54 protein-coding genes, 1 tRNA gene and 2 pseudogenes are annotated in these 54,770 nt (G+C 34.2%); 20 read left to right on the forward strand and 37 right to left on the reverse strand.

From position 1 onward, the window contains the following. Nucleotides 1-273: 273 nt before the first annotated feature. From LQU93_RS06885 to LQU93_RS06960, 16 genes and pseudogenes are all read right to left on the reverse strand, one after another. Nucleotides 274-348 (reverse strand) — tRNA-Asn (locus tag LQU93_RS06885). Nucleotides 349-426: 78 nt separating this feature from the next. Continuing rightward, complete coding sequence (locus tag LQU93_RS06890) at nt 427-1,248, reverse strand: pyridoxamine kinase (RefSeq protein ID WP_229933151.1); 822 nt, start codon at nt 1,246-1,248, stop codon at nt 427-429. A gap of 41 nt (nt 1,249-1,289) precedes the next feature. Continuing rightward, a complete protein-coding gene (gene mnmC, locus LQU93_RS06895) occupies nt 1,290-3,131 on the reverse strand; it encodes a bifunctional tRNA (5-methylaminomethyl-2-thiouridine)(34)-methyltransferase MnmC2/FAD-dependent 5-carboxymethylaminomethyl-2-thiouridine(34) oxidoreductase MnmC1 (protein WP_229933152.1) in 1,842 nt (613 codons plus the stop codon). Further along, nucleotides 3,128-4,036, reverse strand: a pseudogene (locus tag LQU93_RS06900) (N-acetylmuramoyl-L-alanine amidase family protein); the annotation flags it as partial. The gene mnmC and the pseudogene LQU93_RS06900, both read right to left, overlap by 4 nt. Before the next feature lie 293 nt (nt 4,037-4,329). Then, complete coding sequence (locus tag LQU93_RS06905) at nt 4,330-5,421, reverse strand: nitronate monooxygenase (protein ID WP_229933154.1); 1,092 nt, start codon at nt 5,419-5,421, stop codon at nt 4,330-4,332. Next, the gene (tyrS, locus tag LQU93_RS06910) at nt 5,421-6,626 is read right to left on the reverse strand and encodes a tyrosine--tRNA ligase (protein ID WP_418884071.1); all 1,206 of its coding nucleotides are present in this window, start codon (nt 6,624-6,626) and stop codon (nt 5,421-5,423) included. Before tyrS ends, LQU93_RS06905 begins: the two co-directional genes overlap by 1 nt. Before the next feature lie 9 nt (nt 6,627-6,635). Beyond that, complete coding sequence (locus LQU93_RS06915) at nt 6,636-8,813, reverse strand: RelA/SpoT family protein (RefSeq protein ID WP_229933155.1); 2,178 nt, start codon at nt 8,811-8,813, stop codon at nt 6,636-6,638. Next, entirely contained in the window at nt 8,800-9,015 is a 216-nt protein-coding gene (locus tag LQU93_RS06920; RefSeq protein WP_229933156.1) for a DNA-directed RNA polymerase subunit omega, read from the reverse strand. Before LQU93_RS06920 ends, LQU93_RS06915 begins: the two co-directional genes overlap by 14 nt. A 10-nt stretch (nt 9,016-9,025) precedes the next feature. Further along, the gene (gene pyrH / locus LQU93_RS06925; RefSeq protein ID WP_229933157.1) at nt 9,026-9,742 is read right to left on the reverse strand and encodes a UMP kinase; all 717 of its coding nucleotides are present in this window, start codon (nt 9,740-9,742) and stop codon (nt 9,026-9,028) included. 72 nt (nt 9,743-9,814) lie between these two features. After that, nucleotides 9,815-11,053: a murein hydrolase activator EnvC family protein gene (locus LQU93_RS06930; RefSeq protein WP_229933158.1), complete on the reverse strand. Its 1,239-nt coding sequence runs from the start codon at nt 11,051-11,053 to the stop codon at nt 9,815-9,817. A 5-nt stretch (nt 11,054-11,058) separates the two neighbouring features. Then, nucleotides 11,059-11,856: a cell division FtsX domain-containing protein gene (locus tag LQU93_RS06935; RefSeq protein ID WP_229933159.1), complete on the reverse strand. Its 798-nt coding sequence runs from the start codon at nt 11,854-11,856 to the stop codon at nt 11,059-11,061. Then, complete coding sequence (locus tag LQU93_RS06940; RefSeq protein WP_229933160.1) at nt 11,843-12,514, reverse strand: cell division ATP-binding protein FtsE; 672 nt, start codon at nt 12,512-12,514, stop codon at nt 11,843-11,845. The genes LQU93_RS06935 and LQU93_RS06940 overlap by 14 nt, the downstream gene beginning before the upstream one ends. Continuing rightward, a complete protein-coding gene (gene trmB, locus LQU93_RS06945) occupies nt 12,502-13,683 on the reverse strand; it encodes a tRNA (guanosine(46)-N7)-methyltransferase TrmB (RefSeq protein WP_229933161.1) in 1,182 nt (393 codons plus the stop codon). Before trmB ends, LQU93_RS06940 begins: the two co-directional genes overlap by 13 nt. Then, nucleotides 13,683-14,267 carry a fibronectin type III domain-containing protein gene (locus LQU93_RS06950; protein WP_229933162.1) on the reverse strand — a complete coding sequence of 195 codons (585 nt, stop codon included), beginning with the start codon at nt 14,265-14,267 and terminating at the stop codon, nt 13,683-13,685. The genes trmB and LQU93_RS06950 overlap by 1 nt, the downstream gene beginning before the upstream one ends. Continuing rightward, nucleotides 14,215-14,886: a fibronectin type III domain-containing protein gene (locus tag LQU93_RS06955; protein WP_229933163.1), complete on the reverse strand. Its 672-nt coding sequence runs from the start codon at nt 14,884-14,886 to the stop codon at nt 14,215-14,217. The genes LQU93_RS06950 and LQU93_RS06955 overlap by 53 nt, the downstream gene beginning before the upstream one ends. Further along, the gene (locus LQU93_RS06960; protein ID WP_229933164.1) at nt 14,816-15,790 is read right to left on the reverse strand and encodes an RluA family pseudouridine synthase; all 975 of its coding nucleotides are present in this window, start codon (nt 15,788-15,790) and stop codon (nt 14,816-14,818) included. Before LQU93_RS06960 ends, LQU93_RS06955 begins: the two co-directional genes overlap by 71 nt. A gap of 50 nt (nt 15,791-15,840) precedes the next feature. Between LQU93_RS06960 and LQU93_RS06965 the strand changes: the two genes are divergently transcribed. Continuing rightward, the gene (locus tag LQU93_RS06965) at nt 15,841-16,947 is read left to right on the forward strand and encodes an FtsW/RodA/SpoVE family cell cycle protein (protein WP_229933165.1); all 1,107 of its coding nucleotides are present in this window, start codon (nt 15,841-15,843) and stop codon (nt 16,945-16,947) included. 34 nt (nt 16,948-16,981) lie between these two features. Here the strand turns inward: LQU93_RS06965 and LQU93_RS06970 are convergent, their stop codons facing one another. Beyond that, nucleotides 16,982-17,191, reverse strand: a complete 210-nt coding sequence (locus tag LQU93_RS06970; RefSeq protein ID WP_229933166.1) for an alkylphosphonate utilization protein — start codon at nt 17,189-17,191, stop codon at nt 16,982-16,984. 99 nt (nt 17,192-17,290) lie between these two features. On the opposite strand from LQU93_RS06970, the gene LQU93_RS06975 reads away from it, so the two are divergent. Further along, entirely contained in the window at nt 17,291-18,193 is a 903-nt protein-coding gene (locus tag LQU93_RS06975; protein ID WP_229933167.1) for a radical SAM protein, read from the forward strand. Here the strand turns inward: LQU93_RS06975 and ybaK are convergent. Together ybaK and putP are read right to left on the reverse strand one after the other, a co-directional pair. Then, nucleotides 18,180-18,659, reverse strand: a complete 480-nt coding sequence (gene ybaK / locus LQU93_RS06980) for a Cys-tRNA(Pro) deacylase (RefSeq protein ID WP_229933168.1) — start codon at nt 18,657-18,659, stop codon at nt 18,180-18,182. The genes LQU93_RS06975 and ybaK overlap by 14 nt on opposite strands. Then, the gene (gene putP, locus LQU93_RS06985; RefSeq protein WP_229933169.1) at nt 18,656-20,146 is read right to left on the reverse strand and encodes a sodium/proline symporter PutP; all 1,491 of its coding nucleotides are present in this window, start codon (nt 20,144-20,146) and stop codon (nt 18,656-18,658) included. Before putP ends, ybaK begins: the two co-directional genes overlap by 4 nt. 126 nt (nt 20,147-20,272) lie before the next feature. Between putP and LQU93_RS06990 the strand changes: the two genes are divergently transcribed. The 6 genes from LQU93_RS06990 to LQU93_RS07015 all read left to right on the forward strand — a co-directional run bounded on the left by LQU93_RS06990 (nt 20,273) and on the right by LQU93_RS07015 (nt 24,463). Beyond that, entirely contained in the window at nt 20,273-20,983 is a 711-nt protein-coding gene (locus LQU93_RS06990; RefSeq protein WP_418884072.1) for an amino acid ABC transporter permease, read from the forward strand. Next, nucleotides 20,976-21,704, forward strand: a complete 729-nt coding sequence (locus LQU93_RS06995) for an amino acid ABC transporter ATP-binding protein (RefSeq protein ID WP_229933170.1) — start codon at nt 20,976-20,978, stop codon at nt 21,702-21,704. The genes LQU93_RS06990 and LQU93_RS06995 overlap by 8 nt, the downstream gene beginning before the upstream one ends. A 19-nt stretch (nt 21,705-21,723) precedes the next feature. Continuing rightward, nucleotides 21,724-22,485: a transporter substrate-binding domain-containing protein gene (locus LQU93_RS07000; RefSeq protein WP_229933171.1), complete on the forward strand. Its 762-nt coding sequence runs from the start codon at nt 21,724-21,726 to the stop codon at nt 22,483-22,485. Nucleotides 22,486-22,564: 79 nt separating this feature from the next. Then, entirely contained in the window at nt 22,565-23,296 is a 732-nt protein-coding gene (gene thiD, locus LQU93_RS07005; RefSeq protein WP_229933172.1) for a bifunctional hydroxymethylpyrimidine kinase/phosphomethylpyrimidine kinase, read from the forward strand. 1 nt (nt 23,297) lies between these two features. Further along, nucleotides 23,298-23,906 carry a thiamine phosphate synthase gene (gene thiE, locus LQU93_RS07010; protein WP_229933173.1) on the forward strand — a complete coding sequence of 203 codons (609 nt, stop codon included), beginning with the start codon at nt 23,298-23,300 and terminating at the stop codon, nt 23,904-23,906. Between the two features lie 14 nt (nt 23,907-23,920). Then, entirely contained in the window at nt 23,921-24,463 is a 543-nt protein-coding gene (locus tag LQU93_RS07015) for a DJ-1 family glyoxalase III (protein WP_229933174.1), read from the forward strand. A 6-nt stretch (nt 24,464-24,469) separates the two neighbouring features. On the opposite strand, the gene LQU93_RS07020 is transcribed toward LQU93_RS07015, so the two are convergent. After that, nucleotides 24,470-24,772, reverse strand: coding sequence for a c-type cytochrome (locus LQU93_RS07020; protein WP_229933175.1), 303 nt, complete (start codon nt 24,770-24,772; stop codon nt 24,470-24,472). A 205-nt stretch (nt 24,773-24,977) separates the two neighbouring features. Between LQU93_RS07020 and LQU93_RS07025 the strand changes: the two genes are divergently transcribed. From LQU93_RS07025 to LQU93_RS07040, 4 genes are all read left to right on the forward strand, one after another. Further along, the gene (locus tag LQU93_RS07025; RefSeq protein ID WP_229933176.1) at nt 24,978-25,220 is read left to right on the forward strand and encodes an RNA recognition motif domain-containing protein; all 243 of its coding nucleotides are present in this window, start codon (nt 24,978-24,980) and stop codon (nt 25,218-25,220) included. 29 nt (nt 25,221-25,249) lie between these two features. Next, complete coding sequence (locus tag LQU93_RS07030; protein WP_229933177.1) at nt 25,250-26,071, forward strand: glutamate--tRNA ligase family protein; 822 nt, start codon at nt 25,250-25,252, stop codon at nt 26,069-26,071. A gap of 104 nt (nt 26,072-26,175) precedes the next feature. Continuing rightward, a complete protein-coding gene (dnaE, locus tag LQU93_RS07035) occupies nt 26,176-29,775 on the forward strand; it encodes a DNA polymerase III subunit alpha (protein ID WP_229933178.1) in 3,600 nt (1,199 codons plus the stop codon). A gap of 234 nt (nt 29,776-30,009) precedes the next feature. Beyond that, the gene (locus LQU93_RS07040) at nt 30,010-30,198 is read left to right on the forward strand and encodes a hypothetical protein (protein WP_229933179.1); all 189 of its coding nucleotides are present in this window, start codon (nt 30,010-30,012) and stop codon (nt 30,196-30,198) included. 372 nt (nt 30,199-30,570) lie between these two features. On the opposite strand, the gene LQU93_RS07045 is transcribed toward LQU93_RS07040, so the two are convergent. From LQU93_RS07045 to LQU93_RS07100, 12 genes are all read right to left on the reverse strand, one after another. Continuing rightward, nucleotides 30,571-31,716, reverse strand: coding sequence for a GGDEF domain-containing protein (locus tag LQU93_RS07045; RefSeq protein WP_229933180.1), 1,146 nt, complete (start codon nt 31,714-31,716; stop codon nt 30,571-30,573). Between the two features lie 118 nt (nt 31,717-31,834). Beyond that, complete coding sequence (locus LQU93_RS07050; protein WP_229933181.1) at nt 31,835-33,166, reverse strand: TolC family protein; 1,332 nt, start codon at nt 33,164-33,166, stop codon at nt 31,835-31,837. Nucleotide 33,167: 1 nt separating this feature from the next. Next, nucleotides 33,168-35,096, reverse strand: coding sequence for a MacB family efflux pump subunit (locus LQU93_RS07055; RefSeq protein WP_229933182.1), 1,929 nt, complete (start codon nt 35,094-35,096; stop codon nt 33,168-33,170). After that, nucleotides 35,093-36,271 carry an efflux RND transporter periplasmic adaptor subunit gene (locus LQU93_RS07060; RefSeq protein ID WP_229933183.1) on the reverse strand — a complete coding sequence of 393 codons (1,179 nt, stop codon included), beginning with the start codon at nt 36,269-36,271 and terminating at the stop codon, nt 35,093-35,095. The genes LQU93_RS07055 and LQU93_RS07060 overlap by 4 nt, the downstream gene beginning before the upstream one ends. 127 nt (nt 36,272-36,398) lie before the next feature. Next, on the reverse strand, nt 36,399-37,037 hold the full coding sequence (locus LQU93_RS07065) for a LutC/YkgG family protein (RefSeq protein WP_229933184.1): 639 nt from the start codon (nt 37,035-37,037) through the stop codon (nt 36,399-36,401). Further along, nucleotides 37,030-38,457 (reverse strand): LutB/LldF family L-lactate oxidation iron-sulfur protein, encoded by a 1,428-nt coding sequence (locus tag LQU93_RS07070; protein ID WP_229933185.1) that lies wholly within the window; start codon nt 38,455-38,457, stop codon nt 37,030-37,032. Before LQU93_RS07070 ends, LQU93_RS07065 begins: the two co-directional genes overlap by 8 nt. After that, the gene (locus LQU93_RS07075) at nt 38,454-39,194 is read right to left on the reverse strand and encodes a (Fe-S)-binding protein (RefSeq protein ID WP_229933186.1); all 741 of its coding nucleotides are present in this window, start codon (nt 39,192-39,194) and stop codon (nt 38,454-38,456) included. The genes LQU93_RS07070 and LQU93_RS07075 overlap by 4 nt, the downstream gene beginning before the upstream one ends. Nucleotides 39,195-39,204: 10 nt before the next feature. Next, nucleotides 39,205-40,866: an L-lactate permease gene (locus tag LQU93_RS07080; protein ID WP_229933187.1), complete on the reverse strand. Its 1,662-nt coding sequence runs from the start codon at nt 40,864-40,866 to the stop codon at nt 39,205-39,207. A 725-nt stretch (nt 40,867-41,591) separates the two neighbouring features. Next, a complete protein-coding gene (locus LQU93_RS07085; protein ID WP_229933188.1) occupies nt 41,592-42,452 on the reverse strand; it encodes a DMT family transporter in 861 nt (286 codons plus the stop codon). Beyond that, nucleotides 42,453-43,166 carry a flagellar type III secretion system pore protein FliP gene (gene fliP, locus LQU93_RS07090; RefSeq protein ID WP_418884074.1) on the reverse strand — a complete coding sequence of 238 codons (714 nt, stop codon included), beginning with the start codon at nt 43,164-43,166 and terminating at the stop codon, nt 42,453-42,455. Between the two features lie 20 nt (nt 43,167-43,186). After that, a complete protein-coding gene (locus tag LQU93_RS07095) occupies nt 43,187-43,960 on the reverse strand; it encodes a flagellar motor protein MotB (RefSeq protein WP_229933190.1) in 774 nt (257 codons plus the stop codon). Continuing rightward, nucleotides 43,960-44,724: a motility protein A gene (locus LQU93_RS07100; protein WP_229933191.1), complete on the reverse strand. Its 765-nt coding sequence runs from the start codon at nt 44,722-44,724 to the stop codon at nt 43,960-43,962. The genes LQU93_RS07095 and LQU93_RS07100 overlap by 1 nt, the downstream gene beginning before the upstream one ends. A gap of 121 nt (nt 44,725-44,845) precedes the next feature. On the opposite strand from LQU93_RS07100, the gene glmU reads away from it, so the two are divergent. The 8 genes and pseudogenes from glmU to truA all read left to right on the forward strand — a co-directional run bounded on the left by glmU (nt 44,846) and on the right by truA (nt 51,381). Beyond that, nucleotides 44,846-46,150, forward strand: a complete 1,305-nt coding sequence (gene glmU / locus LQU93_RS07105) for a bifunctional UDP-N-acetylglucosamine diphosphorylase/glucosamine-1-phosphate N-acetyltransferase GlmU (protein ID WP_418884073.1) — start codon at nt 44,846-44,848, stop codon at nt 46,148-46,150. A gap of 170 nt (nt 46,151-46,320) precedes the next feature. Next, nucleotides 46,321-47,493, forward strand: coding sequence for a bifunctional phosphopantothenoylcysteine decarboxylase/phosphopantothenate--cysteine ligase CoaBC (gene coaBC / locus LQU93_RS07110; protein ID WP_229933192.1), 1,173 nt, complete (start codon nt 46,321-46,323; stop codon nt 47,491-47,493). Continuing rightward, nucleotides 47,490-48,170: a hypothetical protein gene (locus LQU93_RS07115; protein ID WP_229933193.1), complete on the forward strand. Its 681-nt coding sequence runs from the start codon at nt 47,490-47,492 to the stop codon at nt 48,168-48,170. The genes coaBC and LQU93_RS07115 overlap by 4 nt, the downstream gene beginning before the upstream one ends. A 2-nt stretch (nt 48,171-48,172) precedes the next feature. Beyond that, entirely contained in the window at nt 48,173-48,844 is a 672-nt protein-coding gene (gene uppS / locus LQU93_RS07120; protein WP_229933194.1) for a polyprenyl diphosphate synthase, read from the forward strand. 55 nt (nt 48,845-48,899) lie between these two features. Then, nucleotides 48,900-49,070, forward strand: a pseudogene (locus tag LQU93_RS10115) (prepilin peptidase); the annotation flags it as partial. 42 nt (nt 49,071-49,112) lie between these two features. Next, a complete protein-coding gene (locus tag LQU93_RS07125; RefSeq protein ID WP_418884075.1) occupies nt 49,113-49,640 on the forward strand; it encodes a prepilin peptidase in 528 nt (175 codons plus the stop codon). After that, complete coding sequence (locus LQU93_RS07130) at nt 49,637-50,656, forward strand: LptF/LptG family permease (protein ID WP_229933196.1); 1,020 nt, start codon at nt 49,637-49,639, stop codon at nt 50,654-50,656. The genes LQU93_RS07125 and LQU93_RS07130 overlap by 4 nt, the downstream gene beginning before the upstream one ends. Then, nucleotides 50,656-51,381 carry a tRNA pseudouridine(38-40) synthase TruA gene (gene truA, locus LQU93_RS07135; RefSeq protein ID WP_229933197.1) on the forward strand — a complete coding sequence of 242 codons (726 nt, stop codon included), beginning with the start codon at nt 50,656-50,658 and terminating at the stop codon, nt 51,379-51,381. Before LQU93_RS07130 ends, truA begins: the two co-directional genes overlap by 1 nt. A gap of 133 nt (nt 51,382-51,514) precedes the next feature. Here truA and LQU93_RS07140 read toward each other — a convergent pair whose 3' ends face one another. The 5 genes from LQU93_RS07140 to LQU93_RS07160 all read right to left on the reverse strand — a co-directional run. Next, nucleotides 51,515-52,672: an acetylornithine transaminase gene (locus LQU93_RS07140; RefSeq protein WP_229933198.1), complete on the reverse strand. Its 1,158-nt coding sequence runs from the start codon at nt 52,670-52,672 to the stop codon at nt 51,515-51,517. A 2-nt stretch (nt 52,673-52,674) separates the two neighbouring features. Then, entirely contained in the window at nt 52,675-53,289 is a 615-nt protein-coding gene (locus LQU93_RS07145) for a trimeric intracellular cation channel family protein (protein WP_229933199.1), read from the reverse strand. 96 nt (nt 53,290-53,385) lie between these two features. Then, nucleotides 53,386-53,952 carry a hypothetical protein gene (locus LQU93_RS07150; RefSeq protein ID WP_229933200.1) on the reverse strand — a complete coding sequence of 189 codons (567 nt, stop codon included), beginning with the start codon at nt 53,950-53,952 and terminating at the stop codon, nt 53,386-53,388. Between the two features lie 62 nt (nt 53,953-54,014). Then, the gene (locus LQU93_RS07155) at nt 54,015-54,338 is read right to left on the reverse strand and encodes a hypothetical protein (RefSeq protein WP_229933201.1); all 324 of its coding nucleotides are present in this window, start codon (nt 54,336-54,338) and stop codon (nt 54,015-54,017) included. 1 nt (nt 54,339) lies between these two features. After that, a partial coding sequence (locus tag LQU93_RS07160) for a hypothetical protein (RefSeq protein WP_229933202.1) occupies nt 54,340-54,770 on the reverse strand: 431 nt, incomplete at its 5' end.

Below are 54,770 nucleotides of genomic sequence, written 5' to 3' on the forward strand. Positions count from 1 at the left end.
GCCCTGTTGGTTTTTTGCTTATTATAACATTAGATTTAGAAAAAATTTATAAAAGATGGTGAAAAATGTATTGGTTTTTAATATTTATAAACACACAAATGATTTGGTTTGTAAAATTTTATTAGCATATTTTATCTTTAAAAATGTCTCATTTATGCGGTGTTTTATATCTGCTATGACAACATTGCCAACTTTGAAGTTTGATATCGTGCAACACAAAAAAATAACAGTTATAAACTTAGTTTTATTAGATATCTATGGGAAATACAAAAATGGCTCCGGATGCTGGATTCGAACCAGCGACCAATCGGTTAACAGCCGACTACTCTACCGCTGAGCTAATCCGGAATACGTAAAAAAGAAATTGAATTATATATAAAAAGATTTGTTTTGTCAATAAAATTTAGCTTAAATATAAAAAATTATCTAAATTTGTGTCAAAATAGACAAATTTGACTCAAAATCCACTCCATACCAAGATCTATTTTCTCTATTAAGAGTTGTTTTAATACAAATCACTATAAAATCAGCTGCGGTTTTTACAGCAAAATCAATATCAAATCCACGAACCAAAAGAGAAAAAACAATCGCAGCAAACATATCTCCAGTTCCACTAACCTTATGCGGTAAAAGTTCGTGAGTATATGTATTTTTGCATTCTGTTTTGACATCGTAGCTTATCACACTACATTCATCATCACTATAGCTAATGCCTTTTAAAACTATCTTTTTTACGCCCAAACTTGCTAATTTATGCAAAAGCTCATCTATAAAAAACTCATCATACCCCATATACGGATAAGGTGTTTTTGTAAGATAGCAAGCTTCGGTCAAATTTGGAGTAATAACATCTGCATGTTTGCAAAGTCCAGCCATAGCAGCAGCAAAATTCTCATCAAATACAGAATAAAGCTTACCATTGTCCCCCATACAAGGATCTACCAATATAAGACCATCGCCAAATTTATCAAACAAACCAGCCACCAATTCAAGCTGTCTAAAGCTACCTAAAAAACCTGTGCAAATACCGCTAAAGCTAATACTTTCTTTTTGCCAAACAGATGAAATTTTATCTATCTCATCAGTTAAATCACAAAAGGTAAAATTATTAAAACCAGTATGAGTTGATAGCACAGCAGTCGGCATTATCACGCACTCAATCCCTAACGCACTAATCACAGGAAGTGCGACCGTAAGAGAACATTTGCCAACGCACGAGATATCTTGAATACTTAATACTCTATGCAAATTTTATCCTTATTTATCAAATTTCAACAAAAAATATTTTGTTATTTTAAAGCTTTTTTTAATTTTCTTATCAAAAATCTAGCTGAGTGAAGCTCGTTAAACAAGCTTTTTTCGATACAAAGCGGACGATTTAAAATCAAATCAGCCAAAATTTTAGCCCCTAAAACTGCAGTACATAAACCACGAGAACCATGTGCGATGTTTAAAAAAACATTTTTATGATATTTTGGTGCGACATTGTCACTCTTTTTCTTTGTCCAAAATAAATTCTTGTAATTTTGCTTGTAATACTCATCGTCATGAAATGCTGATATTATAGGAAACCTATCGCTTGAATAGCTTCTATAACCAACTTTATATCCGATTATCTCGGCTTTATTTGTATCAATAAATTGCTTGATATTATTTAAATTTTCAATATCATCTAAGGCTCTTTGATTGTCATCATACTCATTTCTTGCATATGTAGCACCAATTACTTGGATATTATCTCTAGCAGGAGTGATGTATCCCTCACTACTAATTGGTTGCAAATTGTCAATAGCGGGTCTTATATGCGTCACCTGCCCTCTAACAAAACTAATTGGCAACGTTTTAAAAATATCCACACTCTCACTTCCTGTGGCAAATATAAGTGCGTCAGTCTTGATAATCGTTTTATTTTGAAATCTTACACTTATTTTGCCATTTTTTAGATGCCTGTGGCTTTTGTATTCATGATTTAGCAATACGTTTAAATCACTTGCTAAATGCTTGCACATCTTGCGTGGTCTAGCTGTTGCACCAAGAAAAATATTTGCTTTTGGATATGGTTTTGCATCTAAATCTAAGTTAAAAATTTCATTTTTTCCGTGCGATAACATTCTTAAAAGCGTCATTTCATTAAAGGCATATTCGCTCACACCGTCAAAGCTTATCTCTTTCTTGCTCATCACATTTTTATACGTTCTAACCGCTTGTAAAAATGCGTTTAAATGCATCTTGCCAAGATTTACATCAGGTTTAGTAATTAGTGGCATAAGTATTCCGCAATGATTTCCTGAACCATTTAAAGCTATATCGGCTCTTTTTTCCGCTATTGTTACGCTTAGCCCTGCCCTTTTAAGCTCATAAGCACATGCAAGTCCAGCCACACCACCACCTATAACAAGCACATCTTTTATATCTTTATATCTTTGTCGTTGATACCATATGTCTTTTGTGGTAAAATTTTCTTTCTCAAGCACAGCATGACTCATCTCACGCTTTTTGCCGTAACCTTTACGTAGCTCTAGCTTAAATCCAGCATTTGGTAAATTTTGCCTAACTATTTTAGCACATGAATACGTCCGCAAAATCGTGCCAACCCTGCTTAAACTAGCGATTTTTTTAAATACATCTTCGCTCCACATGGCTTCATTTTTGCTAGGGGCAAACCCATCCATAAACCACAAATCAGCCTTAAAATCAAGCTCATCAAGCATGTGCGATATATCGCCAAAACACAAATCAAGCGTAACATTTGGCATAAATTCTATACGATGTATGCCAGAAACAAGCGACGGATAAACACTAAATAACTTCTTGCTTAACGCCTTATAAATACCAAGTCTGGCATATATCTGACGTAAATCATCTATGTTAATAGGATACGCTTCAATACTTACATAATGTAGTTTTTTGTCGCTATTTTTAAAGCGATTACAAAGCGTTAAAAAGTTAAGTCCAGCACCAAATCCAGCCTCTGCAACCACAAAGCTATCTTTTGTGTGCCATATCTCATCTATGCCTCTAACAAAAACATACTCGCTCTCTTCCCACGGCTTGTGTGTGTTAAAATAAATATCATCAAATTCCGTGCTAAATGCGATATTTTGCTTAAAATCTACTATTGCGTTTTTCATCTATTTTTGACAAAATAATCATCAACTCCATTTGCTATGCCTTGTGCTAGTGCGTTTTGATAGCTGTTATTAAACATTAACTCACCTTCAATTGGATGAGTGATATAGCCTATCTCTATCAAAACAGCTGGCATCAAAGCCCCTACAAGCACCCAAAATGGTGCCTCTCTAACACCACCATCAGTCACACTAAAATTTCTAGCTTTAATATTTTTAAGCATATTTGAGTGTATGTCAATGCCTAATTTATTTGAAGCAATAATCTTTTCGCGATTTAAGAAATTTAAAAATGTCTGTTTTGAGAAAAAATTCATCTCTTCAATATCTGATTTATTTTCTAGTGCGGCGGCATTTTTGCTACGCTCCGAACGTGCAGGCGATAAAAAAAACGTCTCAATTCCTCTCATGCTTTTAGCTTTTTGTGCGTTTGGAGCGGCGTTTGCGTGTAGAGATATAAATAAATCAGCATTTTTGTCATTTGCCATTTTGGTGCGATCACGTAAATTTATAAACTTATCTGTTTGTCTTGTAAAATGCACTTTATACCCACGCTTCTTAAGCTCATCTCCTAGCTTTTTAGATATCTGCAAAACGGCTACTTTTTCTTGCAATTTGCCACTGACTGCACCAGGATCTTTGCCACCATGACCAGGATCAATAACTATAGTTTTGCCAACTTTTGATATGCCTTTACTGGATGTTGTGGCCTGTGTTTGTTTTGATTGAGCGGTATTTGTTTGTGGTTTGCTTTGTTGCTTTGTTGCTTTGTTTTGTGTTGTTTTAGTATTAGTATTTGTATGTAAGTCTTTGCCTATATTTTCATTTGCCAAAAAATTATCAAGAGTTAAAATAATGTTATTTTCTTGAAATTTAGCCTTTAGTGTTCTTTGAAATTTGCTTTTAAATACTATTCTAATTGTGCTTGGATTATTTTGTGCTATAACTATCTCATCGGCATTCATAAAATTTACAATTTTAATTGCTTTGCCATTTATAATGCCTTTTATGTCAATGAAATTTCTATAATTTGGCTTTTCGTTTAATGTAGAAATCTTGGCATCTGCACTACTTATTGATTGATTAAATTTAAGCACTAAGGCATTATCGCCTTTTGTAGCAGAAACAAGATACGGCGATTTTGCATACAGCACACCAACCGCGCTAAATAGCAACAAGCAAATTGCCAAAATTTTTCTCATTACTCGCCTTGTATTAGTTTATTAAATAGCTCTTTTACACTTATTATCTCTTTTAATTTATAACCATTTGCACCAGTAAAAAACAATCCACTCTCTTTTTTGCCACTATACGCATCAAAAAGTCTATCAGCTATACAATACCCAACCATTTTTGCCTCTTTGCCACGACCGCATGGACTTACGCAGTTGCTAATGCATTGTATTTTTGGACCTTGTCGTTTATCTACTAAATTAATTAATTGTGTTCGTATGCCACGTGCCGGATATCCAACTGGGCTTTTAAGTAGCTCTATGTCTGATTGTTTAGCATTTAACAAAACCTCTTTAAAGCCATCAGCAGCATCACACTCGTGAGTTCCAATAAATCTTGTCCCCATCTGCACTCCATCGGCACCAAGTGCCATCACCTTATCAATATCAGCCCTATCCCATATGCCACCAGCGACAAAAAGAGGGAAATTCCCCCACTGAGCTATTTCATCTTTAACTGGTTTAATTAAATTTTCTAACTGATACTCAGGATCAATGCACTGCTCATATGTAAAGCCTTGATGACCACCACTAAGCGGCCCCTCAAGCACTACAGCATCTGGCAATCTATCATATCTCTGGCTCCATCGCTTACAAATTATCTTAAGTGCCTTTGCCGAGCTTACAATAGGAACTAAGGCTACATCCTTAAAGTTTTGTGTAAATTCTGGTAAATTTGTCGGCAAACCAGCGCCAGAAACTATAATGTTTATCCCAGCCTCACAAGCATCTTTTACGACTCTTGCGTATTCGTTTGCCGCATACATAATATTTACACCAAGCGGCAAGTCTCCACAAATTTTTCTGGCATTTTCAATCACGGCTTTTAAACCTCTTGTTGAATAAAAATTCTCGCTTCCAAAAGGCTTTGCATTTAGCTCTTTATCAATATGTGCTCTTTGCTCATAATATCCCGTTCCAACAGAGCTTATTATGCCAAGTCCGCCATTTAGGCTGACATTTCCAGCTAGTTTATCCCAACTAATGCCAAGTCCCATTCCGCCCTGAAATATAGGATACTTTATCTCATATTTGCCGATTTTTACTGATTTTAGTTCCATTATAAGACCTTTAATTTTGCAAATTTTCTCTTGCCAACTTGAAGCACGTATTCTCCAGACTGTAATTTTAACTGCTCATCTTTTGATTTTTCTTGATTTATGCTTACAGAATTTGCGGCGATATCACGTCGCGCTTGAGAATTTGAAGGGCTTAAGCCACACTTAACCAAAGCCTCAACTATCCAAATAGGTGCATTTATTTCGTATTCTGGCATATCTGATGGTAGTTCGTTTTTAGCATGAACGCTATCAAATTCAGCCTTTGCATTTAGTGCAGTCACATCACCATGATATCTAGAAGTAATTTCTAATGCTAGATCTTCTTTGGCTTTTTTAGGATGATAATTACCGGCTTTGACTGCCTGTTTTAAGGCTGAAATTTCACTCAGACTTTTTGTGCTTAAAAGCTCATACCATCTCCACATAAGATCGTCTGAGATACTTAAGGTCTTGGCAAACATGTCATTTGCACTATCCGTCACGCCGATATAATTGCCTAAACTTTTACTCATCTTATTTACGCCATCAAGCCCTTCAAGAAGCGGCATCATGATAACAGCTTGCTCTTTTCCGACATTATAAGTTCGTTGTAATGTCCTACCCATTAAAAGGTTAAATTTCTGATCTGTTCCACCCATTTCGATATCGCATCTCATCGCAACACTATCATAACCTTGAAGCAGTGGATACATAAACTCGCTTATTGAAATTGAATTTCCAGCCTTATAGCGTTTTTCAAAATCATCTCTTTCAAGCATCCTAGCAACAGCAAAAGTGCTAGTAAGCTCAACCATTCCAGCTGCACCAAGCTCATTAAGCCAAACAGAATTAAACATAACATTTGTTTTATCTTTGTCTAAAATTTTAAAAACTTGCTCTTCATAAGTTTTTGCATTTTTTGCAACCTGCTCCTTATCTAGCTTTTTTCTAGTAGCTGATTTTCCACTTGGATCGCCTATTTGTCCAGTAAAATCACCTATTAAAAACTGCACTATAGCACCATGTTTTTGAAGTAAAGCCATCTTATTTAAAACAACAGTATGTCCTAAATGTAAATCAGGAGCTGTTGGATCAAAACCTGCTTTTACGTAAAAATTCTCCCCTTTTTCATAGAAATTTTTAACTAAAATCTCAATTCTGTCAAAATCAATTATTTCAGCCACTCCGCGCTTTATCTCATCTAAAATTTCAGCCAAATTAATCATCTTTTCTCCTTAATTATATGCATCATCTTGCGATACGAAATCAATTATTTTAAATCTATCTTTAAGTCTTGCTCTGACATTTTCAACACCTACATTTTCACCAATCTCGACACTAACTACAAACAAATCTCCTGTCACGTCGCCACTTTCGTTTAAATTTATACTTGCGACATTTACGCCAAGTCTAGCAATATATGTTAAAAATTCAGCCAAAGAACCCTTGCGATTTTCAAGATTTAGTATGATTTTGTATCGATGTGGTGCATTTCTAGTCCATTTTACAAAAATCATCTCTTGCTTGTCTTTAATCATTTTATTTGCTCTATCGCAGAGTTTATTATGCACAAGCACATTGCCACCATTTCTAAAGCCAACAATGTCATCGCCGCGCTTTGCATTACAGCAATAATCAAACTCAACATTTGAAATTTTATAATTTGAGTAAATTACGATATTTTCAAATTTTTGCTTTCTTATGGCATATTTATTGCCTATGCTTAATATAAAAGCTTTCTCTTTTTTGACATGTTTTTTAAGCATATTAACTACATCTTGCAAAAATACAGAATCAGTTGCAATGCGATAAATTTTCTTGCTTAAATTTTCTATTTCTATCCATTTTCGTATCCTAGCACGCGATGTGTCAAACACAGAGTGTAAAATTTCAATAGCAACTTTACAATTTATATCTCTTATTTTTTGCTTACACAATGCTCTAATATTTGCTCTTGCTTTACCAGTTTTTACGCTGTTTATCCACGAACAGCGATATCTTGGCTCATCCCCTGTTACTATGCGAACCACATCTCCATTTTTAAGCTCAGTCAAAAGTGGCACATGCACACGATTTACATACGCATCTTTTGCATATAGTCCTATTTCAGAATGCACCTCATACGCATAATCCAAAACTGTCGCACCACGTGGCAATGTAAATATACCACCCTTTGGTGAATACACAGCGATATCTTCTGTATAAAGACTATCTTTTGCATACTCATATAGTTCCTCTGGTGTATTTTCAGCCTCATTTTGCATACCTATATCATTTAGCCACTCTAGTTTTGGATTTAGCATACTGCCATCTTTGTATTTCCAATGTGCTGCCACTCCAAACTCAGCGGTTTTGTGCATATCATATGTGCGGATTTGCACCTCAAATATACTTTTATTATCAAATATAGTTGTGTGTATCGTCTGATATCCGTTTTGTTTAGGAAGTGCGATATAGTCTTTAAAGCGTGAGATTATAGGATTAAAGTTCATGTGCAAATTTCCAAGTGCCAAATAGCAATCAAGTGGCTTATCAACTATAATCCTAACTGCTAATAAATCAAGCACCTCTTCAATGCTAAAGCCTTTTCTTTGCATTTTTAAAAACACAGAGTAGTGATGCTTGATGCGTTTTTGCATCTCAAAACTACCCTCTCGAAAGCCATTTTTGAGTAAAATTTGAAGAACTTTATCGTAAAATTCATTGATTTTAAGTGCAAGTTGTTGTTTGTGTTCGTTTAAATAACCATCTATTCTAGCATATTCATCTGGCATAACATACTTAAAACTCAAATCTTCCAATATATTTTTAATACTAGAAATTCCAAGTCTATGTGCTATAGGCGCATAAACCATGAGAGTTTCTTCTGCGATTCGCTTTTGCTTTTCGGGCTTTAAGGCATCAAGCGTCATCATGTTATGTAGTCTATCGCATAATTTAACCACCAAAGCCCTTATGTCTTCAATAGAAGCAAGAAGCATTTTACGAAAGCTAAGAGCAGAGTTGGCTAATTTTTCATTTGAGCTTGAACTAACAAGATTATCTTCTCTTATAGTTACAATTTTTGTCAGTCCTTCAACTAAATTTGCCACCTCATCGCCAAACTCACGCTCAATATCTTCATGAGTGGCTGCGGTGTCTTCTACTACATCATGCAAAAGTGCAGCAGCTACCATGCTCTCATCTCCACCCATATATGCCACTATACAAGCAACATGTATAGGATGCACAGCATACGGCTCACCACTTTTACGATATTGTCCAGCATGAGATGAGATACACATATCTATCGCCTTATCTATGCTTGGAGTTAGTTGATAAAGTGACAAAAGTAGCTCTTTTGCTCCAGTTACATTCTTACAAGCTACAATTTCTTCTAAGAGCTGCTCTAAAAATAAATTATTTTTCTTCAACAATTGCGTCAAGTCCGATTTTACCTTCTGCTACTTCTAGCAATGCTATGTCTGCTGGTTTTAGTTTTTGTGTGCCTATGCTTACTAAAATTTCAGCACCGTTTGCGATAGCTTCAGCACGTTTTGCAACTACTAATGATAGCTTATATCTATCATCTCCGACTTGTTTTAACGCTCTTGCTGTAATTTGTTCTGTTCTCATTTTAATCCTTTTATTTTACTATTGAATATACTGCATCTTCATCATCATTTACAATCTTTAAAAGATTGCCTTGCTTAAACATATTGCAAACGATTATTGGAAGTTTATTATCCTGTGCTAAAGCAATAGATGTATCATCCATAACTTTTATGCGATCATCTAGCCCTTGCTTGTATGTTAGCTCTGGTAGCAATACTGCATCATTATATTTTTTTGGATCTTTGTCATAGACACCATCGACTTTAGTTGCTTTTATAATAACATCTGCCTCAATTTCAATAGCACGCAAAGTAGCTGCCGTATCAGTTGTGAAGAATGGATTGCCTGTTCCTGCCGCAAATATAACAACACGACCTTTTTCTAAATGACGTTGAGCTCTACCCATGATAAATGTCTCACATATCGCTTCCATTTTGATGGCACTTTGAACTCTAACACTAACACCCAAATGCTCCAAAGCCTCTCTCATGGCAATTGAGTTTATCACAGTTGATAGCATACCCATATGATCGCCACTTGTTCGTTTTATAATACCATCTCTTGCAGCACTAACGCCACGTATAATATTGCCACCACCTATAACTATGCCAACCTCAAATTCATTGCAAACCAGTTCTTTTATCTCACCTGCAATGTATTTAAGTATGGAGTTATCTATGCCAAAACCACTCTCTCCAGCAAGTGCCTCACCTGAAAATTTTACCAATACTCGCTTCTTTTTCCCCATAGTTTCTCCTTAAAAATTTGCCAATTGTATCTAAAATGTCATTAAATTAAGATAATAACGCATTTTCATGCCCTATTTCATGCTAATTAGCTCTAGTGGATCGATGTGAAAATTTTTCTGAGTTACTTCAAATGTCAAATCATCTCTTACTCTGCCTATAACGTAACCTTTTTGAACTCTCGTGCCAACTTTGATAGTAGGTGCAATTTGACTTAAATGTGCATATATGGTGTGTATGCCATTATCGTTTTCTATAATTACCACCTTTTCTAGCAACTGTGTTTGTTTGGCAAACACAACTTTGCCGTTTAAAACTGATTTGACTTTCGCATCAGGGGTCTTGGAGCGAAGAACAACGGATTCATTAAAAATTTTAATATTATAAATAGGGTCTGTGTAGTTGCCAAATTTTTGCTTTACAACAAAACTATCAAGAGGTGCGATGGTTTTGGCACCAGTGTATTTCTTAACAGAGCTACTTTGGTAGCTAGAACCGACTTGGCGAATGCCTTGTGAGCTAGGTTGCTGTGTGTTTTTTGCATTTTTGGTATTGGCTTGTGCTTTTGCAGCGGCGGCTTTTTTAGATGCTTCATCCTCTTGTTTTGCTAAAATTGCCAAATCTTGCAATGTTTTTCTTAATTCGTCTTGCTGAGATTGTAGTTTTGCTAATTTTTTTGTATAAATTTCCTTGTCGCGCTTTAAATCGCTTATTGTTCTTTTTTGACTATCTTGTAATGATATTAGCTCATTTTGCTTCTTTTTATGCTCATTTATGCGAGTTTGGATCTTCTCTATTCGACTTGATTTTTCTTTGATTAAATTTGATGTGCTTTCATACTCTTTTGACATTTTTTTCAAGTCATCTTTTAACACATCATTTAGTTTTGTAAGAACTGCTGATGAAACTATACTCTCATCACTCTCAGCAAATCCATCACCTTCAAGCAACAAATCTAGCGAAAATTCTTCTGCAATTATTCTTACTATATTTTGCTCTATCTCTTTTTGCATTCTAACTAGATCTTTGTTTTGAGAATTTAAATCTTCTAACTCCTTATTTGTGGCAGTTGCATTGCTTTCTAATGATTTTATTTGCTCCTTTGTCTTGCCTATGTCACTGGCTATTGTTTTTAGTTTTTTTTCACTTTGTAATATATCGGTAGCCAAATCTTCAAGCTTTTTGTTTAATTGCTTTGATAGCTGTTCTGCTGAGCGAAGTGAGTTTTTGTTGCTTTCGATCTTTTTTTTAGTATTTGAACCAGCAGCCGTTAGCAAAACAACGCTAACAAGCAAAACAATAAGTTTTTTCACGTCATTTATACCTTTTTCATAACTATACTTACAACTAAAATGCTAAGTAAAAATGAAATAGCAAATAAACTCAAAATTTCATCAATAGAAATTGTTGGCAAAACTATACTTATCTGCTCTTTTAAAGTATTTGCAAATCCAAAAGTAGGCAATAGATAAAACACAACACAAACAAAAGCCGTAGAAAAAACACTAGCAAAAAAACCACTTTTATAAAGCACTGCACTTTTTAACCAAAAACCAGCACCAAAAAGTCGCATTATGTCAATTCTCTCTTGATGTTCATAGATCCACACATCAACCTGTTTTGCCATCAACAAAAGACCGATAAAACCAACTATAAACATAAAAATCTGCGATATTGCTTTTGATAGCTTTAAACTCCTATATACTTTATCGTGCGTTCTTGCAAATGTTTCAACCTTATTAACTCCATCTATTTTAATAAGTTTATTCCTTAGCTCTTTCATATACTCACTGCTTGGCAATGCGTTTAATTTCAACGTATAAAATTTTGGCAAACTATTTTGCAGGATCGATAAATTTTTAGCTGAAATATCGTTATTTAATCGATTTATAATTTTATCAGAACTCATTATTTGCATACTCATTAGTGTTGGAACGGCTGGTTTTATGGCATTTTCGTTTAACTCTTTTGTTGCGACTATGATGATGTTATAATCATTATTCATCAGTTTTTCATACTCTTTTACTACCTTGCTAGAAAGCATAAAAAACGCAACAGCAAAAAGTATAGCACTAAGAGCTAGAAAAAAGCTAAAGTGATTTTTAAACGATCTCATTTATGCTTCCTTCTTCAATATGAAAATGTCTATATGGTATGCGTAAATTTAGCGGTATATGGTGCGTAACAACCACAATGGAAGTCCCCAAATACTCTCTAGCAGACATCAGTAAAGACCATATAACATCGCTTGAATACTCATCTAAATTTCCTGTTGGTTCATCGCATAATAATAAATTTGGATTGTGTGCTAACGCTCTAGCCATAGCTACTCTTTGCTGCTCTCCACCGCTTAACTCAAGTGGATATTTATGTGCTTTATGTAGCATATTGACATGTTTTAAAAGCTTTGCTGCTTGTTTTTTGCATACACTATACGATACACCCTTAATAATCAAAGGCAACATTACATTTTTCTCGACACTCCACTCATTTATCAAGCGATAATTTTGAAATATTATGCCTATTCTTTGACGAAGCTTATTTAAGTCGCTTTTGCCTATATTATTTAGCGATGTTAAGCAGACATTTAGCTCACCAGCACGTGGCGAAATTTCTGCGTAAAACGACTTTAAAAGAGTTGATTTACCACTTCCGCTTTTACCTGTTATAAACACAAAATCATTCGTTTTTATATCAACATTTGCATTTTTAATTATCACTTCTTCATGCTCATATGCTAGGGTTAAATTTCTAGCACTTATTATATTTTGCATATGTCTAAACACTCCTGCACTTTTTTATGTGCCTTTAAGTTCTCAAAAGTCAAAAGCGGCTTCTTGGCAAAATACTCACATTTTTGATTTTCTATCTTGATAAAACAGTGCTCTGGTCTAGCAAAGGCACCAAAGGCAAGTTTGATTAAAATTCTCTCATTGCTTGAGTAAATATCTTCAAAATGCACAAAATAATCGCTATCTTTTATAGTTTCATTTTTAAAATTAGTTAAAATTTTAACCATATCATAACTATTGTGAAATTTCATATCATCTTTGATTTCACGCTTAGGGCTTGAAATTTCGCACTTATACTGCATGTCATAAATATCTTTTTCTTGTCGCTTCCATCTATCTTCATATTTGCTTGAAATTTCAAGATTTTCATTTTTTTTCAAAAATATTTTTGAGTTTGATAAATTTAAAAAATTTGACACACAATACTCAGCATACTCTTTGCTATCCGTTCTAAGCTCAAAACTGCCACCCTCTTTTAGCACTCTTTCGCACTCCAAAGCAAAACTTTCACTAACCACTCTTCTATGTGGTGCTTTATCCCAAGGCACCGGAAAATGAAGGAAAATTTTATCAATTACATTTGAGTTAATAAGACCTAAAAGCAATCTTGCATCTGTATTAATTAATCTAATATTTTTTAAATCGTTTAACATAGCAAGTTTAGCGACTTGCTCTATGCTTGGCTTATATACTTCTATGCCAATTACTAAGGTATTTTTATTATTTTTAGCTTGATATAACAAGTGCCTACCAGAACCAAAACCAATCTCTATAAAAATCTCATCATAAACCCCAACAAGAGTATTAAACTCCACTGTAAATTTATCAATATCCGTAATTAATTCTGATTTTTTAATTACTTTTGTTGGTTTATAAGCCATGGCTTCGCTTACAATCTCATTTGCATTTTCGTCGCGATACACACAAAGTGCTTTTTGCAATAAACTTGTTCTTGCTGGTTTGCTAAGTTTCTCGCCTTTTAGCACTACAAAATCTTGCTTTGGCTTTAGCGTAAGCAAAAAGCTCTCGTTCTCACACTGTGTATATATGAGCTTCTCATTTCTACCGCAAACTTCCCACAAAAACTTAACATCATCACGCCCAAATGGATATGATTTTGATTTTATACTTTTAGCTATAAAATTTGGCATTATTTTGTGCTTATATTGATATTTTTTGGCTTTGACTCTATGCCATATTCATCCACTGCCACAATCTTATAGCTGTATTTTGTGCCAAGTTGTATATCGCTATCATAGTAGCTATTAGAATTTAGCCCACTAAAAACCATCTCTTTATCGCCACCACTTCTAGTTAATGTATATGATTTTGCACGTGCCACACTGCTCCAGCTCACATTTATACCACCCCCATCATACAATGCCGTTATCTCAGGTGACAATGGAGCATCTAGCGTCGAGCCAACTACCGGCTCATCTTGTCTTAGGCTTTCAAGCTCATCTATATCAACAGCCGTGACCTTGTAATATCTTGTAACACCATTTGAATTAATTAAATCTTCAAAGCTTGTTTCATTTGTCTTTGCAAGATACGCATATGGCAAAAATTTACTAGCCGAACGATACACATTATAATAAACCACGTCGCTAGTTATAGATGGCTGCCAACTTATAACTATTTTTTTAGGCTCACCTTGAGTTGCATTTAAATTTGTTACTCCTTTAGGGTAACTCCTTTGTAACAGCCTTGACAATCTCACTGGACTTTGAAACAACACCAGAGCCATTTACAACAAACACAGCATACAAATATCCCTTGCCATGTTTTACACTAGTGTCGATATATTCTGCATTTAGCCTACCTTTTACATGTGCAATTTGTGAGAATTTTTCACTACCAACATCTGCTCTTTTGATTATGTAGCTTACTACACTTGTATCAGGGTGCGGTCGCCATATTAGCTTAACCCTTCCAGGAAGTCCTGCAATAGCTTGAATAAATGGCACCGAAGCATAAAGTGGTCTTGTCATCACACTCACGCTTTCTCCACTATCTGAAATGTGCTCTTTAGAGTATGTTCTTAGCTGATATACATACGTGGTCTCAGGCTCTAATCCACTATCAACATGGTGAGTTGTAAATCTATCTTTTATCTGTGCGACGGCTTTAAATTTACCAGTTTTATTATCTTTTCTGTATAGTTCGTATCCAATTACATTTTCATCATTTACCGGAAGCCATTCAAAGCCAACTTCTGTCATATCGCTTATAGTTTTTAAACTCGTAATAACCGGCAATGAGCTACTTTGCTGCGTTGGAACACTATGTGAGCTGCAACCAGCTATCAGTGTCGCTAAAACTACCGCAAACAAACTCACTTTTAATTTTTTCATAAAATATCTCCTTGTCGATTTTTTTAAAGACTATCTCTTTAAAATCATCAAAAATATCCGCTTCAAACTGCATATATTTGCCACTAATTGGATGCTTAAAATACAAAATATAAGCATGAAGCATAACTCGATTAATTTTATCATTTTCGCTCTTAAATCCGTATAAATCATCGCCTAATATATGCCTATTTATGCTTGATAAATGCACTCTTATTTGATGAGTTCTGCCAGTAAATAGCTTACAAGCGATTAAATTTATACCACTATCGCTAATCAAGCTTATAAACGCTGATTTTGCCTCTCGTCCGCCTTTAATAACGGCATTTTTTAGCCTATTATTTGGATTTCTGCCGATTGCTCTATTTACTACACATGGCTCTTTGATATTAATATCTGTAAGTGCTAGATAAATTCTTCCCATGCTTTTGTCACTAAGCTGCTTTGATAATGCTGCGTGAGCGATGTTTGTTTTAGCAATGATTATTGCTCCACTTGTTTGCTTATCAAGCCTATGCACAATACCCGCTCTAATGTCTCCGTTTAAATTTGATAGCATATATCCACGTTCATTTAGCCACTCTACTAAAGTAGCTTGTTTTACACTATTTGCTGGATGAGTTATGACATGTGGTGGCTTATTTAACACCAATATATCATCGTCTTCGTATATTACATCAACATCAAAATCAACCTCATATCTATTTGAAATTTCTTGTTTTAAAGCAGGTTTAATACATATTTTATTATTTATAAAAATCTTAAATGATGGCTTTGTAATTAAATTTTCATTTACTTTTACAAGTGAGTTTTTTATCATGACATTTGCTTGATTTCTTGAAATTTTAAGCATTTCAGATACTGCAACGTCCAATCTTGCTTCATTTTCTGCAATAAATTCAACCAATTTTTTACCTTTTTGTGCTATCATCTATCAAAAATTACTAAGGCTTAATTTTGATAAGATTTGATAGGCGTATTGTAACACATTTTGACTTTTTTCAAATACTTTTAATAATTCCAATCATTGCTTTATCATATTTTTTGGTATCAGAAGTAAATGCAACACTTGCTTCAAAACAAATAGTGTATTTTGGTATTGGATTTGCTTTGTTTTGCCTATTTTTCTTTATCCCATTAAGGCGACTTGAATGGTTTATACCGATATTTTATTGGTTTAATATAGTCTTGCTTTTAAGTGTTGAGTTTTTTGGGATTAGCAAACTTGGTGCAAAAAGATGGCTTGAAATTCCATTCGTTCATTTTACGCTCCAGCCTTCTGAGATTATGAAACCAGCATTTTTATTAATGCTTGCGTATTTAATTAAAAAAAATCCACCAAGCGAAAATGGCTACAATCTAAAAGACTTTTTAAAACTGAGTTTTTATATACTTTTGCCATTTTTTCTAATCGCCAAAGAGCCAGATTTAGGCACGGCACTCGTGCTTTTGCTTGTTGGATATGCTGTTCTTTTTGTAATAGGAGTAAATAAAAAAATATGGATTTGTATATTTGTAAGCATAGGACTTTGTGCTCCAATACTATATGAGAATTTACATGATTACCAAAAAAAACGCATAACTGACTTTATCTCAGAAAAACCAAGTTATCACGTTCGTCAAAGCATTATTGCAATTGGAAGTGGTGGAATGAGCGGCAAGGCAAAAGATGAAGCCACACAAACACATTTTAAATTTTTACCAATAGCAACAAGCGATTTTATATTTGCTTACACAATTGAGAGATTTGGTTTTTATGGTGCAGTTGCGGTATTTAGTTTGTATGGGTTACTTATTTTACATCTTCTTACGCTAAACTACATACTGAAAAACGACTTTTTTACGCAGGTTATGACCACAGGTATCGCTGTATTAATTTTTATCTACGTTGGCGTAAATGTTTCCATGACGATTGGGTATGCACCAGTTGTTGGTGTGCCACTACCATTTTATAGTTATGGCGGAAGTAGCTTTGTGACTTTTATGATACTTTTTGGAATGCTTCAAAATTTACTTACATTTAGGTTTGATTTTGCTGGAAATTTTATCAAGATAAATAGATAAAGCAAGATTGTTTAAATTCTTGCTTTATCTAACGTTAGGCTTTTTTCAAAAACTCAGTTTTTAACACAATAACACCCATTTTATCTATCTTGCCTTCTATTTCTGTATCTTTATTGGTTAATTTTATATTTTTTACCATTGTCCCACGCTTTAATGTTGCACCAGCACCTTTGACTTTTAAATCTTTGATTAAAATAACACTATCACCAGCATTTAGTTCAGTTCCGTTTGAATCTTTTGCCATAAATTTCCTTTACAAATTTAAATAAAGCTTTGATTATAGTTATATTTTAGTTAATTTTTACTAAAATCATGCATTTTAATTCGTTGCAAAAGGTAAATTTTGAGTATAGTTTTTGGTCCAATTAACTCTCGTCGCTTTGGCATGTCACTTGGCATAGACTTATCTCCAAGCAAAAAATCATGCAATTTTGACTGCGTTTATTGCGAACTAAAGGGCGCAAAAACAACAGACAAGATCGAAAATCCAGTATCAGTTGATGAAATTTTAACCGAAGTTAAAGCTGCGTTAAAAAAACATCAAAATATCGATGTTATCACGCTTACTGCTAATGGCGAACCAAGTTTGTATCCAAATTTAAAAGAGCTAATTTTTGAGCTAAATCGCATAAAAACTACACAAAAACTACTAATTCTTAGCAACGGCACTGCTGTGCTTGATGAGATAAAATTTCAAAGCCTATTAGATTTAGATATAGTTAAGTTTAGCCTAGATAGTGCAAACCAAAAAACATTTAACAAGATAGACAGAAATGCCAAAATTTCAGTAAATAATATCATAAACAAAATGATAAAATTTCGCCAAGCTTTTAAGGGAGAGCTTGTGCTTGAAATTTTAATCGTAAGCGGCTTTAACGACACGAAAGATGAGATGCTAGCACTAAATCAAGCGATTAAAAATATCCGCCCTGACAGAGTAGATATAAGCACCATCGATAGGCCGCCAGCTTACAATGTAAAGCCAGTAAGCAACGAACTTTTAGGACAACTATCTACTTTTATAACAAACGCACCAGTTTTCATAGCCAGTAAAAAACAAAGCACTCAAAAATATGATTTTAGTCAAGATGACATAAAGCAACTTTTAGCTAGACGACCTCAAAGCACTCAAAACGTAGATGAAAATTTCTCCGATATTTCAAGGGCAAATCTTAAAATTTTACTCGATAAAAATGAAGTAAAATGCGTAAATTTAGCTGGAGTTTCGTTTTTTAAACTCGTGTGATTAAAGCCGTCTTGCCACCACTTGCTTTAAGCAAATCATTAACGCCAAGCTTTAGCTGTTTGCCACGTACGCCAGCACTCACGATAATGTATTTAAGTTCTAAAGCCCTATCATCAATATATGTATCAAACTGCTTTTTCATGGCTAATGGCGAACACCCACCACGAATATAGCCTGTGATTTTTTCTAAATCCTTTAAATTTATAAGTTCGCATCGTTTCGCACCACTTGCCTTAGCCAAAGCTTTTAAATCAAGCTCTAAATCCCCTTGCACACACGCCACTATATAGCGTTTTGGCTCACACTCACAAACTATTGTTTTATAAATATATCTTATATCCTTGCCTGTGATGTTAGCAACATGCAAGGCTGACAAATCGCTCTCATCAACTTCGTATTCTAAAATTTCATACTCTATTTTTAATCTATCTAATGCCCTAGCGGCATTTGTTTTATGCACTTTCATAGTCTTGTTTGCATCCTATCAAATTCATCCTTTATACTCTGTTTGCTTGGCTCATGACTCATACGCCCTATCTCTTTACCACATACACTAACGATAACAATAACGATACTTGATGCAATAAATCCAGGCAACAGCTCATAAACATACTCATTTAATCCAGATACTATCCAAAATACCACAACAACACCGCCCATGACCATACCAGCAAGTGCAGCCAATGCACTCATTCGCTTATAGTAAAGACTAAATAAAAGCACAGGACCAAAACTCGCCCCAAACCCAGCCCAAGCATTGCCAACTACACCAAGCACAGTATCCCTAGAAGTAAAAGCAAAAATTGTAGCTATCATCGCAACTATTACGACAGCACATCTCCCAATGCCAACCTCAGCTTTGGCTGAAATTTCACGCTTATAAAAAGCCAATACAAAATCTTTAGTTACCGAAGAAGCACTCACAAGAAGCTGTGACGCAACCGTGCTCATGATAGCAGAAAGCACAGCTGAAAGGACAATTCCTATGAAAAATGGATGAAAAAGCGTTTCGCCAAGCTTTAAAAACACAACCTCTGGATCACTAAGTGTTACTGCACCTTGCGTAAAAAATACAAATCCAACAAATCCACTAGACATCGCCCCAATTAACCCTATCACCATCCAGCCAATTCCTATACGTCTAGCTTGTGCCAACTCTGATGAGCTGCGTATCGCCATAAATCTCACTATAATGTGAGGCTGACCAAAATAACCAAGTCCCCACGACATAAGCCCTAAAATCGCCCAAAAACCAAGGTTATAAAACGGATCTAAATGCTCTGATCTTATCTGTCTTATCTCGTTTATCAAGCTTGTTTCGCCACTTAAATTTAATGCCAAAAATGCCGTTGTTGGTATAGCAATAAGCACCAAAAACATAAGCGTTCCTTGAAAAACATCAGTCATATAAACAGCCTTAAAACCACCAAAAAAAGTGTAAAAAACCACTATAAAAAACGTCATAAATGCACCAAGCCAAAACGGAAGCCCAAAAAAGCTCTCAAAAGTCTTGCCACCAGCGATAATTCCGCTAGAAACATATAGAGTAAAAAATATCAAAATAAGCATTCCAGATACTATTCTAAGCACTTTTGTGCGGTCTTTAAAACGATTTTCTAAAAAATCTGGTATCGTTATGCTATTACTTGCAACCTCGGTATAAACACGCAAACGTTTAGCCAAAAATAGATAATTGCAATACGCACCAACAACAAGTCCTATTAACATCCAAATATTACTAAGCCCACTAGCATAAAACGCTCCTGGCACACCAAGCAACATCCAACCACTCATATCAGACGCACCAGCACTAAGTGCCGTTGCAACTGGTCCTAGTTTGCGATTGTCTAGCAAATACTCGCTCATATTTGCACTTTTATTATACGCATACCAACCAATTGATAAAAGCACTCCAAAATATAAAGTAATAGCAAAATACGATGAAATTTCCATAAAAAGACCTTAAATTTTTCTAAAAAATTGATGATATTATAATTTTGTTTAAAATTTAAGAAATTTAAGCTAAAAAATATGAAATTTTACGTATCATTTTAGGCTATAAAATTTTAAGGGTCAGGGTTGAATAAGCAAAATTTATTTAGAGTTCTGTTTTTTACGCTAATTGTTACTCTTGGTGTGATTTACACGTATCCTACTGAGCTAAACGAGGCACAGAAACTAGCCTATTTAAAAAGCTATGGAGTTACTTTAGGGTTGGCATTTGGCGGTATAGTTATAGGTATCGCACTTGGTTTTTTTCTTGCGTTTTTAAAATTTTTAAACATAAAAATTTTAAATTTTTTCATAGATGAATATATTGATATATTACGTGGAACGCCAATTATTATACAACTTTTGATATTTTCAGTTGTTATTTTTTCAACGTGGAGCAATAACTTTTATGTCGCAATCATCGCACTAGGCTTAAACAGCTCAGCATATGTTGCAGAAATAGTAAGAAGTGGCATAAATAGCGTAGATAAAGGTCAAATGGAAGCCGCAAGAGCCATGGGGCTAAACTACTATGCTTCAATGCGTGAAATTGTCATGCCACAAGCTACAAAAAATATCCTACCAGCACTTGCAAATGAGTTTATTTCGCTGTTTAAAGAGACATCAGTTGTTGGATACATAAGCGTTGTAGATATCACAATGCAAAGCAAAAGCCTACAAGCCGTGTTTTATAATCCAAAGCCTATACTTTTTACTGGGCTTGTTTATTATGTTAGCATTAAATTCTTTACTCTGCTTGTTAGAATACTGGAAAAAAGGCTAAATCGTCATGATTAAGATTAAAAATTTAAGCAAATTTTATGGAAATTTACGAGTTTTAAACAATATAAACGTAAATATAAAACAGGGCGAAATCATAGCTATAATCGGACCAAGTGGCGGTGGAAAAAGCACATTTTTACGTTGTATAAACCGCCTAGAAGAGCCAAGTATGGGCGAGATATTAATAAATGGTGCAAGTATCACAGATAAAAACACAGACATAAACAAAATCCGCCAAAAAGTAAGCATGGTATTTCAGCATTTTAATCTTTTTGCAAACAAAAATGTTTTAGATAATCTAATCCTAGCGCCGATTAAAGCTGGAATTCTAACCAAAGAACAAGCTATACAAAAAGCCGATGAATTATTAAAAAGTGTGGGCTTAAGCGATAAAAAATATGCCTTTGCACACAAGTTAAGTGGCGGACAAAAGCAACGCATTGCAATAGCTAGAAGCTTAGCGATGAATCCTGATGTCATACTTTTTGATGAGCCAACCTCAGCACTTGATCCAGAGATGATAGGCGAAGTGCTTGATATAATGAGAGATGTGGCAAGCAAAGGCCTAACAATGCTTGTTGTAACGCACGAGATGGGATTTGCTAGAAATGTAGCAAATAGGATATTTTTCATGGATGGTGGCGTGATAGCCGTAGATGATACGCCAAAAAATGTATTTGAGAATTCTCAAAATCCAAGACTTAGAGAATTTTTAGGCAAGGTCTTAAATCATTAAAATTTCACAAGGAGACACAATGAAGAAAATTTTAAGTTTTTTAGCGTTTATGCTATTTTTTGTAGGTTGTGACAACAACGCAAAGCAAGACAATACACAAGTAGGTGATGCCGCAAAAACGCAAGTTATAAAAGTCGGTATGAGTATGGATTATCCACCATTTGAATATATAGATGACCAAAACAATCCAGCTGGTTTTGACGTAGAGCTGATTAAAGAAATTTCAAACATGATAGGATTTGAAGTAAGCCTACAAAATATAAGCTTTGATGGGTTAATACCTGCACTAAAGGCTGGTAAAATCGACGCTATAATGTCAGCCATGAGTGCAACTGATGATAGAAGAAAATCAGTAGATTTTACAGATAGTTACTACACAACAGAAAATCTTTTCATACGCAAAAAAAATACCGACGTTACACAAGATACATTTAAAGGCAAACAAGTTGGCGTTCAGCTTGGCACAGTTCAAGAAATGGCAGCAAGAACTTTTAATGGCGTAAATGTCGTTCCAGCTGATAATATACTAAGCTCAATCATGGCATTAAAAACTGGCAAAATTGACTTTATTTTAGTTGATAGCTCAATAGGCTATGGCTATTTAAAACAAAACGAAGATTTAGAAGAGTTTTTAAAGCTTCCTGATGGTAGCGAAGGCTTTTCAATCGCATTTGATAAAGATAAACACAATGACTTAATAGCAAAAATAAACAATGCATTAAAAGAGCTAAAAGCAAATGGTAAATTTGACGAAATAGCCAAAAAATACGATTTAAGATAAATTTCAAACAGTGCTACGCTAATCTTGGCGTAGCACAAAATACTTTACTTTGCAAGTCTTTACATAAAAGGACAAGATTATGAAAAATATATTAATTATTGCTGGTTCTGATAGTGTTGGCGGTGCTGGAATACAGGCTGATTTAAAAACATGCGAGGCAATAAAATGCTATGGCTCAACCGCTATAACTGCAATAACTGCACAAAATACAAATGGCGTTAGTGATGTTATGGCAGTATCGGCTGAAATTTTAGACGCACAGCTTAAAATGATAACCGATGAGCTTGAAATTCACGCTATAAAAATCGGCATGCTTTTTAATGAAGAATTAATAAAAGTAGTAAAATTTTGGCTAGAAAAAATAGACAAAATTCCCATCGTAATTGATCCAGTTTGCGTAGCAAAATCAGGGGCAAAGCTATTAAAAAACGAAGCACTTGATGCTTTAAAACAAATTTTACCCCTAGCAAGCATCATCACGCCAAATATCAAAGAAGCCGAGCTTTTAAAAATTGACTTGCAAAATTTACCTTGCGATACATTAATAAAACGCACAAAAGTAGATACCAAATGTCAAGATACGTTATATAAAAAAGATGGCACGATTTTAAATTTTGCCGAGCCTTTATTAAAACCAGAAATCATGCATGGTGCTGGTTGCACCCTAAGCACGGCCATAGCGTGCCATCTAGCAAATAGCAACGACACGCAAAATGCTGTAGTAAATGCCAAAAAATACGTCTTAAACGCCATACAAAATGCTTTAAATACAAAATACGGCATAAGATTACTAGATCATAAAAGAGCATAGCATGAGTGAGATTTACGCATTAAGCGATGATGTATTAAGTCCAAATGATTTAATACTAGCTCATGCACACGAAATTTTAAAAAATGGCATCAAATACTATCAGTATCGTTGCAAAACTGAAAAAAACGAGCAAATTGCAAGAGAAATTTTAAAACTTTGCAATAAATTTAATGCAAAGTTTATAGTAAATGATGATATTGATTTCGCACTAAAAATCGGTGCAAAATGTGTGCATATCGGCAAAGACGATGCAGATTTAAAATACGCTAGAAGTGTACTTGGAGATAATGCATTTATAGGTGTTAGCTGCTATGATGATTTGGATTTAGCAATTAAAATGCAAGAAGATACAGCAGATTATGTAGCATTTGGAGCAGTTTATCCAAGCAAAACTAAGCCAAATACAACTAAAGTTAGCCTTGAAACCATAAAAAAAGCAAAAGATGTTTTAAGCGTTCCTATTTGCGTTATAGGTGGCATAAACACTGAAAATATCGCCGAGGTTGCTAATTTAGGAGTTGATATGATTGCAATTGTAAATGCGATTTATAAACCAGAAAGCATAACTAAAAATATCTTAAAATTAAAACTTGCGATGAATAAAAAATAACAAAAGGAGATAGCATGAAAAGCGTTGCCATTGTATTAGCTGATGGATTTGAGGAGATAGAAGCCGTTAGCGTGATAGATGTGCTTAGACGTGCTGGTGCAAATGTAAGCATAGTGGGGCTTGATAGTGCATATGTTCGCGGTGCTCATGACATAGTTATAAAGGCAAATTTATTGCTTGATGAGCTAGATGAAAACAAACATGATATGATAGTGTTGCCAGGTGGATTACCAGGCACTACAAATCTAGCTAGTAGCGAAATACTCTTAGAAATTTTAGCTAGATTTGATAAACACAACAAACAAATCGCTGCTATTTGTGCTGCTCCGATGGTATTAGAACGTGCAAAAGTGCTAAAAAATCACTTTGTTTGCTATCCTGGGTTTGAAGCAAATGTTAGAAATTTTGGCTATGATGATAGCAAAAATGTCTTAACAGACCAAAATATAACCACGGCAAAAGGACCGGCTTTCTCAATTGAGTTTGCGTTAAATTTAGTCAAAATTTTGTTTAATGATTCAAAATATAATGAGATAAAAAACGAGCTATTAATCTAAATAGCCTTACTTGTTTTTAAGGCTATTTATATACTCATTTACTAAAAATATCTCATCATCGCTAAGGCTCTTTAGCATATCTCTCATCACAGAACCCATGCCATATTTATTGTTATTTCCTGCTTTGTATCTTTGCATAGCCTTTAGGCGTTTATCACTTGACATATGTATTATTGCACTAGCTTTTGGATGAAATTTCTGCTCTGCTTGCAAACCATGACAGCCTGTGCATTTTTTATATATTTGTTCGCCCGTTTTAGCCTCAATCATACAAGACAACATCAATATAAAGATAGGTATTTTTCTCATTGGTATTCCTTAGTTTAAAAAATATATTATAAAATTTATTATTAAATAAATTATTACAATTTTATCAAAATTTAACAAACTTGTTTAAATTTGTTACAAAAAATAGAAATTAGTTTAATAAAAATTAACTTTTTGCATCAAGTTATTTAATTTTATAGTATTATAAGACTACCGTAAATACGGAATAAGAAAAAGGAAAACACTAGTGAATATCTATGTGGGAAATTTGTCATATCGTATGACTGAGACAGAACTAAAGGATGCATTTTTGCCATTTGGCGAAGTAAAAAGAGCCAAAATCATAAAAGACAAAGAAACAAATCGCTCAAAGGGCTTTGGGTTTGTTGAAATGGATGACGAGGCTGCTTTAAAAGCAATAGAAGAACTAAACAATAAAGAGATAGGTGGTCGCGTTTTAAGAGTTAATGAATCGCGTCCAAAAGAGTAAAATGCCGTCATATGACGGCTCTTCGTAAATTGAATCTAATATCACGTATAGCCCCCACACCAAGTGGGTTTTTACATATCGGAAATGCTTATAATTTTTTGCTTACATACTTGCTAACAAAAGCAAATAATGGCTATTTACATCTAAGAATTGATGATTATGATTTAAGTAGATACCGCGAAAAATATGTGCAAAATATATTTGACGTGATTGAGTTTTTAGGCATCAAGTATGATAGTGGGGCTAAAAATGTAAGCGAGTTTGAGAATAAATTTAGCTTTAAACTAAGACTAAATGAGTATGAAAAAAATCTACAAAATTTAAAAAATACATACTATTGTAGCTGCACTAAAACTACACAAAATGCTTATAAAAACGGCGTTTATCAAGGATTGTGCAAAAATAGAAAATTAAATTTTCAAAAAGACAAAACAGCACTTAGACTAGATACAAAAAGTGAAGTTTTAATGGGAGATTTTGTAATATACAAAAAAGATAAAACACCATCATACAACTACGCTTCAGTTATAGACGATGAAAGACTTGGGGTAAATTTTATCGTTAGAGGAGATGATTTAAAACAATGCTCTCAAGCACAAATTTACATAGCAAAAATGCTTGGATTTAAGTTACAAAACGCAAAAATAATCCATCACAAACTACTACTAAAAGATGGTAAAAAACTAAGCAAAAGTGCTAATGCTCCAGCTATTGATTTTAGTCTTGGTGCTAAGTTTTATTATAAAATTTTAGCCGATGAATTAAAACTAAATCCAAAATCAGCCCAAAACTTAGATTCCTTACTCGATGAGATTATTGATAAAAACTTACACAAACTTCATGAAATTTAAAATCAAATCTAAGGCTTAAAATTTTAAATCTTACAAAATATAAGCCAAAAACTCAAGCATAAAAAAAGCAAAATTTTGCTAAATTTTTACACAAAGGATTAAGGATGAATAATTTCACACACCTGCATCTACATACAGAATACTCTATGCTAGATGGTGCAAACAAAGTAAAAGAATTAGCAAAAACACTAAAAGAGCAAGGCGTAAAAAGTGTCGCAATAACAGATCATGGCAATATGTTTGGGGCGATTGATTTTTATCAAACGATGAAAAAAGAGGGCTTAAAGCCGATAATTGGCATAGAAGCTTACATTCACAACCAAGATGAGCTTGGCGATAAAAGCACAAAACAACGATTTCACTTGATACTTCTAGCTAAAAATGAAGTTGGCTATAAAAATTTAATGTATCTAAGCTCACAAAGCTATATTGAGGGATTTTATTACTACCCACGCATTAACAAAAAAATTTTAAAAGAGCATAGCGAGGGTATAATCTGCACGGCTGCTTGCTTACAAGGCGAAGTTAGTTGGCATTTAAATTTAAGCGAAAGAAATTTAAAATTTGGTGCAAAAGGTTATGACAAAGCCAAAGAGGTGGCACTGGAGTATAAAGAAATTTTTGGAGATGATTTTTACTTAGAGATTATGCGTCACGGCATAGGCGATCAAAGACGCATAGATGATGATATACTTCGCATCGCAAAAGAAACAGGTATAAAAGTAATAGCCACAAATGACACGCACTACACTTTCAAAAATAGAGCCGATGCTCACGAAGTTTTTATGTGTATTGCAATGAATAAAATTCTAGACGATCCAAATCGCTTACGCCATAGCGTGCATGAATTTTATGTAAAAACTCCAGAACAAATGGCTGAGCTTTTTGCCGATATACCAGAAGCGATAACAAACACTCAAGAAATTGCAGACAAATGCGATCTAAACCTAAAACTAGGCAACCCTACTCCGCCAAATTTTAAATTTACTATAGAGTATGCAAAAGAGCGTGGATTAACACTGCCTGAGCCTGAAAACAGATATAGTTTTGCAAACGATGCTGTGCTTTTTGAATACGAGTGTAAAAAAGGCTTACAAGAGAGACTAAAATTTATCCCTGAACAAAGACACCAAGAGTATGAAAAACGATTACAAATCGAAATTGACGTCATAAACAACATGAAATTTCCAGGCTACATGATAATTGTATGGGACTTTATAAATGAGGCCAAAAAACGCGATGTTCCAGTTGGTCCTGGGCGTGGTTCAGCGGCTGGTAGCTTGGTGGCATATGCACTAAAAATCACCGACTTAGATCCGCTGCCTTATAACTTGCTTTTTGAGAGATTTTTAAATCCTGAGCGTGTAAGTATGCCAGATATCGACGTGGATTTTTGTCAATCAAGACGTGCTGAGATCATTGATTATGTCACGCAAAAATATGGCAAATACAACGTAGCTGGGGTCATAACATTTGGTAAATTACTAGCAAAAGGCGTTATTCGTGACGTTGCAAGGGTGTGTAATATGCCATATGCTGAAGCAGATGCCATGGCTAAACTTATCCCGGATGAGCTTGGCATAACGCTAAAAGACGCTTTTGAAAAAGAACCAAAAATCAAAGAATTAATTGAAAAAGATAGAAATGCGGCTAGAGTTTGGAGATTTGCTCTTGATTTAGAAGGTCTAAACCGCAACGCTGGACAACACGCAGCCGGAGTAGTTATATCAAACGAAGAATTATGGCACAAAACGCCACTTTTTAGGCAATCAAATAGCACAGAAGAGCACTTTGTAACTCAATACAGTCTAAAATATTTAGAAGATGTTGATTTGATAAAATTTGACTTTCTTGGGCTAAAAACACTAACCGTTATCGATAACGCCATAAAATTAATCAAAAAAAGATTTAACAAAGACATAATCTGGGAGCAAATCGATAAAAACGACGAAAAAGTCTATAAAATGATACAAAGTGGCGATGCGATTGGGATATTCCAAATAGAAAGTGATGGCATGAGAAAGCTTGGCACTAGACTTATGCCAGATACATTTGAAGATATCGTAGCGATGTTGGCATTGTATCGTCCAGGCCCTATGGAAAGCGGTATGCTTGATGACTTTGTCGATAGAAAGCACGGCAGAGCATCGATCACTTATGCGTTTAAAGAGCTTGAAAGCATACTTGCTCCTACATATGGTGTTATCGTTTATCAAGAACAAGTTATGCAAATAGTGCAAGTAATTGGCGGATTTAGCCTTGGTGGGGCGGATTTGGTGCGTCGTGCCATGGGTAAAAAAGATCCAGAACTGCTACAACAACAAAAAGATTTATTTGTAGCAGGTGCAACTAAAAATGGCTTTGATGCGGCAAAATCAGGCGATTTGTTTGATCTTATCTTAAAATTTGCAGGATATGGATTTAATAAATCACACTCAGCCGCTTATGCGTATATTACATTTCAAACAGCATATTTAAAGGCATATTATCCAGCTGAGTTTATGGCGGCACTTTTAACAAGCGAAGAAAATAATGTCGATAAGATAGCAAAATATATAGACGAGGCAAAACGCTTAAAAATAGACGTTTTAGCCCCTAGCATAAATAGCTCCATGAAAGAATTTAGCGTTGTAAGTATAGATGGCAAAGATAAGATTATATTTGGTCTTGGTGCGGTTAAGGGCGTTGGCTCATCTGCGATAGAAAATATGCTAGAAGTAAGAAATAGTGGAGAATTTAAAAATCTAGATGATTTTGTATCACGCGTAGATGCATTTAAAGTAAATAAAAAAGTAGCAGAAAGCCTTATAAAATCTGGTGCTTTTGATGTATTTAATTATACTCGCAAAAATATGCTAAATAATGTTGAAAGCATAATGGATGCGTGTAAAAATGCTGCACAGATACGAAGAGAAGCTAGTGAAAGTTTATTTGGCAATGATGATAGCATGAGCAATGTTAAGGTTGATTTTGTGCAAAATGACGTTGAGTTTAGCACAAAAGAGTTATTGAAATTTGAGCATGAAAGCATGGGTATTTACGTATCAGGTCATCCTCTTGATGACTATAAAGATGAAATTGCAAAAATAAAATACACATTAAGCTCTGAGTTTGAAACACTTGAAGGAAGTAATGAAATTTTGATTGTCGGAAAGATCGAGGAATTTAGCACACGCATAGCTAAAAGTGGCAAAAAAGTAGGCACTATAAATGTATTGGATCTGCATGGCAACATCGAAATAGCAGTATTTGAGCGAGATTTGGCACAGGTTGAAGACGTATGGTATGATGCAAACAAAAAAGAGCTTCCATATGCATTTAATATAAACGTTACAAAAGATGATCAGTTTGTCAGAACAAAACTAAATGCATTAATCGAGCTTAATCAAGCAGCTGATCTTGAGTTTAAGCCAAAAGCAATCAGACAGTATCAAGACAAATACAAAAATCAAAACGAAACAAAAGAGCCTGCAAGAACGTATGAAAATCTAGAGATAACGCTAAATTTATGCGAGTTAGATCAAGGCAGATTAAAGATGATAAACGAACTAGCCACACAAAATCACGATATCCAAAACAAATATAAACTAATCGTTAAAATCATCAATAAAAATACAAATGAAATGCTTGTATATGAGAGTGGCTACCGCGTAAATGATGAGTTTAAAGCCAAAATAGATCAAGCACTACAACAAGCAAGTTAGTTTGTGCTTTGTTTATAATGGTATTAAACTTAACACTGTCTAAAATGCCAATTAAAGCTCAAAAGCTTCAAGCTTATGGGCTTTAACTTATTTATCCCTAACGCTAACAAGCCACAAATAATAAAAAGCATTTAAATTTCACACCACTTTAAACTAACAAATTTAAACATAAATACAATAAATAATCATTTTATAAGACAAATAAGACCAAAGATACTTTTAAAAAGGTATCTTGTGGGTAGTTTTGGTGCGATTAGTAAAAGCAAGATTTATACTCACTTTCATCTGCTTTGCCAAAATTTAAAAAACAAAAGCAATTTTAAGATCTCAAACCTACTTAGCATAAGCAAAAGTCGTGTAAAAAATCTAAAACTAAACGCACACCTACCTTATAATCCAAAAGATAACAAAAGCAAATCTTAAAATTTTGCTAAGCAGACAAATTTCTACGTTTATTTTAGCTTTAATAATGAAATTTTATATATAAAATGGTTTTTAGCAAAAATTTTCAAAGACAATGAATATAAAATTATAGAAATTTTTCAAGAAAATATAGCTAATTAGAAAAAAGCAAAGAGATTATCTTAAGCTTAAAAGAACTTAAAGATAGGATAAATGAATTTGTGCAAGAAAATAGCGATATCATACAAATGACAACCAAGATAGCTAAAATCATGTTTGAAAAGATACAAAAACTACAAAAATGATAGATAAAATTTTAGATTAACCAAAATGATTTTAAGACTTTATTTAAAATTTATAGCCACAGCTTTAAGCACAACTCACATCAAAAAGCTAATTAAAAGATCTTATCACATACACTTTATTTTTGCCAAGTTTTTTTGCTTCATATACTGCTTTATCAGATGCTTTTAGTAAATCTTCTTTGTTCTTCATGGATTTATTTGTAGTTGCAACACCCAAGCTCGCCGAACCCTCCCAGCCACCTTCGTCAAAACGCACACAAATACCAGCTAAATTCTCATGAATTTTATTTGCCAGCGTGGTAACTCCATTTATATCGGTATTTGGACAAACCACACAAAATTCATCTCCGCCAAGCCTACACACCAAATCATCAGTGCGTATGCTAAAACTTAAAATTTTGGCAAAAGTTTTTAACACCTGATCTCCAGCATCATGCCCATAAGTGTCATTGATGCATTTAAAATTATCTAAGTCTATCATTATGACTGAGAGTGGAGTATTGTATCTTGTGTATTCATCCCAATATCTACTAAGTTCGCTCATAATTTTATGACGGTTTGATAGTCCCGTTAGCTGATCGCTCATGGCTATCGTTTCTAGACGTTTATTCATCTCTTCAAGTTGAGCATTTGCTTCTTTTAACTCCAGAGTTCTCTCTTCAACTTTTTCTTCAAGAGACTTCTTTAGTCCCAAAAGCTCTTCATTATACTTCATTAAGACACTAAAAACACCATTAAACGAACGCACAAGAGTATCTAGTTGCTCGTGATTTACACCATTTATCTCATTAAACGCTTCTTCTGGCGAGCTCCCAGATTCAATAAGTCTAATTTGTGTAATTAAGTTTTTATCTACTCCAAGTATATGAAAAGTAAGCCATTGCACCAAAAAATCGAGTAATTTTTTAGCACTTTCCTTGATATTTTGACGATCTATCATACTGTATTGTTCGGCTATTTCTGTGATAAAGTTTCTGTGGGCTTCGACGTGTTCTGTAACATGGCGTCGATCGACACGTGCTTCTTTCATTATAGTTTCTTCATTTACAAAATGATACTTTGTATATTCAACAAGCTCACTAAAAACTGGATCTATATCCTCAAAAGTAGGTCTTGAATTAGATAGCTTGTTGCCTAAAGAGTTAATAAGCTCAACCAAATATCTATGTTCGGCATCAATCTTTTTAAAGTCGGTTTCAAACTCTTGACCCCAAACAAAAACAGGCTTAAGCATATCTTATCCCTTTTATTTTATTCTAAATTTGACGCATTATAAAAAATTTTAACTTCAAATCAAATAAAAAAATAATAAATAAGTTACATTAATTTTAATATTTAATAAAAATCAAATTTTAATTAAATATTATCTTACCAGCCATTGCTTTATATATCATATTTTCATCAGATAAAATTTTATATTTTTGATTTATTAGCGTTATTTTCGCCTCTATCTCGTTGTTTTTTGCACTTAAATAATCCCTCATCTCTATCTTGCCATACTCTTGTTTTAGCTTATAAATTTCACTTATGTCTTCATAATTATTAATCTGAGTTTTATAGTTTTTATATAAAATTTTATCATTTTTTAACTGCTTATATGCCGTATTTATCTCATTTAATGCAGATGTTAAAGTTTTTTCATACTCTAGTTTCATGCTCTCAAACACAACTTCGCTTATGATTAAATTTTGTTTTAAACGCTTATAATTTAAAAAAGGCAAGTTTATACTAACATTGCCACCAAGTATATTAAAACCAAAGCTTTTATTAAATTTATCATCGCTATCACTCAAACTAGCACCCAAACTTATGCTGGGGTAAAAACTCTTTTTGCTTACTTTTACATCAAGAAGTGCCGAATTTATCCTATCAATCGCCGCATTTAAATCCGGACGATTTGATATGGCATATATAGGCACATCCAAATTTACACCAATTAACTCAACATCAAGACCATCTTTAAACTCAAACTCATAATCTGGTCGCAAGTTTAATAAATTTCTTAACGTCTGTTTGGCATTATCAAGGCTTATATTTGCATTTATTATACGATTTTGTATGTTTAAAATTTGGCTTTTTATCTGTTTTGGGCTTATTGCTTCATCTTTACCATTTTTTACTTTAATGTTTGAAATTTCAAGCAAATCGTTATAGTTTTTTAAATTTTGTGTATAAAGTTTTAGGCTCTCGTTTAAATATAGTATATGAAAATAGCTATCAATAACGCCATTTATCACACTTAGCTCAAGTGCTTTTTTATCCCATTTATTCGCACTTGCTTCAAATTTTAAAGCCTCGGTTTCATTTGCCAACTTGCCCCATATATCAAGTTCATAATTTAAAGTAAAATTGTTTGAGTATCTACTTGCAAAACTATCATTTATGCTTAAATTTCTGCTCGTATTAGCACCAAAACTAGCTCCTAGCGTTGGCTGCTGTGCTGCCTCACTTACACCAACTCTTGCTAATGCCTTGCGTATATTTAAAATCGCTTTTGCAATATCAATATTTTCACGCAAAGCTTTGTCTATAAGCTCATTTAATACAGGCTCATTATATCCCAACCACCATTTTTCATCGATTTTAACTTGCTCAGTTTGATTTATATCAAGCACGATAAGATCCCTATTTTTTACAGCACACCCCGATAATAAAATCAAAAATACAATACTTAAAATTCTCATCCTACTCCCTTGAAAGTGCTTCTATCGGATTTAGCTTTGATGCATTTCGTGCTGGCATATAACCAAAAACAATTCCTATTAGCATCGATGTTGTTATAGCTACAAATATAGATGTATTTGAAAAAATCATCCTAAATCCGTCTATAAAATTATTAAACACATATCCAACAACAAATGACAAGCCTATCCCAGCCAAGCCACCAATCAAACAAAGCAAAACCGCCTCAATCAAAAACTGCTGCAATATATTTGACGCTCTAGCCCCTATAGCCATTTTTATACCTATCTCTTTCGTTCGCTCAGTAACCGAAACTAGCATGATATTCATAACTCCTATACCACCAACTATCAATGAAATAACAGCAATTGATGAAATCAATAATCGCATAGTAGAAATAGTCTCTTCAACAGTTTTTTTAATACTGTCTGAATTTCGTGTAAAAAAATCCTTCTTTCCATGTTTTGCGCTAAGTAGTTCAGTTAGGCTTTTTTCAGCAACTTGTGCATTTATCTCATCGCTTACTTTTACTGTGATTGAGTTTATATTTTTATCGCCAGAGACTTTGTTTATCGCGGTTGAATAGGGCGTATAGATGCGAAGCACACTATTATCCCCAAAGGCATTATCGCTATGTGCTATAACCCCAATTATAACAAATGGTTTTTTGTTAAACAACAAAATTTCGCCAATTGGGTTAATGCCCTTAAAAACACTTATTTTGGTGTTTTGATCTATCACAACAACATTGGCCGACTCATCTAGCTCATCTTCATTAAACATGCGTCCAGCTTCAATTTTCATACCATTTACAGCCAAAGTATTAATACCGCCTCCTCTAAGCGTAGCCGAAACCGAGATATTTTGATAAGTAAGTGTTCCAGTTGTTGATGTATTTGGCGTAACTGAGTCTAAAAAGCTCTGTTGCTCTAGCATTTTTGCATCGCCTATACTTAAGCTTTTTACCTGATTTGCTCTCATGTCGCCAAATCCTTTGCCGGGGAAAATATCTATCGTATTTGTGCCAATTTTACGAATACCAGCTAAAATTTGCTCTTGTGAGCCTTGCCCTAAAGCCACAACGCTAACAACTGCCGTAATACCAATTATAATACCAAGCATCGTTAAAATAGAGCGAAGCTTATGTGCTAGTATCGCCAAAACCGACATGTTAAAATTTTCAATAAATTGATCTTTGTAATATGTAAATTTTGATTTTTGCGATAGTTTTTTGCTCGTTTTTTGATAAATTTCATCATTTTTTATAGTGTCACTAAGTATGTTGCCATCTTTTATCTCAATCACCCTATTTGCGTGTGCGGCAATATTTGGATCGTGTGTGACTATGATTATGGTGTGTCCTTGTTTGTGCAAATCCTTTAATATCTGCATAACAATCTCGCCACTTTTACTATCAAGTGCTCCAGTTGGCTCATCAGCTAGTATAATCTCTCCGCCATTTATAAGCGCTCTAGCGATACTAACACGCTGCTGTTGTCCGCCACTTAGTTTGTTTGGATAGCTATGTATTTTATCGCCAAGTCCAAGAGTGCTTAAAATTTCAATAGCCCTATCCTCTCTATCGTGCTTACTAACACCAGCATAGATACTAGGAAGTGCAACGTTAGCAAGTGCGTTCATAGTAGCCATTAGATTATAACGCTGAAAAATAAAGCCAAATTTCTCACGCCTTAATTTAGCAAGCTCATCAGAACCAAGCCGTGAGATATCTAAAGCATCAAGCAAATACTCTCCACTACTTGGGCTATCTAGGCAACCAAGTATATTCATTAAAGTCGATTTTCCAGATCCAGACTGACCGATGACGGCTATAAACTCGCCTTTTTTTATGCTTAAATTTATACCATGCAATACCTGCGTATCGTTATCGCCTATCTTAAAAGATTTAGTTATATTTTTTAACTCTATCACATCGGACCTCTACGTTCGCTTTTAACCATTTTAGCTATCTCGTCACTGCTAACTTGCGAAGTTATGACATTTTCTCCCTCGCTCACGCCTTGCAATACCTGCGTGTTTAATCCATCGCTTATGCCTATTTTTATATCGCGTCTTGATACGCTTTTATCATCGTTTAAAACGCTTACATATGAGTTTTTACCATCCCTTTTTATAGCTATTGTTGGGATGATAATAGCATCTGTTGCTTCGGCTACAAATAAAGAATTTTGCGTAGTCATACCAATACGTAAAATTCCATCATGATTATCAACCAAACTCTGTGCGTAATAATACACTGCCGATGAAGTAGATGAGCCTGTGCTTGAGGTGCTTGATGAAGCGTATTTGCCATCACTTAGCGTAGTTAGTCCAGGGTCTATTGAAGTGATTTTTGCTTGGAATTTAATATCTGGTTCTGATAAAATTGAATATTCAACTTTAGTTCCTATACCTATTTTAGTTATATCGCCTTCTGCAATTTGCATTTTTAAATTTACCTTTGATAAATCAGCTATATAAACAATTGTTGGTGTAGTTTGATTGGCATTTACAGTTTGTCCTTCTTCAACCAATACCGAAACCACCACGCCATCACGAGGTGCAACTATCTTAGTGTAGTCTAAATCTATCTCAGCCGTATTTAGTGAAATTTTAGCCTGGTTTATGCTTGATTGTAGCTCTTTAATCCGTGCTTTTGTGCTTGCATAAGCATTTTTTGCACCCTCATACTCCTGTTTTGATGTCGCATCTTTGCCAAATAGTATCTTTTCACGCTCGTATTGAGTTTTTGCTATATCATAAGCCACTTTTGCACTATTTAATTGTGCCTCGTAGATTAAAAGCTGAGCCTTGCGATTATCTACTGCGTTTTTTTGAGTTTTATCATCTATTTTAGCTATCATGTCGCCTTGTTTTACACTATCGCCTAATTTTACATACAGCTTTTGTATCTGTCCGCTTACCTGGGCACCTACGTTTACTAGCTCAGTAGCATATATTTCGCCAGTAGCTTCGACTTTTTTAACCAAAGTTCCTTTATAAGCTTTTTTGGTTATATACTCAGTCGCAACGCTCTTTTTTGCAAAATTTTGATAAACAAAAAATCCAGCCACAACAGCAATCAAAACAAACAAAATCTTTTTCATAAAGCTCCATTTTATATTTTTATGTATTTTAATTTAAAATTTTAAATATTTTTGTATTTGCAGATATTATTTTAGGAAATTTTTAATGAATAATAAGTGAATTTTGGCAGATTACTCTGCCAAAATTTTAGTATGTAACTACGTAAGCTATCTGTGATCCATGCACACCAAGCACTGGCACTAGCTCGATATCAGCCGTACGCGAAGGACCTGAGATAAACACTACGTTTGTAGGTAATTTGCCACCTTCGGCCTCTTTTATCGTGTTTAACGCTACGCTTAAGCTTTTTACAATACACTCTTTATTTACTAGCATTATGCAAACTTTTGGAGTTAAGCTTAAAAGTCTAGGTTGCTCTTTTGATGAAGCTATACAACAAACACCATGAGAACTTACAGCGTGACGAACATTTACAACTGATACATCATAATCAAAGATGTTTGACTTAAATCCGTCAATTGGCTTGTCAAATTTAAACTTACCAGCTATATCAAGATTATCTACACTTACTGGAAGACCTTCAGGATATATTAAGCTACTTACACCCTCTTTTTTGAAAATTTCGTTTATGTCTTTAGCTAAATTTTCAAGACTACTCTCAACAACAAAAGCTTTATTTTCAGCTGCACGAGTTATAAACTCCTTATACATGTTTTCATCGTTTTTTATATGAACAACTGCATCTGGAGTCTTTTGTCCATCAGCCTTAGCTATTCTCTGACCTTTTACTCTTATATCTCTTAAAATATCTTCTCTACTACCCATAGATCACCCCCGGCATTTTCTTAACATTTTCATATGTATTAAAATCAATCTGATCTAAATCTTTAAATTCAAACCAGTTTTTCAACACAGGAATTCTCTTGCCTTGGCTTTGAATTATGCCATTAAAGTATCTTGCATTGCTCATACCAAGCTTCCAAAGTCCGCCATGTGTAGAGATGTAAGTAAATCCAAAGAATATCATTTTCTCAATCACATTCTTCTCAAGTTTCTCTGTGCCATGTGGTGGATTTTTACCTTGACCTATCTTATCACGTCTTAGCTGCCTAATCATCTCTGCTAATGGAATTTTAACAGGGCAAACTTCACTACAGCGTCCACATAAAGAACATAGTGTTACAACGTCGCCATTTTTATCCATGCCAAAAATTTGTGGGCTTATAACAGCTCCAATTGGTCCTGGATATACTGCTTGATAGCTGTGTCCGCCTATCTTGTCATAAACAGGGCAGAAATTCATACAAGCACCGCAACGAATACATCTTAATGCACCATAATAATCCTCATGTGCCAAGATATCTGTTCTGTGATTATCTAGCAAGATAATATGGCACTCTGTTGGACCATCTAAATCACCCTCACGTCTAGGTCCGCAAACTATATTGTTGTAGTTTGTTATAAACTGACCTGTTGCAGATGGCACTAGTAATGTAGCCGAAGCCGCTGCGTCTTCAAATGTCTCAACAACCTTTTCTATACCACATATACTAACTAAAACGTCAGTTATAGTGGTACACATTCTACCATTTCCCTCATTTTCAGCAAGCCAAACAGCCCCCTCGCTTGAAAGTGCAAAGTTTGCACCGCATAGTCCCATTTGTGCGGTTTTAAACTCGCCTCTCATATGTTCTCTTGCTATAGCATTTAGTTTCTCAGGCTCATGCTCTTTTGGAGCACCTGGTATTTTTTCATGGAAAAGTTCGCCAATTTCGTAGCGATTTTTATGAATAGCTGGAACAACGATATGTACCGGCGGTTCGTGTGCTAACTGAATAATTACTTCGCCAAGGTCTGTTTCTAAAGCCACTAGCCCTTTATCTTCTAGATAATGATTTAGATGAATTTCTTCACTAGCCATTGATTTTTGTTTTAAAATTTTGCCAATGTTTTTCTCTTTCATCAAATTATACACGATTTCACAGGCTTCTTTGCTATTTCTAGCCCAATGCACCTTCCAACCATTAGCTGTAGCATTTTTTTCAAACTCTTCAAGTCTATCAGCTAGTGTATTTAAAGCATTGTCTTTAGCTTTTTTAGCCTTGTCTCTTAGACCTTGCCAATCTTCAAATTTATTGGCCAATAAATTCTTTCTGTTTGTCTGCAATGTGTGCATTGCGTTAAATAAGTTGTTTCTTAATTGCTGATCCTGAAGTTTTTCACGGACTATTTTTTCATGATTCATAGCCTTTCTCCTTCAATTCTTTTTAGTATAAAGTCATACAAATGCATACTTTGTGTTTTTGCATTTTGTCTTTTTAGTGTTCCGCTTATGTTTAGCAGACATCCACCATCACCTGATACTACGTATTTTGCACCAGCATTTTCTATGTCTTTTATCTTTTCAATCGCCATTGCGTTTGAAATGTCAGGCTCTTTTACGGCAAACGTACCACCAAATCCGCAGCACTCTTCTTCGTATTTTAAATCAACCAACTCAACATTTTTAAGTTGTGCCAATAAATTTTTAGAGCTTTGTATTGTATGAGATACGCGTAGTGCGTGACAGTTTGTGTGCCATGTGATTTTAATCGGCTCACCCTTATCCTCATATTTTACGCCCAAGTGTTTATCTAAAAACACACCAAGCTCAATTATTCTAGAGCTAAATTCTTTCATAAATGCTTCATTTTTGTCGCCATGAAACAACTCACCATAATCTTCAACCATCATACCAGCACAAGAACCACTTGGCACGATTATAGGATAGTTTTCGCTAAATTGCTTTGCGTTATATAAAGCTATTTTCTTAGTTTCTTCGAAATAACCTGTATTATAGCTAGGCTGACCACAACAGGTTTGTTTCTCTCTATAAATAACCTCAATGCCCTCACGCTGAAGTAGCTTAATGGCACTTATAACAGTTCTGCCCATTACAGCAGAACCTAAACAAGTAGCGAAAAAATAAACTTTTTTACTCATTTTTTCTCCTTTAAAGTAATATCACTCCGATGCAAACTGCCAATAAAACATAGAATATACAAGGTGCTATGTTGTAAGTAAGCAATCTGCCTTCACCTTTGCCTAATAATCCAACAGTCGCACAAACTGCAACGATGTTGTTTATACATACCATATTACCTATCGCACCGCCAACATTTTGAAGTGCAACGATAACTTCTGTCTTAAGTCCTACTAGCACAGCCGTTTCATATTGAAGACCTGAGAATAGGAAATTTGAAACCGTATTTGACCCAGAGAAGAATGAACCAAGAACACCAACCAATGGAGCCACGGCTACATATCCTTGTCCTGAGATATCTGCAAAAAACTTAGCCATTAATTGAAGCATTGTATAATTTTTCTCAGCACCAACTACACCAACGTTTAACATAAGTTGAACTAACGCCAAACCAGCTGCTAATGGAATAGCCGCCTTTGAAACCTGTGCAAATGTCACAGACCAGCTAGCTTTAACATCCTTGGCACTCATTTTATGCAAGAATATCGTAATAATAGCAACCAAGATAAAAGGTATAATGCCTGGCAAATAGCCATAGCTAAAACTATAAGCTGTATTTGCTACACCAAATATAGGATCAAAGCTTAATTTCCAACTCTGAAGTATCGGCTTAAGTCCGATAGCCGGAATACGTGTAACAACCAAAATAAGAGAAATAAGCACATATGGCAACCAAGCCGTAAATAAAGACATGCTCTTGCTTTGAGTATCTTCTTTTTTCTCTGCACTTTCGCTAGCTTGAGTTGAGCCTATCCAAAACTCAGGCCATTCAGGGCGTGGAGCAAATTCCCAATTGTCTTTTGGAGTTAAGAATTTCGCTTTTGCTGCGGCAACAAGAATACCAAGAGATATAAGACCACCAATAAGTGCAGGTAACTCAATACCAGTAAATTTAGCCGCCAAATAGTAAGGAACTATAAAACTAACTGACGCAAGTAAAGCAAATGGTAATGCTCCAAACGCATCGCCAAAGCTTCTATTTTTACCAAATAGCTTTGTCATCATCATAACAACTAAGAATGGTATAAATATCGCACCAACTGAGTGGATGATGGCAGTATATGAGCTAACCGTTGTCATATATGCGTCTAAATTTCCGCCATCTGCGGCAACTAGTTTTTCAACTGTCTGCTGAACACCAAACGTAGGCGTACCAACCGCACCATAGCTAACTGGAGAGCTATTGAGCAATAAAGTTGCAAGAGCTGCACCAAGAGCAGGAAAGCCTAAACCCACAAGCAATGGAGCTGCCAAAGCCGCAGGTGTTCCAAAACCAGCCGCACCCTCAATAAACGCACCAAAAGCCCAACCTATAATTAAAACCTGAACCCTACGGTCGGTTGAAATTTTGTTAAAGCCATTGTTAATAGCTGTCATAGCCCCTGAATACTTCATGGTATTTAATATCAAAATGGCACCAAAAATGATAACCAAGATATCAAACGCCTTTAAAAATCCATAAAGGACATACGCAGAAACGTTCGTGGCACCCGCATTTGAATCAAATGCAGTCAACGATATAATGACGGCCAAAACAGCAGCAGTACTAAGCGAAACTTTAGAACTAAGCTTAAAACCAATCATCATAACCAAAATGACGATAATAGGCAAAAATGCCAACATGGTATGCATGTGTTTCTCCTTCTTATAAAGATCGTTCGTTTCATTTAAAAACTTAAGTAAGTTTAAGTTTAGGCTTAAAACTTATCTTACATAAACTTTCAGTTGTAAATCTATTAAAAAAAGTATTTTATCTTTTTGAAATTAAAAAATTAATTTATTTTTATAAATTAATTTTAAGTATATTATTTTACCTATTTGAGTTGATAAAGCCTATTTTTAGGGATTTTAAAAGATTTTGAATATCAAAAAAGATAAATTTGCTATAAACACAAATGTAACTATTTGTAACATATAAAAATAGTTTAAGAATTTATATTACAGCTTGTAGTAGCTTAATTTCAATATTTAAATTGTCGTTTAATATAAAGACAAAATTTTATATGTTTTAAGGCAATATAGGTTCTTTTTTGTGCTTACATTACTAATAAGCTCTAGTATACTTAAGTATAAATATTAGAAATTTAAAATTTTGTTTATGGTTTGTTTATAAAATCCATATTGTTATTAAATAATTAAATATTAATAATAAAATATATATTTTAATAAAATAAAACTTTTCTATAAATGTTTGCCATTACATGATAATCCAAAAGCAAACAAAATTTTAATTACTTTAAAAGTGTAGATAATTTAAGCAATATCTAATGAATGCATATTCAAATATTTATTTTAAATTTATATAAAAATATGGTAATTTAAATTTTATCAATGCAAAAATGTAACTTAAAGTAACACTATTGTTTATTATAAAATCTCATTATTTTTACATGTATTATTAAAGATAAAATTATAAATATACTTCCTAAGAATAGTTTAATAAATTCAATATCTTTTTGCCATATTATCAAATTTACAATTATGGCTACTGGAATAAGAGCATTATTCATAATAGCAAGCACTCCACTATCTACGCTAACTCCCCCTTTGTTCCACATAAAATATCCAATCCCACTAGCAACTACGCCAAGCCACAACAAAATCAAACCTTGAGTAAAATCAACTGAAATTTTGGCAAAATCTCCAAACGTCAAAAATGCAAAAAGAGTCACAAAAAACGCACCAAAATGAAAATATCCAAACACTTCACTCTGGTTTTTTAAATCATGTTTTTCAATGAGCACCTTATAGGCACTTTGCCCCACGCCAAAGCACAAATTTGCACCCTGAACTAACAAAAATCCAATCACAAAGTCACTGCTAATATCGTTATATCTAATAACAAATGCACCAAATACTGCAATACCAACGCTTATTAGATATAACGCCCTAAACCTTTTTAAACAAATATCATAAACAAAAGTCACATAAAATGGCGTAAAAATAGTAAAAAGAGCAATCTCTGCAACACTAAGATATAAAAAAGAGTTATAATAAAAAAGATACATTATGCCAATTTGCACTGCACCAATTGCCATTAGTGAAATTTGTAAATCAAATCTGATATTGCGAAATTTAGTAAATGGTAAAAATACCAAACTAGCCAATGCAACACGCACAAATACAGCAAAATAACTATCAATTCGCCCAGCTAAAAACTCACCAATCAGACTAAAACTAAAAGCCCAAACAATAGTAACTATTATTAAATATTTCATTTATACAAAGCTTTTAATTAAATTACCAACTAACAAATTCCAACCATCGACCAATACAAAAATCAAAAGCTTAAAAGGAAGCGAGATCATAACAGGTGGCAACATCATCATACCCATAGCCATAAGTACAGAGCTAACCACCATATCAATTACCAAAAATGGCAAATAGAGCAAAAATGATATTTCAAAAGCCGTCTTAAGCTCACTAATCATAAAAGCTGACATTGCAATACTAAGCGAAATTTCATCAATATTTGCTGGATTTGGCAACTCTCTTATGCGATAAAACAGCGCCAAATCCTTCTCTCTTGTGTTTGCAATCATAAATTCTTTAAATGGCTTTACGCCTCGCACAAAAGCCTCTTCATAACCAATTTGCTCACTTAAATATGGTCTAATGCCTTCATCATAGCTCTTTTTTGCCACTGGCTCCATAATAAAAAATGTAAGCACCATTGCAAGCGATATCAAGAGCATGGCTGGTGGCATCTGCTGCGTTCCCATGGCTTGACGCAAAAATGAGAAAACTATAATCAAGCGCAAAAAACTAGTTGCCATAAATATAAGCCCTGGCGCTAAAGTAAGTATTGTTAGCACAATTAAAACATTTAGCGATGTAACTAATTGCGATGGAGTATCTGGAGCCGACAAGCTTAAATTTATAGTAGGGACTTGCACGATATCTTCGGCATTTAATACGCCTAAAAATACCATTATAACAACAAGATATCTAATCATTTATCAAGCACACTTTTTTGCGTAGCTTCTTTTTTCTCTTTATCAAGTGAGACAAATCTAATCTCAACACGATTATTTAAGGCTTTATTACTAGTGCTTGTATTTGGTGCAACAGGCTCATACGAAGCACGTCCAGAAGCAACTAGACGCTTTGGATCCACCCCGTCTTTTAATAGTTCATTTACTACAGATATCGCTCTAGCAGTAGATAAATTCCAATTATCTTTATATAAAGAATTAATATCTGGCGCAGAATCATCAGTATGACCCACAACCGCCACATCTACATCTGGTGGCAACTTTGCAGCTATCATTGATATGCGCTTTAAAAATAATTTTGCATCATCGTTTTGTATCTCTGCTCTACCCTGAGCAAAAAGCAAACTAGCTGGAAGCCTGACAATAAAACCGTCTTCTGTATCTCGCATAGTAATCTCCGGCGAACCAGCCACATTTAGTAGTTCATTTATGGCTTTGACTGCTTGAGAGGCATCCTTGTGTTGAGATTTTGCCTCCAAACGCTCCTTTTTTACTTGAGATTCCAGCTCCGTCTCTTGCTCTCTTTGCACCTCTGGTCTAGCACCACCATCTAACACAGATAATGCTCCTGCTAATGATCCAACGGCGTATTCTAGTTTCTTGGCATCCATTGTTGACATAGACAATAGCAAAACAAAAAAGCAAAGCAGTAGCGACATCAAATCGCCAAACGCCGCAAGCCATCCAGGCATACATTTAGGGCACTCTTCAGGTTTTATTAACTTTGCCATTATTCAAACTGACTTTTTCTATCTTTTGGTGGCAAATACGATAGCAACTTACTCTCTAATGTCCTTGGGTTATCGCCTGATTGTATCGCCATAATGCCTTCTAATACAACTTGTTTTTCAAGTATTTCATCTTCGTTTCTTATGCTTAAAATATTTGCAACTGGACCACCAAGTATATTACCTATCATTGCACCATACAATGTAGTAAGCAACGCAACCGCCATAGCAGGACCGATTGCTGAAGGATCAGCCATATTTAAAAGCATCGCAACAAGTCCGATTAATGTTCCTATCATTCCCATGGCACCAGAAAAACCTCCAACCTGATCGAAAATTTTAATATTTGCACCATGTCTTGCACTAGTTTGATCCATTTCTATTTCTAAAAGAGCTCTTATAGCATCGGGTTCATTGCCATCAACTGCCATTGATAAGCCTTTTTTTAAAAATAAATTTACTTCATTATTTACATCGTTTTCTAGTGCTAAAATTCCATCTCGCCTAGCCTTTGTTGAATATTCAACAATTTTTTTAACAGTTTCTTGTAGATTAATTTGCTGTGGTTTTACCGCCACACCCATGAAGGTAAATAATTTTTTTAGTTGCTCCATTTTAAAGCCAACCATCAAACAGCCAATCGTTCCGCCAAAAACAATCATTACCGAAGGTATATCTATATAAGGTCCTATACCAACGCCTATTGCCATAGCACCAAAAAGCAATACCATTATCAACACCCAACCGACGACGGTTCCTAAGTCCATATTTATCTCGCTTTAAAATTTTGATTAAACTACCTATTTTATTAATATTTAGTTAAAATTTGGATAAATTCAAGCAAATTTTTGATATTATTTGAGATTAAAATCAACACTAAGGTAAAATGTGAGCGAAATTTCAGTCATAATTCTAGCAGCCGGTCTAGGCACCAGAATGAAATCAAACAAACCAAAAGTCATGCATAAAATAAGTGGCATAAGTATGCTAGAACACGCCTTATATAGAGCATATGAGCTAACAAGCAATGTAAGTGTAGTGCTTTATCATCAAAAAGACTTAATAATGGACGAGATTAAAGCAAAATTTCCAAACTTAAAATTTTACATACAAGATTTAGTAAATTTCCCTGGCACGGCTGGAGCACTAAAAGGCATAAATTTTAATAGCAAAAAAGTATTAATAACATGTGGAGATATGCCATTAATCACGGCTGATGAGCTTAAAGCACTGTCTGGCAAAGATGGCGATGTTGTCATGAGTAGCTTTATCACCGATGAGCCATTTGGCTATGGCAGAGTAATACAAAAAGATGATCTTGTAGTGGGTATAGTTGAAGAAAAAGATGCCACACAAGAGCAAAAAGCAATAAAACGTGTAAATGCTGGATGTTATTGCTTTAAAACAGAAATTTTAGAGAAAATTTTGCCACTAATTGATAACAGAAATGCTCAAAACGAATATTATCTAACAGACGCCATTAAAATCGCAAACGAAATGGGGCTAAAATGCGTTAGTGTCGATGTTAATGAGCAAAATTTCATGGGTGTAAATGATAAATTTCAACTTAGCGAAGCTGAAAAAATAATGCAAAATCGCATAAAAACACAGCTAATGAAACAAGGCGTCACAATGCATCTGCCTGAAACAATTTTCATCGATGTAAGGGCAAAATTTCAAGGTGAATGCGAGATAGAGTCAAACGTTTGCATACATGGTGAATGTGAAATTACAAATAGCATAATAAAATCATCAAGTGTAATTCAAGCCAGCAAAATCACTAACTCAGACATCGGTCCAATGGCTCATATTCGTCCAGATTCTATCATTAATCAAACTCATATTGGAAATTTTGTCGAGATTAAAAAAGGCATACTAGATGGGGTTAAGGCTGGACATTTAAGCTATCTTGGGGATTGCGAGATAGCTAAAGGCACAAATGTTGGCTGTGGCACTATAACATGTAACTACGACGGGACAAAAAAACATAAAACAATCATAGGCAAAAATGTCTTTATTGGCTCAGATACTCAGCTTATAGCACCTGTAAATATTGCCGATGACGTCTTAATTGCAGCCGGAAGCACAATCACAAATGACGTTGCAAGTGGTGCTTTAGCCATGTCGCGAGTAAAGCAACAAAACAAACCTGGTCTTTTTTATAAATATTTTACAAAAACAAAGAGTGAGTAAAATCGCATATGTTAATGTATTTAAGCACAAAAAATATAGCCAAAACCACCAAGTTATATAAATTTTACAAAGCATACTTACAAATAACCAAAATTACAAAATTTATTTTAAATTTCTTACAAAAATACTCATTTTTAAATCAAGCTAAGAAATTATCATAAGGAAATAAAGTGTTAAAAGATAAGAAAATTTTACTAGCAGTTTGCGGCTCTGTATCATTTTATAAAGCTTATGAAATTTTATCTCACCTTAAAAAATTAGGTGCAGATGTGCGTGTGATGCTAAGCGATGGGGCATTAAAATTTACAAATCCTTTAAGCTTTGAAGCACTCACAAATCATGAAATTTTATCAAGCGTAAATGAAAAATGGCAAGAAAAACTAAGCCATATAGAATATGCAAAATGCGATCTTGTTTTGATTGCACCAGCATCGGCAAACACAATAAATAAATACGCAAATGGCATAGCCGACACTGTCTTTTTGCAAACTCTAATCGCATCAGACGCACCAGTTATAATAGCACCAGCAGCGAATAATAAGATGCTAGAGCATTTTACTACACAAAAAAGCATCGAAATTTTAAAGCAAAATGGAGTAAGCGTAATTGAGCCACTTACTAAAATTTTAGCTTGTGGAGATCTTGGAAAAGGTGCTTTAGCTGAACCCAAAAGGATAATTTACGAAGTAAAAAAAGCCCTAAGCAAACAAACACTAATAGGCAAAAAGGTCGTCATAACAGGCGGTGGAACAACCGAGAAAATCGATGATGTTAGGGCTATTACAAACCACTCAAGCGGTAAAATGTCAAAAGCTTTGGCTGACGCATTTTATTATGCTGGTGCTGATGTGACGTTGTTATCACACGTGAGCTACGAAGCACTTCCTTACCCATGTCATAATTTTCACGATACTAAAGATTTGCTAGATTTATGTAAGCAAAAGTGCAAAGATGCGGATTTGCTAATTATGAGTGCGGCAGTTAGCGACTACGTAAGTGCAAATGATTTTAACGGAAAACTTAAAAAATCAGACTTAGGCGAAAAGTGGGGGCTTTGGCTTGTTAAAAATATAGATATTTTAAGCGAACTTAAAGCATATAAATGCAAAAAAATTGGCTTTAAATTAGAAACAGATAAAAACACAGCCATTAGTGATGCCAAAGCAACACTAAACAATAAAAATTTAGACGCCATATGTCTAAATATAATGAGTGATAGTGTAATATTTGGTGCAGACATGAACGAAATAACATTTATTACAAAAAATAGCCAGACACTGCTATCACATGACACAAAAGAAAATTTAGCCAAGAAAATAGTGGAATTATCAGGCAATCTATGATAAACGCAATAAATAAAATCCAAAAACTAACAAATACTAAATCAAAAACAATTGAGCTTAACACGAGCTTACCAATTAGTCTAAAAGTAGCTGAAAAAATCGGACATAATCGCTATATTTTAAATTTTGCCAATAAAAGCCTAAACACAAGAAGTGCAAAACAGCTAAACGTGGGTGCTGAATATTGGGGAGAGATCAGCAGCAATAGCGACAATATTATAATAACCGGACTTTATCAAAAACCTAGTTTTGATTTTATGGTGTTAGAAGATGGGCTTTTATTGATTGAACGACTTGTAAGTGAGCCTGATACGGCGTGGCTTTATGAGTATTTAAAGCAAAATTTACTCACGTGTAGCCAAAAAGAAAATTTTGAAATATACGCAAACATGCTTCTTGCATTGCAAAACAACACAATAAATATAGGCTTTAAATATAGTGAAAATTTAGGAGTTTTTCAATACAAAAAACAAAAAAATTATACAAAAATTTATCTAGTATTTTCCAATTTTGCTCCACTTTTATTTGAGCTAGAAGCTAGTGATTTTAAAAAAATAACAACGCCTTTTAAAAAAGTGGCAAAGGCTTTAAATAACAGTTTTGAATGTGAAATAGCAGTAAGCGACGTCAAACCCTTATGGGTCAAAAATAATAGTTTAATAGATTTTAAAGGATGAAAATGAATGAGCTAAAACACCTAGCTATAATAATGGATGGCAACGGCAGGTGGGCTAAAAAACGTGGTTTTTTACGGACAAATGGGCACGAGGTTGGGGCTTTGGTAGTTGAAGATATGTGTGAATATTGCATAAACAATAATATTGAGATTTTAAGCCTTTATGCCTTTAGCACCGAAAATTGGAAACGTCCAAAAAGCGAAGTTGATTTTTTAATGAATTTGCTAAACAAATTTTTAATTTCTCGCCAAGAAAAATTTATAAACAATGGCATAAAATTTCAAACCATAGGCGATATTACACCATTTAGTGATGAGTTAAAAAAGCAGATAAAAATATTAAAAAACTTAACACAAAACAACTCAAGATTAAAGCTTAATCTAGCCATAAACTATGGCGGACGCGACGAGATAACAAGGGCTGTAAAAAAACTAATGCAAAACAATACTGAAATTTCAGAAAACAGCATAAAACAAGCACTTGATGAGCCATGCGATATTGATTTGCTGGTGCGAACTGGTGGTGAGTTTAGACTATCAAATTTCATGCTTTTTCAGGCTAGTTATGCAGAGTTTGCCTTTACTGATACGCTATGGCCAGATTTTAATTCAGGACATTTAGATATAATTGTCAAAGATTTTAAAAACAAAAATCGTAGGTTTGGGGGACTTTAAAATGAGTGCGTTGGAGATTTTTAATTGCTCGATATTTTTTATACTTGGTCTTTGTATGGGCTCATTTTCCAATGTTTTAATTTACAGATTGCCACGAAATAAAAGCATAGTTTTTCCAGCGTCTTCTTGTATAAATTGCAAAAAAAAGCTTAAATTTTACCACAATATACCAATTTTATCGTGGATATTTCTTAGCGGAAAATGTGCATATTGTAATAAAAAAATAAGCATTATTTATCCAGCTAGTGAAATAATATGTGCATTTATAATGGTAAGTATAGCATGTAAATCTACGCACTTTTTCACACCAAATTTAAATGAGGTCATAGAAATAGCCTTACTTGGTCTGTTGTTTATCACACTTTATTCGCTAAGCGTGATTGATATACAATACAAAGCCGTTCCAGAAATATTGCTTAACATCGGCATTGTCTTATCGACTGCATACGCAATCACAAACAATGTATGGCAAGAGATACCATTTTATCACAATGTGTTAGCCGGAGTTGTGTTTGCGTTTGCATTTTGGATGCTTAGACTAATGGTAAGCAAAGCACTAAAGCGTGAGGCAATGGGGGTGGCAGATATATTTATCGCATATGTTATTGGGGCTATACTTGGATACGCACTCGGTCTTGTGGCTATTTATATTGCAGCAGTTTTAACATTGCCGTTTTATGCCGTCATAGGACGCAAAAACTACGAATTAGCATTTGTGCCATTCTTATCGGTTAGCCTTTATTTGGTTTTTATATTTGAAAAATATTTCGCCATAGCATTAGGATATCTTTTATGAGTAGAGTAAATTTATATATTTTACAAAATTTTCTAGGCACATTTGCTTCACTATTTTCAACACTATTTTTAATAATGTCAATTGTGTTTTTTATACAGATTGCCAGAATAACATCATATATTGAAGTTACTTTTTTTGAGCTTGCTAAGCTATATTTGTTTATGCTGCCACGTGTTTTGCTCTTTGTCTTGCCAATTTCATTTTTTGTCTCACTTAGCATGACGCTTTTTAGGCTATCTAAAGAAAACGAAAGTATAGTAATCTTTACATTAGGGCATTCTCCAAAACATATAGCAAAATTTTTTATGATTTTATCTGGCGTCTTGTCTATATTGCTGCTAATTATCGCATTAGCACTAATTCCAAAAGCAGCTGAGCTAAATACAAATTTTATAAATTATAAAAAAACTATTGCCAAGCTAAATTTAAAAGGCGGAGAATTTGGGCAAAAATTTTCAGATTGGATAGTGTATATTAGTGACGAAGATACCAAAAACGATAAAACAATATACAAAGATATCGCGATGTATAATTCAAACGAAAATCGCCTAATTTTAGCCAAAAATGCACAAATATCAAATGAAAACACAGGCATACAACTTGAACTAAACGATGGAACAATATATGATATATCAAGCATAGTTTTTCATAAGAGCAACTTTAAAAGTATGAAAATACGCACCATACAAGATAACTCAATAGATAAAGTAAATAGCATAAAAGAATACTGGCAACAAGCACTAACAAACAAAAAACGACGAAAAGACCTAATCACCTACGTTTTAGTTGCACTGTTTCCGTTAGCTTCTACGCTATTTGCGATCAGTTTTGGAATAGTGACTTACAGATACGATCGAGGAATGGTTTATATTGGCACATTTAGTGTATTGTTTGCGTATTTTGCATTAATCATGTTGCTAAATTCTCATACACAAATCGCAATTCCAATTGTATTTTTTAGCTTTTTATTCGTCTCATTTATAGTATATTTACAAAAAATTGCAAAAAAATACTAATGAAAATAAAACTAATTATAAGCTATGATGGCTCAAAATTTCAAGGCTCACAAACACAGCCACACCAAAATGCCGTTGAAGATGTGCTAAGCACTGCATTAAGTCGTGTTGGTATATATGAAAAACCTAGCTCGAGCTCACGCACCGATAAGGGGGTTCATGCAAACAATCAAGTTGTTTGCGTTAGGTGCGGTGAGCATTTTAGCGATTTAAACCGACTAAAATCCCTGATAAATTGCCATGCACACCCCTATATACATATAAAAAAAATCCAAAAAGTAAGCGAAAATTTTCAAGTGCGTTTTGACGCTAAAGCCAGAGCTTATCGCTACATTATAAGCCATGATGAGTTTAGTGTGTTTGAGTCTGATTATGTCGTATATATGCCAAAATTTGACATCAAAAAAGCAAATGAAGTGCTTCAAAATTTCATCGGCACTCACGATTTTAGCTCATTTATGAAAACTGGAAGCGATACAAAAAGTCCTATTAGAGAAATTTCAAAAGCATTTTGCTACGAATATAAAAATAAAACGATTATTGTATTTAAAGCAAATGGGTTTTTGCGTGGGCAAGTAAGGCTTATGGTTGCGTGTTTGCTAAAATCATTAAAATACAAAAACTCATCTGAGTTGCTAAAAGCCCAGCTGCAAAACACCAAAATTCTCACTCGCATTCCAGCTCCACCACAAGGGCTATATTTAAACAGAGTTTTTTATAATTAGCTTTAATAAGCTTATAGATTTTGTATATTTAAGAGCCTTGATGCTAATTACAAATGATAATTTTAGCCATTAAAAAGCTTTTGCCCATAAAAACAAAAAGGCGGATTTATCAAGCACAAAATCCACCTAAAATTTATAGCTGTTTTAAAGCCAATCTTAGCCTATCAAAGCCAAGTTTCATCTCATCTGCACTGATGTTTAGTGGTGGCAAAAATCTTAATGTTTTTGCTCCAGATCTAAGCACTAAAACTCGCTGTTTTAACGCCAACTTCATAATCTTTGCTAAATCAACGCCCTGCTTTGCTTCAAGCCCAAGCATTAAGCCAAGCCCAGTTTTTCTCTCAAATATTTCACCAAAGTCAGTCAAAATTTCATCCAAATATAGATTAAATTCATTTATTACATCATCAATCTCGCCCAATTTTTTAAGCCTTTTTAGCTCTTTTAGTGTCGCATTTGCAACAGCGGTTGCTAAGAAATTTCCGCCAAATGTCGAGCCGTGATCGCCTGGCGTAAAAATATTATGCTTACTAACGCAAGCACCTATGCTAACTCCACCACCAAGCCCCTTTGCAAACGTGATAACGTCTGGCTCTATGCCATAATGCTTTGATGCTACAAACTCGCCGGTTCGATAAATGCCGCATTGCACTTCATCTGTTATGAGTAAAATTTTGCGTTTTTCTAACTCTACGCTTAAGCGTTTTACTTCGTTTTTATCAAGCGATTTTATCCCACCCTCACCTTGAACTAGCTCTATCATTACGGCTGCTGTTTTGTCGCTTAAGTTTTTAATAATCTCATCAATCGTATCATAAAAACTAAATCCATCAATATACGGTGCAAAAATTTCTGGATGAAATTTATCCTGTCCTGTTAGCTTTAAAGTAGCCAAAGTGCGACCGTGAAAAGAGTTGCTAAGCGATATAATCTCGTATCGTTTTTGTGCAAATTTCTCAGTGCCATATTTTCTAGCAAGTTTAATCGCACACTCATTTGCTTCAGCACCAGAGTTACAAAAAAATGCATAAGTTTGATATCCGAGTAGTTTTGAAATACGTTTTGCTAGTTTTTCTTGTGGTTTGATGTGATATAAATTTGAAGTATGAAGCAGACGTGATGATTGCTTTATGATGGCATCTGTAATTAGCTGATTTGAATATCCTAAAGCATTTACTCCTATTCCAGAAGCAAAGTCTATATAATCGCGTCCCTTTTTATCAAAAAGTACCGAGTTTTTGCCATGCACAAAACCAACATCAAACCTTAAATATGTGTTCATAAGATACATTTTCAATCCTTTAACAGCGGTAGCGACCAGCCCCTATAATATGCTAATAATCTAAAAATTATACCAAATATCAGTAAAAAAATCGTGAAAAACAAACTAGAAAAACCCAAGCAAAATGCGACGTAATACAGCACTCCAACCACAATACTAATCGTTCCATAAAGCCCAGTTGATAAAAACCACGGAACTTCATTTAGCAAAATATCGCGTAAAATACCGCCTCCAACGCCGTTACTAAAAGCAATCAATGCTACGCCAAATACGTTATATCCATGCTCACTTGCTACTATCGCACCAACAATTGAAAAGCAAATAACATCAACTGCGTCCGTAAAAATAAACACAAATTTTTTCTCAATGCGTTCTTTTTTACTATATAATTTAACCCTGTTTGCCACAACTATCATTACTAAAACAATAACGCATGGCATATAGTGCGTAAAGCTGTAAATGTCGCGTCCAACAAGCACATCTCTAAGCACCCCACCACCAAGTGCAGTAAGAAATGCCGCTACAAAAACACCAAGCCAATCGCACCCTTTTTTCACAGCAAACAAATATCCACTAATAGACGCCGAAGCCATGCCAATAGATTCAACAACTACAAAAAAGTCCATTTTCACACCTTTAAAGCGGATATTTTATATAAATTTTGTGAAAAATTTAATTAATTTTTTATGTTTGAAATGTTTAGGCTGGATCGTTAGCTTGTATTATAGCATCTTTATGTTAGACGAGAATTTATCCTTTATAAGTTCTATAAGCTTGGTTTTTTCATTTATGCTTATGCTTTTATCTTGGAGTATCTGCTCTAAATAAGGAGACATAAATTTTGATGTTTGGTATTGTGCTATATTATCACCTACTTTTTTATTAAATGACAAGTCACCAGTTTTAATAACATATTCTAGTGCCTTTGTAATAGCCGTAGCTTTATTATAATCATCTTCTATTTCTTTCCTACTATCTTTTGTAAATAACCTCATATCCACACTAGCATCTACATTTGATGATATGTTTGTAGAGTATAGCTCTTTGTTTATATTTTTTGTATCTATGTTTAGTCTATCTGTATCATCTGAACTATCTTTATCTTTTATATTTAGATTTCCTTGCCCTATAGTAGCTAGAGTTTTACTTGATAAATAACCTTGGTTTTGTGAATTTGAATAATTTACACTTGTGATTTTGGAGTTTAGCAATAAACTAGCGTTTGATGTAGTTTGAAAAAATAGTAATATTACCAAAAATATTAAATTTAGAAATTTAATTAGTTTCATCGATACTACCACTATTTTTGCCTTTAAATTTTGATATTTTTTTATTTTATTTCCAATTTGGTCTAGTTAAGCTTCCTATTATTTAATTCTTTATCTTTTTGTTTGCACAAGAGTATCAATTTATCTAGCTTTTGTTTATACTTAACAAGCAAATCTAATTCTCCTGATTTAATATGCACATCAGATAAAAGTCTATCAAATTCGTTTCTACAATTAACAATATTTATATCTAAATTACCTTGTTTTATAAACGACGAAACAGCCCCCATAACAAACCCATCTAGTTCTGCTAGTTCGGAAAATAAATCATACAATTCATCTTCTTGCGGAATGGGCGGAAATTCTGTTTCCATTACTTTTTTATATTCTTGTTCTATTTTAAACATATTAATCCCAAAATGTAACTATTTTTCCATCTTTTGTCCAATAGCCACCAATTTTATTTTTACCTGTGCCAGTCTGAATTTTAATTGCTTCTGTACCGTCTTTTAAGATAACTTTTTTACCAAGTTGCTTATTCTTATTATAAAAATTTGTTGCATCTTCCGTATATTGTTTCAGGGTTCTACCTTTTCCGTGTTTTAATAGATGATAACTCATAGATTCTTCAACCGAACCAAATGTGGATTTATGCCAATTGTTTGTAATTGTCTCTTTTGCAATATTACCAGTTAATCTGCCTTCGCTGACTTTTCCAGCAACTCCCACACCAGCCACTTTCCCACTATTCCCAACCACCCCAATCGGTGTTAATAAAGTAGTCTCAGTCGGACCTGAGTAAATTTCATTGTCATTAGTTGGAGCATTTAAATAACTAG

The sequence above is a fragment of the Campylobacter majalis genome, from assembly GCF_905120465.1.
GTDB lineage: Bacteria > Campylobacterota > Campylobacteria > Campylobacterales > Campylobacteraceae > Campylobacter_A > Campylobacter_A majalis.

What these genes read in the sequence shown, in the direction of transcription:
- mnmC (WP_229933152.1), bottom strand. Translation starts at nt 3,131, where the DNA reads ATGAAAAACGCAATAGTAGATTTTAAGCAAAATATCGCATTTAGCACG.
- LQU93_RS06905 (WP_229933154.1), bottom strand. Translation starts at nt 5,421, where the DNA reads ATGGAACTAAAATCAGTAAAAATCGGCAAATATGAGATAAAGTATCCT.
- tyrS (WP_418884071.1), bottom strand. Translation starts at nt 6,626, where the DNA reads ATGATTAATTTGGCTGAAATTTTAGATGAGATAAAGCGCGGAGTGGCT.
- LQU93_RS06920 (WP_229933156.1), bottom strand. Translation starts at nt 9,015, where the DNA reads ATGAGAACAGAACAAATTACAGCAAGAGCGTTAAAACAAGTCGGAGAT.
- pyrH (WP_229933157.1), bottom strand. Translation starts at nt 9,742, where the DNA reads ATGGGGAAAAAGAAGCGAGTATTGGTAAAATTTTCAGGTGAGGCACTT.
- LQU93_RS06935 (WP_229933159.1), bottom strand. Translation starts at nt 11,856, where the DNA reads ATGAGATCGTTTAAAAATCACTTTAGCTTTTTTCTAGCTCTTAGTGCT.
- LQU93_RS06940 (WP_229933160.1), bottom strand. Translation starts at nt 12,514, where the DNA reads ATGCAAAATATAATAAGTGCTAGAAATTTAACCCTAGCATATGAGCAT.
- trmB (WP_229933161.1), bottom strand. Translation starts at nt 13,683, where the DNA reads ATGCCAAATTTTATAGCTAAAAGTATAAAATCAAAATCATATCCATTT.
- LQU93_RS06955 (WP_229933163.1), bottom strand. Translation starts at nt 14,886, where the DNA reads ATGAAAAAATTAAAAGTGAGTTTGTTTGCGGTAGTTTTAGCGACACTG.
- LQU93_RS06970 (WP_229933166.1), bottom strand. Translation starts at nt 17,191, where the DNA reads ATGGCAAAAGATTCAAACGGAACTGAACTAAATGCTGGTGATAGTGTT.
- ybaK (WP_229933168.1), bottom strand. Translation starts at nt 18,659, where the DNA reads ATGAAAGTGCATAAAACAAATGCCGCTAGGGCATTAGATAGATTAAAA.
- putP (WP_229933169.1), bottom strand. Translation starts at nt 20,146, where the DNA reads ATGGAAATTTCATCGTATTTTGCTATTACTTTATATTTTGGAGTGCTT.
- LQU93_RS06995 (WP_229933170.1), top strand. Translation starts at nt 20,976, where the DNA reads ATGATTAAGATTAAAAATTTAAGCAAATTTTATGGAAATTTACGAGTT.
- LQU93_RS07000 (WP_229933171.1), top strand. Translation starts at nt 21,724, where the DNA reads ATGAAGAAAATTTTAAGTTTTTTAGCGTTTATGCTATTTTTTGTAGGT.
- thiD (WP_229933172.1), top strand. Translation starts at nt 22,565, where the DNA reads ATGAAAAATATATTAATTATTGCTGGTTCTGATAGTGTTGGCGGTGCT.
- thiE (WP_229933173.1), top strand. Translation starts at nt 23,298, where the DNA reads ATGAGTGAGATTTACGCATTAAGCGATGATGTATTAAGTCCAAATGAT.
- LQU93_RS07015 (WP_229933174.1), top strand. Translation starts at nt 23,921, where the DNA reads ATGAAAAGCGTTGCCATTGTATTAGCTGATGGATTTGAGGAGATAGAA.
- LQU93_RS07020 (WP_229933175.1), bottom strand. Translation starts at nt 24,772, where the DNA reads ATGAGAAAAATACCTATCTTTATATTGATGTTGTCTTGTATGATTGAG.
- dnaE (WP_229933178.1), top strand. Translation starts at nt 26,176, where the DNA reads ATGAATAATTTCACACACCTGCATCTACATACAGAATACTCTATGCTA.
- LQU93_RS07045 (WP_229933180.1), bottom strand. Translation starts at nt 31,716, where the DNA reads ATGCTTAAGCCTGTTTTTGTTTGGGGTCAAGAGTTTGAAACCGACTTT.
- LQU93_RS07050 (WP_229933181.1), bottom strand. Translation starts at nt 33,166, where the DNA reads ATGAGAATTTTAAGTATTGTATTTTTGATTTTATTATCGGGGTGTGCT.
- LQU93_RS07060 (WP_229933183.1), bottom strand. Translation starts at nt 36,271, where the DNA reads ATGAAAAAGATTTTGTTTGTTTTGATTGCTGTTGTGGCTGGATTTTTT.
- LQU93_RS07065 (WP_229933184.1), bottom strand. Translation starts at nt 37,037, where the DNA reads ATGGGTAGTAGAGAAGATATTTTAAGAGATATAAGAGTAAAAGGTCAG.
- LQU93_RS07070 (WP_229933185.1), bottom strand. Translation starts at nt 38,457, where the DNA reads ATGAATCATGAAAAAATAGTCCGTGAAAAACTTCAGGATCAGCAATTA.
- LQU93_RS07075 (WP_229933186.1), bottom strand. Translation starts at nt 39,194, where the DNA reads ATGAGTAAAAAAGTTTATTTTTTCGCTACTTGTTTAGGTTCTGCTGTA.
- LQU93_RS07080 (WP_229933187.1), bottom strand. Translation starts at nt 40,866, where the DNA reads ATGCATACCATGTTGGCATTTTTGCCTATTATCGTCATTTTGGTTATG.
- LQU93_RS07085 (WP_229933188.1), bottom strand. Translation starts at nt 42,452, where the DNA reads ATGAAATATTTAATAATAGTTACTATTGTTTGGGCTTTTAGTTTTAGT.
- fliP (WP_418884074.1), bottom strand. Translation starts at nt 43,166, where the DNA reads ATGGTATTTTTAGGCGTATTAAATGCCGAAGATATCGTGCAAGTCCCT.
- LQU93_RS07095 (WP_229933190.1), bottom strand. Translation starts at nt 43,960, where the DNA reads ATGGCAAAGTTAATAAAACCTGAAGAGTGCCCTAAATGTATGCCTGGA.
- LQU93_RS07100 (WP_229933191.1), bottom strand. Translation starts at nt 44,724, where the DNA reads ATGGACTTAGGAACCGTCGTCGGTTGGGTGTTGATAATGGTATTGCTT.
- LQU93_RS07115 (WP_229933193.1), top strand. Translation starts at nt 47,490, where the DNA reads ATGATAAACGCAATAAATAAAATCCAAAAACTAACAAATACTAAATCA.
- uppS (WP_229933194.1), top strand. Translation starts at nt 48,173, where the DNA reads ATGAATGAGCTAAAACACCTAGCTATAATAATGGATGGCAACGGCAGG.
- LQU93_RS07125 (WP_418884075.1), top strand. Translation starts at nt 49,113, where the DNA reads ATGGTAAGTATAGCATGTAAATCTACGCACTTTTTCACACCAAATTTA.
- LQU93_RS07130 (WP_229933196.1), top strand. Translation starts at nt 49,637, where the DNA reads ATGAGTAGAGTAAATTTATATATTTTACAAAATTTTCTAGGCACATTT.
- truA (WP_229933197.1), top strand. Translation starts at nt 50,656, where the DNA reads ATGAAAATAAAACTAATTATAAGCTATGATGGCTCAAAATTTCAAGGC.
- LQU93_RS07140 (WP_229933198.1), bottom strand. Translation starts at nt 52,672, where the DNA reads ATGTATCTTATGAACACATATTTAAGGTTTGATGTTGGTTTTGTGCAT.
- LQU93_RS07145 (WP_229933199.1), bottom strand. Translation starts at nt 53,289, where the DNA reads ATGGACTTTTTTGTAGTTGTTGAATCTATTGGCATGGCTTCGGCGTCT.
- LQU93_RS07150 (WP_229933200.1), bottom strand. Translation starts at nt 53,952, where the DNA reads ATGAAACTAATTAAATTTCTAAATTTAATATTTTTGGTAATATTACTA.
- LQU93_RS07155 (WP_229933201.1), bottom strand. Translation starts at nt 54,338, where the DNA reads ATGTTTAAAATAGAACAAGAATATAAAAAAGTAATGGAAACAGAATTT.